The sequence below is a fragment of the Butyrivibrio sp. AD3002 genome (assembly GCF_000420905.1).
In the GTDB taxonomy this organism is placed as follows: Bacteria; Bacillota; Clostridia; order Lachnospirales; family Lachnospiraceae; genus Butyrivibrio.
On sequence record NZ_ATVV01000018.1, the window covers coordinates 1 to 57671 of the forward strand.

General features: G+C 42.7%; 46 protein-coding genes and 1 pseudogene (1 of these 47 running past the window's edge). 45 read left to right on the forward strand and 2 right to left on the reverse strand.

What is annotated here, in order from left to right; translation table 11 throughout:
- The 3 genes from G596_RS0112900 to G596_RS0112910 form a co-directional block, all read left to right on the forward strand.
- The coding region (locus G596_RS0112900; RefSeq protein WP_022762259.1) for an IS200/IS605 family transposase at positions 1-184 on the forward strand (184 nt) is incomplete at its 5' end.
- Between the two features lie 309 nt (positions 185-493).
- Positions 494-3049: a beta-mannosidase gene (locus tag G596_RS0112905; protein ID WP_022762260.1), complete on the forward strand. Its 2556-nt coding sequence runs from the start codon at positions 494-496 to the stop codon at positions 3047-3049.
- A 310-nt stretch (positions 3050-3359) separates the two neighbouring features.
- Positions 3360-3599 carry a hypothetical protein gene (locus G596_RS0112910; RefSeq protein WP_022762261.1) on the forward strand — a complete coding sequence of 80 codons (240 nt, stop codon included), beginning with the start codon at positions 3360-3362 and terminating at the stop codon, positions 3597-3599.
- Between the two features lie 210 nt (positions 3600-3809).
- On the opposite strand, the pseudogene G596_RS25980 reads toward G596_RS0112910, so the two are convergent.
- Positions 3810-3953, reverse strand: a pseudogene (locus tag G596_RS25980) (mobility-associated LCxxNW protein); the annotation flags it as partial.
- Between the two features lie 459 nt (positions 3954-4412).
- Between G596_RS25980 and G596_RS0112920 the strand changes: the two are divergent.
- From G596_RS0112920 to G596_RS0112950, 7 genes are all read left to right on the forward strand, one after another.
- On the forward strand, positions 4413-5555 hold the full coding sequence (locus G596_RS0112920; protein ID WP_022762263.1) for an aldo/keto reductase: 1143 nt from the start codon (positions 4413-4415) through the stop codon (positions 5553-5555).
- Positions 5556-5618: 63 nt separating this feature from the next.
- Entirely contained in the window at positions 5619-6971 is a 1353-nt protein-coding gene (locus G596_RS0112925; RefSeq protein WP_022762264.1) for an MATE family efflux transporter, read from the forward strand.
- A 147-nt stretch (positions 6972-7118) separates the two neighbouring features.
- Entirely contained in the window at positions 7119-8105 is a 987-nt protein-coding gene (locus G596_RS0112930) for a diaminopimelate dehydrogenase (RefSeq protein ID WP_022762265.1), read from the forward strand.
- A gap of 155 nt (positions 8106-8260) precedes the next feature.
- Positions 8261-9358 (forward strand): glycosyltransferase, encoded by a 1098-nt coding sequence (locus G596_RS0112935; RefSeq protein WP_155829272.1) that lies wholly within the window; start codon positions 8261-8263, stop codon positions 9356-9358.
- Positions 9355-10473: a glycosyltransferase gene (locus G596_RS0112940; RefSeq protein ID WP_022762267.1), complete on the forward strand. Its 1119-nt coding sequence runs from the start codon at positions 9355-9357 to the stop codon at positions 10471-10473. The genes G596_RS0112935 and G596_RS0112940 overlap by 4 nt, the downstream gene beginning before the upstream one ends.
- The gene (locus G596_RS0112945) at positions 10445-11434 is read left to right on the forward strand and encodes a helix-turn-helix transcriptional regulator (RefSeq protein WP_022762268.1); all 990 of its coding nucleotides are present in this window, start codon (positions 10445-10447) and stop codon (positions 11432-11434) included. Before G596_RS0112940 ends, G596_RS0112945 begins: the two co-directional genes overlap by 29 nt.
- A 59-nt stretch (positions 11435-11493) precedes the next feature.
- The gene (locus tag G596_RS0112950) at positions 11494-13152 is read left to right on the forward strand and encodes a SulP family inorganic anion transporter (RefSeq protein ID WP_022762269.1); all 1659 of its coding nucleotides are present in this window, start codon (positions 11494-11496) and stop codon (positions 13150-13152) included.
- 106 nt (positions 13153-13258) lie between these two features.
- Here G596_RS0112950 and G596_RS0112955 read toward each other — a convergent pair whose 3' ends face one another.
- On the reverse strand, positions 13259-14119 hold the full coding sequence (locus tag G596_RS0112955) for a YitT family protein (RefSeq protein WP_022762270.1): 861 nt from the start codon (positions 14117-14119) through the stop codon (positions 13259-13261).
- 161 nt (positions 14120-14280) lie between these two features.
- Between G596_RS0112955 and G596_RS0112960 the strand changes: the two genes are divergently transcribed.
- From G596_RS0112960 to G596_RS0113130, 35 genes are all read left to right on the forward strand, one after another.
- On the forward strand, positions 14281-14934 hold the full coding sequence (locus tag G596_RS0112960; RefSeq protein ID WP_022762271.1) for a sugar transferase: 654 nt from the start codon (positions 14281-14283) through the stop codon (positions 14932-14934).
- Between the two features lie 2 nt (positions 14935-14936).
- Positions 14937-15935, forward strand: coding sequence for an ATP-grasp domain-containing protein (locus G596_RS0112965; RefSeq protein ID WP_022762272.1), 999 nt, complete (start codon positions 14937-14939; stop codon positions 15933-15935).
- 9 nt (positions 15936-15944) lie between these two features.
- Positions 15945-17060, forward strand: coding sequence for a glycosyltransferase family 4 protein (locus G596_RS0112970; RefSeq protein ID WP_022762273.1), 1116 nt, complete (start codon positions 15945-15947; stop codon positions 17058-17060).
- 54 nt (positions 17061-17114) lie between these two features.
- Positions 17115-18431, forward strand: a complete 1317-nt coding sequence (locus G596_RS0112975; protein ID WP_022762274.1) for a nucleotide sugar dehydrogenase — start codon at positions 17115-17117, stop codon at positions 18429-18431.
- A 68-nt stretch (positions 18432-18499) separates the two neighbouring features.
- A complete protein-coding gene (locus G596_RS0112980; protein ID WP_022762275.1) occupies positions 18500-19303 on the forward strand; it encodes a DUF2334 domain-containing protein in 804 nt (267 codons plus the stop codon).
- A 2-nt stretch (positions 19304-19305) separates the two neighbouring features.
- Positions 19306-20577, forward strand: coding sequence for a glycosyltransferase family 1 protein (locus G596_RS0112985; protein WP_022762276.1), 1272 nt, complete (start codon positions 19306-19308; stop codon positions 20575-20577).
- A gap of 14 nt (positions 20578-20591) precedes the next feature.
- Entirely contained in the window at positions 20592-22529 is a 1938-nt protein-coding gene (gene asnB, locus G596_RS0112990) for an asparagine synthase (glutamine-hydrolyzing) (protein ID WP_022762277.1), read from the forward strand.
- The gene (locus tag G596_RS0112995; protein ID WP_022762278.1) at positions 22526-23779 is read left to right on the forward strand and encodes a glycosyltransferase; all 1254 of its coding nucleotides are present in this window, start codon (positions 22526-22528) and stop codon (positions 23777-23779) included. Before asnB ends, G596_RS0112995 begins: the two co-directional genes overlap by 4 nt.
- 42 nt (positions 23780-23821) lie before the next feature.
- Positions 23822-25330, forward strand: coding sequence for an MBOAT family O-acyltransferase (locus G596_RS0113000; RefSeq protein WP_022762279.1), 1509 nt, complete (start codon positions 23822-23824; stop codon positions 25328-25330).
- An 18-nt stretch (positions 25331-25348) separates the two neighbouring features.
- Positions 25349-26452 carry a hypothetical protein gene (locus G596_RS0113005; RefSeq protein WP_022762280.1) on the forward strand — a complete coding sequence of 368 codons (1104 nt, stop codon included), beginning with the start codon at positions 25349-25351 and terminating at the stop codon, positions 26450-26452.
- A 10-nt stretch (positions 26453-26462) separates the two neighbouring features.
- Entirely contained in the window at positions 26463-27506 is a 1044-nt protein-coding gene (locus G596_RS0113010) for a glycosyltransferase family 2 protein (protein ID WP_022762281.1), read from the forward strand.
- A gap of 34 nt (positions 27507-27540) precedes the next feature.
- On the forward strand, positions 27541-28410 hold the full coding sequence (locus G596_RS0113015) for an alpha-1,2-fucosyltransferase (RefSeq protein ID WP_022762282.1): 870 nt from the start codon (positions 27541-27543) through the stop codon (positions 28408-28410).
- A gap of 31 nt (positions 28411-28441) precedes the next feature.
- Positions 28442-30265, forward strand: a complete 1824-nt coding sequence (locus tag G596_RS0113020; RefSeq protein WP_022762283.1) for an ABC transporter ATP-binding protein — start codon at positions 28442-28444, stop codon at positions 30263-30265.
- Positions 30234-31430, forward strand: a complete 1197-nt coding sequence (locus tag G596_RS0113025) for a hypothetical protein (protein ID WP_022762284.1) — start codon at positions 30234-30236, stop codon at positions 31428-31430. The genes G596_RS0113020 and G596_RS0113025 overlap by 32 nt, the downstream gene beginning before the upstream one ends.
- Complete coding sequence (locus G596_RS0113030; RefSeq protein ID WP_022762285.1) at positions 31381-32790, forward strand: sugar transferase; 1410 nt, start codon at positions 31381-31383, stop codon at positions 32788-32790. The genes G596_RS0113025 and G596_RS0113030 overlap by 50 nt, the downstream gene beginning before the upstream one ends.
- A 12-nt stretch (positions 32791-32802) precedes the next feature.
- Positions 32803-33837 (forward strand): glycosyltransferase family 2 protein, encoded by a 1035-nt coding sequence (locus G596_RS23895; protein ID WP_022762286.1) that lies wholly within the window; start codon positions 32803-32805, stop codon positions 33835-33837.
- Positions 33834-34910, forward strand: a complete 1077-nt coding sequence (locus G596_RS23900; protein WP_022762287.1) for a glycosyltransferase family 2 protein — start codon at positions 33834-33836, stop codon at positions 34908-34910. Before G596_RS23895 ends, G596_RS23900 begins: the two co-directional genes overlap by 4 nt.
- Positions 34907-36298 (forward strand): DUF3329 domain-containing protein, encoded by a 1392-nt coding sequence (locus G596_RS0113045; RefSeq protein ID WP_022762288.1) that lies wholly within the window; start codon positions 34907-34909, stop codon positions 36296-36298. The genes G596_RS23900 and G596_RS0113045 overlap by 4 nt, the downstream gene beginning before the upstream one ends.
- A gap of 19 nt (positions 36299-36317) precedes the next feature.
- Positions 36318-37532, forward strand: a complete 1215-nt coding sequence (locus G596_RS0113050) for a polysaccharide pyruvyl transferase family protein (RefSeq protein ID WP_022762289.1) — start codon at positions 36318-36320, stop codon at positions 37530-37532.
- Entirely contained in the window at positions 37532-38446 is a 915-nt protein-coding gene (locus tag G596_RS0113055) for an alpha-1,2-fucosyltransferase (protein ID WP_022762290.1), read from the forward strand. Before G596_RS0113050 ends, G596_RS0113055 begins: the two co-directional genes overlap by 1 nt.
- Before the next feature lie 42 nt (positions 38447-38488).
- Positions 38489-39298, forward strand: coding sequence for a DUF4422 domain-containing protein (locus G596_RS0113060; RefSeq protein WP_022762291.1), 810 nt, complete (start codon positions 38489-38491; stop codon positions 39296-39298).
- Positions 39299-39399: 101 nt separating this feature from the next.
- Complete coding sequence (locus G596_RS0113065) at positions 39400-40245, forward strand: glycerophosphodiester phosphodiesterase family protein (RefSeq protein ID WP_196805225.1); 846 nt, start codon at positions 39400-39402, stop codon at positions 40243-40245.
- Positions 40235-41164, forward strand: a complete 930-nt coding sequence (locus G596_RS22130; protein WP_022762293.1) for a LicD family protein — start codon at positions 40235-40237, stop codon at positions 41162-41164. The genes G596_RS0113065 and G596_RS22130 overlap by 11 nt, the downstream gene beginning before the upstream one ends.
- Before the next feature lie 15 nt (positions 41165-41179).
- Positions 41180-41905, forward strand: a complete 726-nt coding sequence (locus G596_RS0113075) for an IspD/TarI family cytidylyltransferase (RefSeq protein WP_022762294.1) — start codon at positions 41180-41182, stop codon at positions 41903-41905.
- Between the two features lie 151 nt (positions 41906-42056).
- Positions 42057-43118, forward strand: coding sequence for an NAD-dependent epimerase/dehydratase family protein (locus tag G596_RS0113080; RefSeq protein WP_022762295.1), 1062 nt, complete (start codon positions 42057-42059; stop codon positions 43116-43118).
- Between the two features lie 32 nt (positions 43119-43150).
- Positions 43151-44341: a CDP-glycerol glycerophosphotransferase family protein gene (locus G596_RS22135; protein ID WP_022762296.1), complete on the forward strand. Its 1191-nt coding sequence runs from the start codon at positions 43151-43153 to the stop codon at positions 44339-44341.
- A complete protein-coding gene (locus G596_RS0113090) occupies positions 44338-45150 on the forward strand; it encodes a LicD family protein (protein ID WP_022762297.1) in 813 nt (270 codons plus the stop codon). The genes G596_RS22135 and G596_RS0113090 overlap by 4 nt, the downstream gene beginning before the upstream one ends.
- Before the next feature lie 27 nt (positions 45151-45177).
- The gene (locus G596_RS0113095) at positions 45178-47181 is read left to right on the forward strand and encodes an LTA synthase family protein (protein ID WP_022762298.1); all 2004 of its coding nucleotides are present in this window, start codon (positions 45178-45180) and stop codon (positions 47179-47181) included.
- A 62-nt stretch (positions 47182-47243) separates the two neighbouring features.
- Entirely contained in the window at positions 47244-47999 is a 756-nt protein-coding gene (locus tag G596_RS0113100) for an ABC transporter permease (RefSeq protein ID WP_044928655.1), read from the forward strand.
- Positions 48000-48016: 17 nt separating this feature from the next.
- Positions 48017-48955, forward strand: a complete 939-nt coding sequence (locus G596_RS22140; RefSeq protein ID WP_022762300.1) for an ABC transporter ATP-binding protein — start codon at positions 48017-48019, stop codon at positions 48953-48955.
- Positions 48956-48973: 18 nt separating this feature from the next.
- Positions 48974-50170 carry a CDP-glycerol glycerophosphotransferase family protein gene (locus G596_RS0113110; RefSeq protein ID WP_022762301.1) on the forward strand — a complete coding sequence of 399 codons (1197 nt, stop codon included), beginning with the start codon at positions 48974-48976 and terminating at the stop codon, positions 50168-50170.
- Positions 50171-50205: 35 nt separating this feature from the next.
- On the forward strand, positions 50206-52170 hold the full coding sequence (locus tag G596_RS0113115; protein ID WP_155829276.1) for a hypothetical protein: 1965 nt from the start codon (positions 50206-50208) through the stop codon (positions 52168-52170).
- A 16-nt stretch (positions 52171-52186) separates the two neighbouring features.
- On the forward strand, positions 52187-54736 hold the full coding sequence (locus G596_RS23905; RefSeq protein WP_022762303.1) for a CDP-glycerol glycerophosphotransferase family protein: 2550 nt from the start codon (positions 52187-52189) through the stop codon (positions 54734-54736).
- Positions 54737-54802: 66 nt separating this feature from the next.
- Positions 54803-56167 carry a polysaccharide pyruvyl transferase family protein gene (locus G596_RS22150; protein ID WP_022762304.1) on the forward strand — a complete coding sequence of 455 codons (1365 nt, stop codon included), beginning with the start codon at positions 54803-54805 and terminating at the stop codon, positions 56165-56167.
- Positions 56168-56486: 319 nt separating this feature from the next.
- On the forward strand, positions 56487-57671 hold the 5' portion of the coding sequence (locus G596_RS0113130) for a right-handed parallel beta-helix repeat-containing protein (protein WP_022762305.1). It continues 3 nt past the right edge of the window; the window shows 1185 of its 1188 coding nt (coding positions 1-1185); the start codon lies at positions 56487-56489; its stop codon lies off the right edge, out of view.

Consider the following 57671-nt stretch of genomic DNA (forward strand, 5'->3'; position numbering starts at 1 on the left):
GTATAAGTACGGCAATAGACATTTCTGGTGCAGAGGCTATTACGTAGATACTGTAGGTAAGAATGCAAAGAAAATCGAGGAGTACATAAAGAATCAGTTAAAAGAGGATTTAGAGTACGACCAAATGACACTAAAAGAGTATATTGACCCGTTCACGGGTGAGCCGGTAAAGCAAAACAAATAAAAATGAGCCCAGGGGGCTCTGTAGGAAAATGATGTTGCGGCTGGCGAACCATTCGGCGAGTCTTTAGACTCAGTGCCGGCAACAGGCCCTTATAGGGCCAGAACAAACCACCGGCTAAGCCGGTGGTTCTGATTGTGAGGGTTTTTGCGGACTAAAAAGGCTTAAAAATTTTCGTAAATGTGCTTTAAAAATGTCTGTGCAGGCTTTAGAATTATATTATTCTGACAATTAAATTGTTGGGATGGGGGCCGGAATTCGAGGAATTTTTGGCTTCGAAAATTTCAATTTGAGAAGGAGATAGGATTGGGAATGGTTACAACAAAGCTTGATAAAAACTGGAAGCTTCACAAGGTAGGGGATGCGAAGCTGATAAATGCGGTGGTTCCTGGAACGGTTTACACCGACCTCCTCAGAGAAGGGGAGATGGAGGATCCTTTTTTCAAGGACAATGAGGATAAGGCGCTGGCACTCATGGACAGCGACTATGAGTATGTCTGCAATTTTGGTAAGCCCGCTGAAGCCGAAGGGGCTGATGTAGTGGTGCTTCACTGCGACGGTCTTGATACTCTTGCGGATTTATATCTTAACGGAACGCTTCTTGGTAATGTCAACAACATGCACAGAACCTGGGAATTCGATATAAAGGAGCTCCTTAAGGATGAGAATGAGCTGAAGGTTTATTTTCATTCTCCGACAAAGTTCATAAAGGAAGCCTATGAGAGTAGGGAACTTCCTTCAAAGGGAAGTGAAGATGCGATGCAGGGCTTTACATATCTTCGTAAGGCGCACTGCATGTTTGGTTGGGACTGGGGCGCACACCTTCCGGATGCGGGTATTTTCAGACCGATAACAATTCAGTGCTTTAATAAGGCAAGGCTTGAATCTGTGCTTATTACTCAGAATCATGAGAATGTGAAGATCGATAAGGACGGAAATGAGAGCGGAAGCGTTGGACTTCGCATAAAGCCGGAGATCACTTCTGCGGATGAGATTTTCAGATTCAGAGAAAAGAGCGATGTGTCAGGCTATGCCATCAACATGGGCATTGAGAGTAAAAAGTGCGATTATTCGGGTTATTCATTTGAGGTTAAGGTAGTGTCTCCTTCAGGAGAGGTTACTGAGAAGAGGAGCAGCGGAGAGCTTCCGGAAGAGATAGTAATTGAGAAGCCGCAGCTTTGGTGGCCAAACGGCTATGGAAAACAGCCGCTTTATACTGTGACTGTTGTTTTAAAGGACGAAGCCGGAAACCAGCTTGATACCTGGGAGAGAAAGATCGGACTTCGCACCTGCACTGTAAGTACCAAGAAGGACGAGTGGGGAAGCGAGTTCTGCTTTGTTGTAAACGGCGTTAAGGTCTTTGCGATGGGAGCGGATTATATTCCTGAGGATCATCTGTTAGGAAGGGTTAATCCCGAGGTTACAAGAAAGCTCCTTGATAAGGCTGTTTTTGCCAACTACAACTCCATCAGAGTCTGGGGCGGCGGATACTATCCGGATGACTGGTTCTTCGATATCTGCGATGAGTACGGAATCCTGGTATGGCAGGACTTCATGTTCGCCTGCGGTGTTTACGATCTTACTCCCGATTTCGAGGAGAATATAAAGGCGGAGTTCAAGGATAATCTCCTTAGGCTTCGTCACCACGCATCTCTCGGTCTCATGTGCGGCAATAACGAGATGGAGATGTTCGTGGATTATGGAGTGTGGGTTTCCAAGAAATCCGAGAAGCGCGACTACACTATCATGTATGAGTACATTATCCCGAATATGATGAAGGAATACGCGCCGAATGTTTATTACTGGCCGGCATCTCCTTCGTCAGGCGGATGTTTTGATGAACCAAATGATGAAAACCGCGGAGATGTGCACTACTGGGAGGTTTGGCACGGAAATGAGCCCTTCTCTGAGTATAGGAAGTTCTTTTTCAGATTCCTTTCGGAGTTTGGATTCCAGTCCTTCCCTGCGGAGAAGACAGTGGAGACCTTTACTGATGATCCGGCGGATAAGAATGTCTTTTCATATATTATGGAGAGGCACCAGAGGAACGGCGCTGCAAACGGTAAGATCATGAACTATATGCAGCAGACTTATCTGTACCCGAACGATTTTTCAACGGTTATCTACGCATCCCAGATGCTTCAGGCGGATGCTATCAGATATGGAGTTGAGCACTTCAGACGTAATCGTGGACGCTGCATGGGCGCTGTGGTTTGGCAGTTCAACGACTGCTGGCCGGTGGCATCCTGGGCAAGCGTAGATTACACCGGAAGGCTCAAGGCTCTGCACTATGCGGAGAAGAGGTTCTTTGCACCTATCCTGGTGTCCTGTCAGGAAGAGGGCGAGATGACCTGCGGAGTTCCGCTCAACTGGCTTCCAAGAGAGGTTAAGCAGGAGGCAGTATTCAACGTTGCCAATGAGACAAGAAAAGCGATAAAGGCTACAGTTAAGTGGCAGCTAAGAAACGCTAAAGCTGAGGTTATAAGAGAGGGCAGCGAAGTTCTTGATGTTCCTGCACTTACAAGCGTTTGGACTTCTAAGGTCACCTTCGAGGATGCTGGCAGATTCAATAATTATGTGAGCTATCAGGCAGAGGTTGACGGCAAGGTGGTTTCATCAGGCACTGTCATCTTCACAATGCCTAAGTACTTTAAGTATGAGAACCCGAATCTTACCGCAAAGGTAGATGGCAATAAGATTACTGTTAAGGCTGATGCTTATGCAAGAGGCGTTGAGATTCTCAATGAGAATGAGGATCTGGTGCTTTCAGATAACTATTTCGACATGAACGCCGGAGAGATTACTGTGGAGGTTCTGTCCGGTGATGCTTCAAAGCTCAGACTTAGAAGTGTGTATGATATAAGATAATAGAAATGAGGCTGCCGTATAGCAGCCTCATTTCAGACTGTAGACAAAGTCCACGGCAGATGCCGTGGACTTTGTCTACAGTCTGAAATATTAAGACATTCTTAATATTTTAGATGATTTCAAAAATTAGAGTGCATTTGGTAAAAAAGCGGTTGAATTATCAGAATTTAATGATAGAATACTAGTATAATTTTTATAAATAGCTATGAAAAACATAAAATGTTTATAAGAATTGCACAAAATAGTATAGAAAGGGGTAAGCAAAGTTGCTTTACTTTTGAGGGTGTAGAAGTAATTAGCAGGGGAACTAATGACAGGGAAAAACACAAAAGCAAAGCGAATGATACAAAAATTGGGGTTGTTATATGGGGTAAATTACGATGATAAGACATTTAGGAACATCAGAAAAATACTGGAATGCTATAGAGAGTATGTATTTGGGCAGGATATTTTTGATTTTTCAATGATGGGAAAGAAGAAGCAATTATGCTGTTTGGTATATGTTTTTGGCAAGAATGCCTTAAAAACTGGGCAGAACGGGAAGAAGTAATGTATAGAATAAAAATGGAGATGGATGGATATGATCTTATTCCTGCATCAGATAATGCTTCATAACATAGATTAAATTTGGTATAGTCAAACTTTTTAGGGTTTGCCAAGCGTTTTGAGGGTCTGACTTGAGGGTCAGGCCCTTTTAGAATGGGAGTTTTTGAGGGTTTGGTTTTAGGGGCTGACATTTTGCCAGACCCCCTTTTTAGAATTAGTCGAACATCCACCGCTCTGAAGGATAGTGGAGATTATGCTCCTCCAAGATTGCTTGCAGGGCTTCAATGTATCGCTCATTCCGCTGTAGCTCAATCCAGTTACCATGGCAGGTTTCATCAGCTTCCTCAACTTCAAGCTGCTTCTGCTGATAACCTTTTCATTTGATACATTTATGGTTTTTGCTAAAAGCACAGTAGTTTGTCATAATTCATCCTCACTTTCATCCATATATAAAACAGTGTTGTATACAAGGAAGGGGCGATGCTGTATTCCATGGGGATCAACTCCAGGCATTGCTTAATAAGATGTGGTTGCAACTGGCTCGTAAGGGAAATGTATTTGGAATTTATTAATCTCTGGATGGAGAGCATTTTACTATGGCACGCCTTATCTATCTGCCTATGGGTGAAAACATAAAGTAGGATTTGAAGCACAGTCTCTGATGGAGGAGGGCGGCGAGAGATATTTCCGGGATATCATGTTTAAGGAAGGAGTACTGAAAGGATTTTCGAGGCGGGAATGAATAGCATATAGGCATTCAAATACAAGGTGTGAAACTATTTATCTTTATATTTAATTCATTATGGAGGAGTAAAAGGTGAGATACAAAACACTAGGGAAAACTGGACTTAAAGTAAGCGAGATCGGTTTTGGCGGAGAGTGGCTGGAACGCCATGATTTTGATGAATCCGTGGAACTGATAAAATATGCAGCTGCGAAAGGCATTAATATCATTGACTGCTGGATGCCTGATCCAAAATCAAGGGACATTATCGGAATGGCGATGGAAGGGAACCGTGAGAACTGGATCGTTCAGGGACATATCGGGTCAACGTATCAAAATGGACAATATGTCAGAACAAGGGATATGAAGCATGTTATCCCGGCGTTTGAAGATATATTGACACGTATGAAAACAGATTATATCGACCTCGGGATGATTCATTACATAGATGCTCAGGAAGACTGGGATAACTGTATGAGTACCGAGTTTATCAGATATGTTCACAGATTGCATGATGAGGGAGTTATAAAGCATATAGGTCTGTCTACTCATAACCCCAGAATTGCAAAACAGGCAGTTGAAACCGGATTCATCGAAATGCTGTTGTTTTCGGTAAATCCGGCATTTGATATGCGGCCTGCAACTGAGGATCTTGATTCGATGTTTAGCGGATATGACGGGGATTATTCCGGGATCGATCCTGAAAGAGCGGAAGTATACCGTCTGTGCGAGGAAAATGAAGTCGGGATCACGGTTATGAAAGGGTTTTTCGGAGGAGCATTGTTTGATGAAAAACGATCTCCGTTTGGAGTTGCTTTTACTCCTAAACAGTGTATTCACTATGCACTGACAAGACCCGGAGTATCATCTATCCTGTGCGGATACGATACAAAAGAACAGATTGATGAAGCTGTATCTTATGAAACGGCCACGACGGAGGAACTGGATTACGCTTCGGTCATTGCTTCTGCGCCGATGCATTCGTATATGGGGCAGTGCACATATTGCGGACACTGCAAACCCTGCCCGGTGAATATAGATATCGCAATGGTTAATAAGTTTTATGACCTTGCAACAGCTCAGGAGAATGTACCGGAAAGTGTTAAATCCCATTATGAGGCGCTTGGAACAACAGCTGATGCTTGTGTGGGATGTAAAAGTTGCGAAAGCAGATGCCCATTTGGTGTAAAAGTGGCTGACAGGATGAAAGTGACGCAAAAACTGTTCGGCTGCTGATGCCAAGGACAACATAGGCAGCAAGCTTAGAAAAGCAGTTAATTGTGAATGAGGTAATCTGAAATGAAGACTATAGATATGACAGAAGGAAAAATAGCAACTAAGCTAACAAAATTCGCTATTCCATTAATAGCCGGTAATATACTGCAGCAGATGTATGTGTTTTTCGATACGCTGTTTGTGGGTAGATATATAGGAACAAATGGATTGGCGGCATTGGGAACTGTTGAATGGATTGTTTTCATAATAATCAGTGGAGCCCAGGGCTTTACTCAGGGATTTTCAATAGATATAGCACAAAGTGCAGGAAAAAAAGATAGGAAGACATTAGAGGAGGCAATTGAAGGATCAATAAATGTATGCGTGTTACTGTCAATAACAATAACAGCAGTTGGTTTGATTTTGGGCAAAGGTCTTTTGAGGTTATTAAATACACCGGATGAAATTATTGGTTTATCCTGGAGTTATTTGAGAATTCTCATACTGGGAATTGCCATAACGACTTTTTATAATATGTTTTCTGGAATATTAAGATCATATGGTAACAGCGTTACCCCTTTAAATGCTTTGATTCTATCTTCTATTGTAAATATTATTTTGGATTTTCTGTTTATTTACTATTTTAAGTTAGGAGTAGTGGGAGCTGCAGTTGCGACATTGCTGGCACAGTTAAGTTCTTTGATTTATTGTACCAAGTATGTTGTGAAGATTTTTGGAGATGATAAGCTGCATTTTTCGTTTAACGTAAATCCAAGAAAAATGTATGAGTTGATCAAGCTCGGAGTCCCGTTATGCTTCCAAAACATAGTGATCGGCATTGGAGGAGTAGCAGTTCAAGCTGTCATAAATACATATGGAGCGGTATTTATAGCTGGTTACACTGCAGCGAATAAACTATATGGTCTGTTAGAAATAGGAGCATGGGGCCTGAATGGAGCAGTTGGAACGTTTGTAGGACAAAATAAAGGCGCGAACAATTATCGAAGAGTAAACAAAGGATTTAGGATATCAGTAGTTATGGCAATTGTGATGGGGGCATTTATGTCTGGAATCATGTTGGGACTGGGAGAGCCAATACTACGCCTGTTCTTAGAACAAGAAGGCACCGTAAATATGAGCACCATAACGATTGGTAAAGAATTTTTAAACTTCTTAGCTGCCTTTTTTCCTTTGCTTTATATTTTGTATGTGCTTTATGCAGTTGTGCAGGGAATGGGAAATACGTTTATGTCTATGATATCAAGCTTTGCTCAATTGTTTATGCGAATCGCATGTGCATATTTATTAACTAGCAAAATAGGATATTATGGATTTTTTGTTGGCGAAGTTATGGCATGGGTAGGATCCAATTTGATGTTGTACCTAGCATATAGAATAAAAATGAAGAAGTGGAGGTTGGAATGTTATGCCGAATAAAATAGATATTTATAAAATGCTTTGTGAAGGAATCAAATAATAACAGCTAGAACAAACATTTCAAATGGTTAAAAATGAGGGTGGTTTTTTGCATGTATTTCAGAGTATAATGCCTTTTAAGAGTTTTTGCATACGGAAGGAGGAAGTATGAGCACTAGAATTGGTATTATCGGATATGGAAATCTTGGTAAGGGGGTAGAACTCGCAGTTAAGGCAGCGCCTGATATGGAACTTGTTGCTGTTTTCACTAGAAGAGATCCCGCTTCATTATCAATAAAGACAGCAGGCGTACCTGTTGTATCTGTTAAGGACGTTGCAGATTGGAAGGATAAGGTTGATGTTATGATCCTTTGTGGTGGTAGCGCAACAGATCTTCCTGAGCAGACACCTGAGTTTGGTAAGCTTTTCAATGTAGTAGACAGTTTTGACACACACGCAAGAATTCCTGAGCACTTCGCTAATGTGGATAAGGTAGCGAAGGAAGCAGGCAAGGTTGCAGTTATCTCCTGCGGATGGGATCCCGGAATGTTCTCACTGGCAAGAGTATACTCAAATGCAATACTTCCCGATGGAAATGATTATACATTCTGGGGAAAGGGTGTATCACAGGGACATTCTGATGCTATCAGAAGAATCGCAGGCGTTAAGAATGCCAAGCAGTACACAATCCCTGTAGAGAGTGCACTTGAGGCTGTTAGAAGCGGAAAGAACCCTGAGCTTACAACAAGAGACAAGCACACAAGAGAGTGCTTCGTTGTTCTTGAGGATGGAGCTGATGCAGCAAAGGTAGAGAAGGAAATCAAGGAGATGCCTAACTACTTTGCTGACTATGACACAACAGTATACTTCATCAGCGAGGAGGAGCTTCTTAAGAACCACAGCGGCATGGCACACGGCGGCTTCGTATTCAGAAGTGGTAAGACTGGTGCTGATAAGGAACACAACCACATCATCGAGTACAGCTTAAAGCTTGATTCAAACCCTGAGTTCACAACAAGCGTACTTGTTGCAGTTGCAAGAGCTGCATTCAGAATGCAGAAGGAAGGTCAGACAGGCTGCAAGACAATGCTTGATATTCCTCCGGCTTATCTCTCAGATAAGAGCGGCGAGGAGCTTAGAGCACACTTACTTTAATATGAATGTCTGGCGGGTGGGGACGTTACACCTCATCCGTCAGCTTCGCTGACACCTTCCCCTCAAGGGGAAGGCTTTTTTTATTTTCTTCATGAGTCTGGTTGATTCCAAATACACTTTTTCTTTACGAGTCCATTTTATGGTACAATAAAAATATGAAAAAGATTAAAGTTCTTCACATCGTGGGGGCGATGTATCCCGGTGGAATGGAAAATTTCATAATGAATATCTATGAAAACATAGACAGGGAGAAGTTCTGTTTTGATTTTGCGGTTCATAGCATGAAGGAAAACGACTATGAGCCGAGGATCAGGGAGCTTGGCGGGAAGGTGTTTTTACTGCCGAGAATGACGGGACATCCCATGGATAATCTGGCCAAGCTCAGGAAGATTGTCAATGAGGAAGAGTATGACATTGTGATAAGGCACACTGCCAATGCTCTTGTTGCGCCGCAGCTTTGGGCAGCCAGGAAGGAAAAGGCGATAACGGTCTGTCATTCTCACAATGAAACAGATCCGAAGAAGTTTGTGCATTTTCTTTTCAGACCTATGCTGGTGAGCAATGCGGATATAAGGCTTGCCTGTTCCGAAAATGCCGGAAAATGGATGTATGGGAATAAGGACTTTCGGATAATAAATAACGCGATCGATTTAAACAAGTTCGAGTTTAAGGAAGAAAAGAAGCAGAAGGTAGTAGATGAGTTTCATCTTGAAGGAAAGCATATCTACGGGCATATTGCAAATTATATTGCTTCGAAGAATCACTCGTTTTTGATGGATATATTCTCGGAAATCGCAAAGCTGGATGATAAGGCTGTGCTCATATGCCTCGGAGAGGGTGAGCTCAAGGCTGAGACAGTGCAGAAGGCGGCAGAGCTTGGGATTTCTGATAAAGTGATTTTTACCGGCATCAGACATGATGCGCAGAATTTTATGTCTGCATTCGAGACGATGATATTCCCTTCGTTTTTCGAGGGACTTCCGCTTACTCTCGTTGAGGCACAGGTGGCAGGCCTTCCGATTCTGATGTCGGATACGATTACCGATAAGGTGATTGTGACAAAGGGGCTTGTGGAAGCAAAGGCGCTCTCTGATGGCGCGGCAGACTGGGCGAAGAGAGCAGTCGAAATCAGGGAGAAGAATGAAGGTGTGAGCCGGAGCTGTCAGAGGGAGAGTATTCGGGAGCACGGGTATGATCTGGAGCAGTTGGTAAGATGGTATGAGGAGTTCTTGGAGAGCGTGGTGAAGCCATGAAGATAATATTTCATTTGAACAGCATGGGAAGGGGCGGCGCAGAACACGTAGTCAGCATCCTTTCCAGGAAGTTCTCGGAGGCGGGACACGAGGTAATCGTGGCGACGCAGTGGTTTTCCGAGAATGAGTATGAGCTTGGTGAAAAAGTAAAGAGAATATCGGTGGGACTTACCGAGGCAGATGATAGCAAGAGCCGCATAAGCAAGGCGTTTCTTAGGCTTTCAAGACTCAGGGAGTGTTTTAAGAGGGAGAAGCCGGACCTTGTTATATCCTTTTGCGCTAAGGCTAACTTCAGGGCGGCCTTCAGTCTGTTCGGAATGAAGACACCGCTTATAGTTTCTGTAAGAAATAATCCTGTGGAGGATTATAAGGGGCATTTTATAGCCACGAAGTATATGGAAAAAAAGGCAGCAGGCTGCGTTTTTCAGACGCCTGATGCCATGAGCTTTTTCTCAAAGGGGCTTCAGAAGAGATCGAGGATTATATTTAATCCGCTGGATGAAGAGTATCTTAATATAACAAGCGATATGGTACCGGCTGCGGGTGAGAGATCCAAGAGAATCGTGAACGTCGGACGGATATCCGCTCAAAAGAATCAGCTGTTATTATTGAAGGCTTTTAGCAAGATAGCTGATAAGTATCCTGATTACACTCTGGAAATATACGGAGATTTTCAGGAGTCGGAGCTTCTTGATGAAATAACAGCTTTTATCAATGAAAAAGGCTTAAAAGAAAGGGTTTCGGTAATAGAGCCGACAAGTAAACTAAAGGAAAAGATTATGGATGCAGCGCTTTTTGTGCTTTCATCGGACTTCGAGGGAATGCCAAATTCGCTTATAGAGGCTATGGCGATGGGGATTCCATCAATATCAACCGATTGCCCCTGCGGAGGATCGAGACTTTTGATAGACAGCAGGAGATCCGGAATTCTTGTGCCCGTCAGGGATGAGGAAGCACTGGCAGCAGCGATGGACAGGGTACTTTCCGATAATGAGCTTTCAGACAAGCTTTCGCGCAATGCCATGAAGATAACAGACAGGGTTCAGCCTGACAAAATATGCAGAGAATGGGAGGAGTTTATCGATTATGCCAAAGGGAACAAATCAGAAACTTAAACTTTATTATCTCGCAAAAATTCTGTTGGAGCAGACGGATGATGAACATGGTCTCACCATGCCGGATATCCTTGAGGAACTGGACAGGTATGAGGTGAGCGCTGACAGAAAGAGCATTTACACCGATATAGAGGCTCTTAATGATATCGGCCTTGATGTTGTTGGCGAAAAGAGCGGCAAATACTTTGTCTATCACATCGGAAGCAGAAGATTTGAGCTTGCAGAGCTTAAACTCCTTGTGGATGCGATTGGCTCTTTCAAATTCATTACGGAGAAAAAATCAAATGCTCTTATTAAGAAGCTGACGACTCTTGCCAGCACCTATGAGGCAACCCAGCTGGAGAGACAGCTTGCCGTGCAGGGCAGAGTGAAGACCATGAACGAGAGCATATATTATACGGTTGATGAGATTCACAGTGCGATTTCCGAGAATAAGAAGATCAGCTTTAAATACATGACCTGGGATACGGAAAAGAAGCTTGTTCCGAGGAAAGCTGAGCCCTATGTGATCAGCCCTTGGCGTCTAACCTGGAATGATGAGAATTATTATCTTATCGCTTTTGACTCCGAGTCCGGAAAGATCAAGCACTACCGAGTAGATAAGATGGATAAGATTGAAATCCTTGATGAGAGAAGAGAGGGAAAAGAGCATTTTAAGGCCTTTGACCTTGCAGCCTATACGAACAGAGCGTTCGGAATGTTCGGCGGTGAGGGAACAATGGTTACTCTTACTGTCAAGGATGAGATGGTCGGCGTTATTATCGACAGGTTCGGGAAGAATATCACGATCAAGCCTTCCAAGAAAAAGGGATGGTCAGATGCGAGGGTTGAGGTTGCTGTCAGTGACCAGTTTTTCGGATGGATATTCGGTCTTGGGACTTCCGTAAAAATATCCGCACCGGCTTCTGTGGTAAAAGCGTACAAGACAGAGATCAATAATCTGTTAGAATTCTACAAATAGTCAATTCTTTACTATATTATTATGTGTTATAATTTTGTCGCTTTTTTAGGAGGTTTATTATGAAGAAGGACAAAATTAAACCAATGCTTTTTTCCGTGATTAAGAAATACACGAAAAAGCAATTCACCACTGATGTAATATCAGGTATCATCGTAGCTATTATTGCACTTCCGTTGTCAATAGCCCTGGCGCTTGCTTCAGGAGTAGGCCCTGAGGAAGGTCTTTACACCGCGATCGTTGCGGGATTCATTATTTCCTTCCTCGGAGGCAGCAGGGTTCAGATAGCAGGTCCCACCGCAGCTTTCGCGACAATCGTTGCGGGAATAGTTGCCAAGGACGGAATGGAAGGCCTTATGATGGCAACCATCATAGCCGGAATTCTCCTTATTCTGATGGGACTGTTAAAACTCGGAAGTCTCATCAAATTCATTCCCTATACAATTACAACCGGTTTTACCGCGGGAATAGCAGTGACAATCCTTATCGGACAGATCAAGGATTTCCTGGGGCTTACATATCCCAAGGGAACCGTGACAATCGAAACTATCGAGAAGCTGGAAGCTATCGTTAAGAATATCGCAACCATCAATTATCAGGCTGTTATAGTCGGAGTGGTTTGCCTTGCAATCCTTATAATATGGCCCAGATTTTTTGAAAAGATTCCCGCATCACTTATAGCCGTAATCGCCGGAATTGTTATGGTAAAATTCCTTGGACTTAAGGTTAATACCATCGGAGATCTTTACACAATTCACGCAGGTCTTCCTAAGTTCCACACACCGACCATCAGCTGGGGGCTTATCAGAGGATCTTTCTCAAATGGCTTTACAATTGCAATTCTTGCAGCAATTGAATCACTGCTTTCCGCTGTGGTTGCAGACGGTATGATAGGCTCACATCACAGATCAAACATGGAGCTTATAGCACAGGGCTGCGGTAACATCGGATCCGTTCTCTTCGGAGGAATTCCCGCAACAGGTGCTATCGCAAGAACAGCTGCAAATATCAAGAACGGTGGTAGAACTCCTATCGCAGGTATTGTTCACTCAATAGTTCTTTTGCTTGTTCTTGTGGTGCTTATGCCCCTCGCGGCGCTTATTCCGATGCCCACAATTGCAGCTATTTTGTTCCAGGTAGCCTACAATATGTGTCAGTGGAGACCTTTCACACATCTGTGTAAGACAGCTCCCAAGAGCGACATTATTGTTCTTGTTACAACCTTTGTCCTCACTGTAGTATTTGATCTTGTTGTAGCTATCGAAGTTGGTATGGTTCTTGCATGTCTGCTCTTCATGAAGAGAATGAGCGAGGAGTCAACGGTTCGCGGCTGGACATATATTGATCCGGACGACGCTGACGTTAACGCAGAGGATCCTGACAGTATTGACCTCAGAGTTGTTCCTAAGCACGTTCGTGTTTACGAGATTTCAGGTCCTATGTTCTTCGGAGATGCAGATGCTCTTGCGGAAATCACCACTAAGGATTTCACAAAGAGTCTTGTTATCAGAATGAGAAGTGTACCTGCCCTTGATGCGACAGCGATGCGTTCACTCGAGATGCTTTATGAAAACTGCAAGAAGAAGGGTGTTCGTCTCATTTTCTCACATGTTAACGAGCAGCCCATGAGAACAATGGAGAAGGATGGCTTCGTAGAAAGAGTTGGCCGCGAGAACTTCGCCGCCCACATAGACGAGGCCCTTGAAAAAGCCTCTCATTGATGAGTAATACGGCCCGGAGAGTAGAGCATCTGCGATTCCTATCTCGTTGCAAAAAACGCATAATCGATAGAAATCGCAGACACTCTATCCCCGGGCCTTACGTTATTTAATCCCTGGGTTTGAAGTAGAAGTTGCCCTGAACTCTGTCGGTGCGGATTGAGTTGATAAAGGCGCCGGGGTCCAGATCTTTGATGGCGGGGATGAGCTTTCTTGTGTCAGAGGCACTTACAACGGAGTAGACAATCATTTTGTTGTTGTGCTCGAAGGAACCCTCGCCGTGCATAAGCGTGGCACCGTGGTTGGCAATCTTATAGATCAGCTCGCATACCTCGGCGGGCTTGTCCGTGATAATGAAAAGAGTTTGCTGCTGGTAGGTTCTGTACATAACGTGAAGAACCTGAGTGGCAACATACTGGAAAATGATGGAATACAGAGCCTTGTCCCAACCAAAGAGAAAGCCTGCGACTGTAAGGATCACACAGTTTCCCGCAAGGATTATGGGGAAGGCATCAATACCTTTTCTCTGAGATAAAAAGATTGAGATAAAGTCGGTACCGCCGCTGGTGGCATCAACCATGAGGCAGATGGAAAGTGACACACCTGCGAAGATGCCGCCGAAAATGGCGATAAGGAGCGGATCATTGGTGATGTAAAGCTCCGGAATCATATCTACGAAGAAACCGTTTGTGAGCACCATGATCATTGAATATAATGTAAATTTTTTGCCGATATAACGAAAACCAATATAGATGGGAATGATGTTGAGCACTACGTTGATGGGCGTATACGGAATTTTCGTATTAAAATACTTAAGCGCGATACGCTGAATTATAATGGTGAGTCCCTGGGCTCCGCCCGGGTAGAGACCACCTGCGTTTACGAAGGTCTGTATGTTAAGTGCCATCAAAAAAGCAGCCAAAAGAACTACTACAAGTCTGATGCTGCCTCTCCTGAAGTCCAATTTCATAATTGAAATCTCCCTACAAAACGTGTATTTGAAATACATTACCTATAGGTTATAATACATTATTGGAGTAGTGATTTGCAAATCGGAAAATGCGAAAAAATCATGCGTTTTGCAATTATTTAAAACAAGGTTAACTATATTTTTTCAAGAATAGGAATAAGATGACAAATTCAGTTAAGAAAGGAAGACAGGGTATCTACAGTCTTTTCATAAAAAGGCTCATAGATATCATTCTCTCACTTCTGGTGTTGGTCTGCTTTTCATGGCTATACCTGATACTCGCGATTTTAGTACGCGTTAAGCTGGGAAGCCCGGTTATTTTCAAACAGCCGCGCCCGGGTAAGGATGAGAAGGTCTTCAATCTGTACAAATTCAGAACAATGACAGACAAGAGGGACGAGAACGGCAACCTTCTTCCCGATGAGGACAGGCTTCCGGAGTTTGGTAAAAAGCTCCGTGCCACAAGCCTTGATGAACTCCCGGAGTTCATCAATATTTTAAAAGGGGATATGAGTTTTGTCGGTCCAAGACCTCTTCTCGTTAAATATCTTCCTTTATATAATGAAGAACAAAAGAGAAGGCATGACGTTCGCCCCGGTCTTACGGGATGGGCGCAGGTCAACGGAAGAAACCTTCTTAGCTGGGAGGACCGCTTTGAGAAGGATGTCTACTACGTCGACCATCTTTCATTTTTGATGGATCTTAAGATTGTCTTTATGACAGTGGCTGTTGTATTCAAACACGATGATATCAACAGCGCCACTGATGCAACTATGGAGGCCTTCACCGGCACTCCGCCCAAGAAAGAAGAGTAAAAATGAATATTTTATTTACAAGCGTCGGAAGGCGCTGCGAACTTTTAAAAGATTTCAGACAGACACTCGGAGATAAGCTAAGGATCGTTGTTACGGATAACAGTCCCTATGCACCGGCTCCGGCCTTTGCCGATACGGCTTACAGAGTGCCGCTTATTACGGATGAAAACTATATTCCGATCATTCTCGAGATATGTAAAAAGGAAAAAATAGATGCAATAACAACTCTCATCGATCCCGAGATTTCTATTCTCGCCGATAACAGAGAGAAATTTGAGGAGCTTGGAGTTACTGTCCTTGCTCCTTACAAGGAGACCGCGGATCTTTGCTTCAATAAATTCGAGATGTTTAAGTATCTGAAGGAAAACGGTGTTTCGACAGTACTTACCTTCGGAACCTTTGCTGAGTTCAAGGAGAGCTACGACAAGGGCGAGATCAGCCTTCCCGTTTTTGTTAAGCCCAGATGCGGAAGCGGAAGCGTTGGCGCGAGGAAGGTAGAGAGCATAGAGCTTCTTGAGGGGCTTACAGCCAGAAGTCCCGAGCTCATTATTCAGGAGTTTATGGACGGAAAGGACATGGATGCGGATATTTATGTTGACACCTTAACCCATGAGCCGGTTGCGATTTTTTCCAAAAAGAAGATATCAACTACCATTGGAGGAGCCAACAAAACCATCTCCTTTAAGGATGAGGCCCTCTTTGAGTTTGTTAAAAAGGCCATGAAGGTGTTCAAGTTTAACGGACCTCTGGATATGGATCTTTTTTACAAGGATGGTCAGTATTATCTCTCGGAGATTAATCCCAGATTCGGCGGGGCTTATCTCCATGCTTACGGCGCGGGTGTTGACTTCCCTTCACTTATTTATACAAATGTTGTGGAGAAGAAGGCGAACGAATCGATTATCGGCCAGTACGAAGAGGACGTCTGCATGCTTATGTATGACAGCGTTGTAATAGAAAAGCTCTCTAATCTCGAGGGCAACATGCAGGAGATAAACTAAGAACCATTTTTGAAGGATCGTGAAAATATGACGATACTGATTCTTACAAATTATGCAAATGGGTTATACCTTTTCAGGAAAGAGCTTCTTAAGTCATTTCTGGATGCGGGGCATATTGTTCTTATATCCGTTCCTTATGATGAGAACTGTAAGAAACTGGAGAAATACTGTACCAGGCTTATTGATACTCACCTGGAGAGACATGGCAGTAATCCGATTCATGATATAGACCTTTTTAACAGATATAATTCCCTTATGAGGGAGCTTAAGCCTGATGTGGTGCTTACCTACACGATAAAGCCGAACTTATACGGCGGGCTTGCCGCAAGACTTCAGAAGATCCCATATATCACCAATATTACGGGACTTGGGATGGCTATTGAAAACGGCGGTTTTATGAGTAAAGTCCTGATAACTCTTTACAGGAGTGCCTCAAAAGGTGCAAAGAAGGTCTTTTTCCAGAATGAACGAAACAGAAAGTTTATGCAGGACAGAGGTGTTGCGCTTCATAACAGCGGTCTTCTCCCGGGATCCGGCGTTAATCTTGATGAGCATCCCTTCAGAGCATATCCACTTGAGGATGGAGGAATACACATCCTTGCGGTCATCAGGGTGATGAAGGACAAGGGAATAGAGGAGTTCTTAGAGGCTGCGGATATCATTTCGAAGAAGCATGAGAACGTGTTCTTCGACCTTGTCGGCGAGTACGAGGAGGATGAGAGGCAGATCTACGAGCCTATGATAGCTGAACTTGTGAAAAAGGGCAGCCTAACCTATCACGGACATCTCGACACGGTAGAACCCATTATGGATAAGAGCCACATAATCGTGCATCCTTCTTATCATGAGGGCATGTCGAATGTGCTTCTGGAGGCAGCAGCCTGCGGAAGGCCGATCCTTTGCAGCAATATACATGGGTGCATAGAAGCTCTCGATGGTGAAAACAGCGGTTTTGCTTTTGAACCAAAGAGTACAGAGGCGCTTGTTGCAGCGATTGAGCGGATTCTTGCACTTTCCGAAAAGGACAGGGTAAAAATGGGCCGGGCCGGAAGATTGTACATTGAACAGAATTTTGACAGAAGAATTGTCACAGACGCTTATAGGGCGGAACTTGAGAGCCTGTGAGTTTGACAGACATAGTATAATAGTAGAGTAAATATATTTTTAGGAGAAAGAAAAATGAGTTTGTACGAAAAACTCCTTGCAGGCGAGGAGAAGCTTTCACTTGTAGGACTTGGTTATGTAGGAATGCCCATTGCGGTAGCATTCGCTAAGAAGATAAAGGTTGTAGGCTACGATTTCAATGCTGAAAAGGTAGCACTTTACAAAAAGGGAATCGATCCCACCAGAGAGGTCGGGGACGATGCGATTAAGAAGACAGAGGTTGACTTTACTGCCGATCCCGAGAAGCTTCGCGAGTGCAGATTTCACATCGTAGCGGTTCCGACACCGGTTAATGATGATCACACACCTGATCTTACACCCGTTGAGAGTGCCAGCAGAACACTTGGAAAGTACCTGACAAAGGGCTCCATTGTTGTATACGAGTCAACGGTTTATCCCGGAGTTACAGAGGATGTCTGCGTTCCGATTCTTGAGAAGGAGTCAGGACTTAAGTGTGGCGTTGATTTTAAGGTTGGCTACTCACCCGAGCGTATCAATCCCGGTGACAAGGTTCACAGACTTGAGACTATAGTGAAAATCGTATCCGGTATGGATAAGGAGACCCTCGAGGAGGTTGCAAACGTTTATAAGCTTGTGGCTCTTGCAGGTGTTCACGAGGCAGAGACTATTAAGGTTGCAGAGGCTGCAAAGGTTATCGAGAACAGCCAGAGAGATATCAATATTGCTTTCATGAACGAGCTTTCAATGATCTTCCATCGCATGGGAATCGACACCAAGAGCGTTCTTGAGGCAGCAGGTACGAAGTGGAACTTCCTTAACTTCAAGCCCGGTCTCGTAGGCGGTCACTGCATAGGTGTAGATCCTTACTACCTCACCTATAAGGCTGAGGAGCTCGGCTATCACAGCCAGATCATTCTTTCAGGTCGCCGTATCAACGATGATATGGGAAAATATATTGCGGAGTCCTGTGTTAAGAATCTTATTGCCCAGGATCTCAATGTAAGACATGCAAGAGTAGGTATTCTTGGCTTTACCTTCAAGGAGAACTGTCCTGATACACGTAATACCAAGGTTATCGATATTTACAATGAACTTCAGGAATACGGAATCTCACCTATCGTGGTAGATCCGCAGGCCGACAGCGATGAGGCTAAGCGTCTCTATGGAATCTCCTTCAATACAATGGACGATTTCAAGGATATGGATGCGGTTATCGTTGCGGTTGCTCATGAGGACTTCCTCGGAATTACCACTGAGGATATCAAGAAGTGGTACAATCCCGAGCACAAGAGAAGAGTATTCCTTGATATAAAGGGTATCTATGACAAGAACAGCTTCGATCCTTCAGAGTTCTCATATTGGAGACTTTGATGACGAGGCAGTTATAAGCAAAAACAAATGGGGGATATGCCGCCACCGCAGCGTGGCGGCGTTATTGTATGAAGATTGTAATCAGACTTGATGATTTTTCTCCGGGTATGGATATGGGGAAATTTAGGCGTTTTAAGAGGCTTCTTGATGAGTATCATATCAAGCCTCTTATTGGCGTTGTTCCGGAAAACCGGGATCCAAAGCTGGATGCCTTTCGCGATGAGCCTGAGGAGGATAATAAGAAGGCAAAGGGCAGAGAGGAACTTCCTGATGATAAGATTCGCGAGGAGGACTATCCTTTCTGGCATCTTGTAAGGAATCTTCAGTCCGAGGGCTGGATAATTGCCATGCACGGGCTACATCATGTGTATACCACCAAGAAGGGTGGAATGCTGCCCCTTAACAAGCAGTCCGAGTTTGCGGGTATTGATCTGGAGAAACAGATTGATATGATAGCTGAGGGAAAGCGTATCCTTGGTGGACATGGTATAGCTACCGACTTTTTCATGGCACCGAGCCACAGCTACGATAAGAATACTATGACTGCTCTTGCTGAAAACGGATTCAGAAGAATAACAGATGGTTTTGGAAAGAGAGCATACAGAAGATTCGATATGACTTTCTATCCGATTTCATTTAAGAAGGATGCGGTGCTTAAGGATGAATCCGAGGGATACACAACCTTTGTTATTCATACCAATACCTTAAATGGTGACGATTTTGCCTACTATGAGAAGGTATTTGCCAGCGGAAAAGTAGTGAGCTGGGATGAATGGCTTTTGGAGGAGCCTGCGGAGGCTTCTGACTTACAGGGGATTAAAGAATATCTAATGGCACGCTTTAAATATATCGCCGTGCATAAAAGGTGGTAAAGATGGCGCAACCGATAAGAATATTACATGTTTTTGGAACACTGGGACTTGGCGGAGCGGAGAGCCGCATCATGGATCTGTACAGGCATATCGACAGAGAGCGTGTACAGTTTGATTTTTTGGTGCATGCGGATGCTGATCCCACCGGTAAGAAGTGCCCCACATCAGACGAACTTATGCTGGTGAGAAAGCCGGATTATTTTGATGATACTGTAAAAAAACTGGGCGGAAATATCTATGCAGTTCCCAGATTTCATGGGACAAATGCAAGGGATTACAAGAATGCCATAAGGATGTTCTTTATGCAGCACAGGGGAGAATGGAAGATGGTGCAGGGCCATATGACAAGTACGGCTGCCATTTATCTCCCGATCGCCAAGAGCTGTGGGATAGGAACTACCATAGCACATGCGAGAAGTGCCGGTGTTGATCCCGGATTAAAGGGCGTTGTGACAAAAATAATCAGGGCACCTCTTGCAAAAGAGGATACCTGTGATCTGAGATTTGCCTGCACGGAGAACGCTGCAAGGTCGGTATTTGGCGATACCATGACTGATGAGGGCCTTGTAAGGATTATTCCAAATGCTATTGATCTCAAGAGATTTGTTTATAATCAGGAAGTAAGAGATAAGATAAGAAAAGAGCTGGGACTCTCCAATGCCATCATAATCGGGCACGTGGGGAGATTCCATTATGCCAAAAATCATGAGTATTTGCTTAAGGTATTTGCCGAATTTCTGCGAATCCTTAACCATGATGATGCCAATTCCTTCAGTATGCTCCATGGAATGAGGATAAGGCTTCTCATGCTGGGAGAGGGCTCCCTGATGGATACCATGAAACAGCTGGCGGTAGATCTTCATATAGAAAAACACGTGATATTTTGTGGTAATAAGTCCAATGCCAATGAGTACTATCAGGCGATGGATTATTTTCTCTTCCCTTCGAGGTACGAGGGACTTCCGGGAACTGTTGTTGAGGCACAGGCAGCAGGACTTCAGTGTCTTGTCTCTGATTCAATAACACCTGAAGTTGATATAACTCCTCTTGCAAGCAGGATGAGTATTGAGGAACCTCCGGCTATGTGGGCGAGGAAGATTCTAAATGACCTTATGCTCAGGGATTACTCCGAAGGAGAGGATGAAGACGCGCTTCCTATCGGGGACAGAGAGGCCTCATCAGAGCCTTTGACAGCTATGATCAGAGAGGCCGGTTTCGATGTACGGACTCAGGCAGAGCATTTGCAGAGCTTTTATTTAACTGGAAGATTTTGATAAGGTACCGGTTCATGTGCGGAATATGCGGATTTTTTTCCAAAAATAGAATAACAGAAGATGAGCTGCGTATCATGAACGATACCATGATTCACAGAGGCCCCAATGATAACGGCGTGGAGCTCTACCCGGGGAAAGATGGCTACACCATAGGCTTTGCCCAGAGAAGACTCTCGATAAACGATTTGTCGCCCTTGGGACATCAGCCGATGAATTCTGCGGATGATAGAATATCAGTTGTTTTTAATGGGGAGATTTACAATTTCCTGGAGCTGAAGGAAGAACTTAAGGGCTATCCTTTTAAATCAACCTGTGATACAGAGGTTATTCTCGCAGGATACCTTAAGTGGGGCAAGGATTTGCCGCAGCATATACATGGTATGTTTGCGATTGCTCTCTATGACAGGGAGACGGATGAGCTGCTTCTTATCAGGGACAGAATCGGTAAAAAGCCTTTGTATTACTGGTATGAAGCCGGAAATATTGTATTTGGCTCGGAGCTTAAGCCCATTATGAAGTGCCCGGGCTTTAAGGGGGATATCAGAAAGTCGATAATTCCGCGATATCTGTATCAGCAATATATAAATGCTCCTGAGAGCATTTTTGAGAATGTATGGCAGGTTGAACCCGGACAGATGCTGGTTTTCAAAAACGGTGAGGTTACAAAGACCGGATACTGGAGCATTAAGGAAGCCTATAAAAAGGGATCGGCTTCCATGATAGAAGATTACAGCGAGGCGAAGGCAGGACTTAAAAAACGCCTTCAAAAGTCTGTGGCTGACCGAATGATAGCGGATGTTCCTCTTGGAACATTTTTGTCAGGTGGCTATGATTCTTCGCTTATAACAGCGCTTGCTCAGGAACACAGTGATTCACCGGTGAAGACTTTCAGTATCGGCTTTAATGTTCCGGAGTATAACGAAGCCGAGTTTGCAAAGAAGGTGGCGGAGCATCTTGGAACAGATCACACAGAGCTGTATATAGATGAGGCAGAGATGCTCGAGCTTGTGGACAGTATTCCGGATTACTATGATGAGCCCTTTGCGGATGAGTCACAGATACCGACCATGCTTGTGTGTAAGCTTGCAAGGCAGAAGGTGACAGTTGCTCTGTCGGGAGATGGCGGAGACGAGTTTTTCTGCGGATATAATGTATATGAGCATGTGGCGAAGGCCAGGGAGCTTGACCTCCTGGGCGGAGTTGTGAGCGGCGTAGGACAGATTCCGGTAGGAAAAGATAAGCTTCTTACTAAGCTTCCGATAAAAGTGCAGGCGGTTGCAAATAACCGTGACCCCGAGACCAAGACTCAGATATCTTCTCCTGCATATATTCCCGCGGCTCATGCCCTTGTTACGGGAATTGAGGAACCGGATCAAAAGCTTACCTATGAGCAGTATGTAAACCGCAGATTCGGAGAGAGCGGACTTTTTCCGTGTCAGTATCCCGTGGAGTCCTCCTATGAGGTGGATGACTGGCAGGTAAGGCGCATGCTTCTTGATATGGACACCTATCTTCCCAGTGATATTCTTGTGAAGATGGACAGAGCTTCGATGAAATATTCGCTTGAGTGCAGATGCCCTATTATGGATACAGCTGTTATGGAATACAGTTTTTCCATACCACATGGTTTTAAATATATGAACGGAGATAAGAAGCATATCCTTAAAGATATTGCTTATGACTATATACCGAAGGAACTACTGGACAGGCCCAAGAAGGGCTTTGGAGTTCCGATGGATGCCTGGCTTAGAGGCCCCTTGAGAGATAGTCTCATTGATTTAAGTAACGAGAGTTATCTTAAAAAACAGGGGATATTTAATCCCGAATACACGTCTTCTTTTATCAGAAATTATCTTGAAAAAGGTGACGGCGGTGCTTCGACGGGCGCCAACTTCTCCAGACTTTCCTGGAGTTTTCTGAGTTTCCAAAAGTGGTATGAGAGGTACTTATGACAGGTGGCGGTAAGCTGAGAAAAAAGCATATTGCTATGTATATAGGATCGCTGAACAAGGGCGGTGCCGAGCGCGTTATGTGTAACCTTGCCGAGTATTTTTACAGCATAGGTTATAAGGTTACGCTTGCGACCACCTATCTGTCCGATGACGAGTACGAGCTCCCCGATGCCGGATGGAAAGTTCTTGAGGACGAGGATGACAAGAATGCTGTTAAGGTTTTAAGTCCCGATGAAACGGAGAGGTATGTTGACCTTACGGGCGGTGTTCCGATGGGAATCGGACGTGTATTTACCGCTCTGATGCCCTACGAGCAGGGAAACAGACTGCAGAATTTTCATAGGAGAATTCATAAGCTGACAAATACCTGGGAGAGAATAAAGCCTGATCTGATACTGTCATTTCTTGGAAAAAACAATGTTATGGCAATACAGTCGGCACTGGGACTTGATATACCCGTGGTGGTTTCGGTGAGGGCAACACCTTCGGAGGAATATGCGGGAACCGGCCTTAATCTTGCTATGAAGACTTTGTTTCCGGGGGCTGCGGGAGTTGTGGTTCAGACCAATGGGGCGATGGATTATTTCGGTTCACTGATAAAGACGAAATGTAAAGTCCTTCCAAATGCAGTCAATGAAGAATTCATAGGACATGACATCGTTCCCTTTGATGAGCGTAAAAAGGTAATAGTATCAGTAGGAAGACTTGATGAAAACAAGAACCAGAAGATACTTATAAATGCTTTTTCCTATGCTGTAAAGAAATATCCGGACTACAGGCTGGTTCTCTATGGCGACGGACCTACAAGAGACCTCTTGGAGAGACTCTGCAGGAGCCTTGGAATTCTTGATGAGACCGGTAAAGGCGCTGCCGGTAAGGTAACCTTCATGGGTAGTGTTGACAGGATTGCCGACAGAATCGCGGAGGCAGAGATATTTGTGCTGACATCCAGAACTGAGGGTATGCCCAATGCACTAATAGAGGCGATGGCCCTCGGACTTTGCTGTATTTCTACGGACTGTCCCTGCGGAGGCCCGGCAGATCTCATAGTTAATGGTAGGAACGGGATACTGATTCCCATGGAGAGCGATGTAAACATGGCGATGAGTATTTTCCATGCGTTGGAGCGTATAATGGAGGATCCTACGATTGCCAGAAAGATGGCGGCATCTGCCCTTGAAGTCAGGGATAAGTATAACCCGCAGGTAATAAATGAGATGTGGCGCAAATATTTTGAAGAATTGATGTAAGAGATTTTTTATAAAAAATATTGATATTAAAGGAGATAGCGGATGCAGTTTAACTCATATATTTTCATACTGTGCTTTTTGCCGCTGTCTCTTATTTTATATTTTCTTTTCCATGATATGGGGAAGAAAAAGATGGCGATGACATCACTTCTGTTGATGTCGCTTTGGTTTTACGGATATTTTAATCCCTACTATCTTGCAATTATCTGCAGCAGTATTGTCGTAAACTATCTGCTATCCAGAGCCATGAGTATATACAGAAGGCCATGTTTGATAGCAGGCGTTCTTTTTAATGTAGGATTGATTTTTTATTTTAAGTACTACGATTTCTTTATCGAAAATGTCAACAGCGTTTTCGGAACCGGTTTTAATCTCAGGCATATAGTATTGCCGCTTGGAATCAGCTTTTTTACATTCCAGCAGATATCCTTTATCGTGGATTCCTACAAGGGTGAGACCGGCGACTATTCGTTTCTCGAATATGCGCTGTTTGTGTCGTATTTCCCTCAGTTGGTGGCAGGTCCTATAGTACTCCATTCCGAGCTCATTCCGCAGTTCAGAGATGAAAAAAAGCACAGGATTAACTTTGAAAACTTATGCCGCGGAATTATGCTGTTTTCAAGGGGACTTGCCAAAAAGATGCTGATTGCGGACACCTTCGGAAAAGCTGTGGACTTTGGCTTTTCGCAGGCAGCTCTTATTCCGGTGGGAGAGGGTGCTCTGACAATTCCCGAGATAATTATTGTTATGTTATCCTACACCTTCCAGATTTACTTTGATTTCAGCGGTTACAGCGATATGGCAACGGGACTTGGTGCGATGTTCAACCTGGATATTCCGATGAACTTCAATTCACCCTACAAGGCAATATCCATCGCAGGTTTCTGGAAGCGCTGGCACATGACACTAACAAGATTCCTTACGAATTATATTTATATTCCGCTCGGCGGTAACCGGAAGGGGAAGCTTCGAACTTATATAAATACACTTGTTGTTTTTCTGGTGAGCGGAATCTGGCACGGTGCGAACTGGACATTTATTCTGTGGGGTGTATTCCACGGATTGTTTCAGTGCATCAACAAGCTTACGCACGGAATATACAAGTCGGTTTGCGATAATGCCGCAAAACTCCCGGCGGGTAAGGTTTTTGCCGGAATAATAAAGACCGTTAGCTGGATAATAACATTTGGTATATTAAATGTGCTGTGGCTTCTTTTCAGAGCTGACAGCGTAGAGCAGTGGCTTCAGATTTTAAGAAGACTCTTTGTGCTCAATCTCGATGTGAGATCTGAGCTTATTGAGGGCTTTAGAATCCCGAGATTCAGATATGTATTGTCTGCGCTTCATCTGCCTGATGCTGATAACGTGGTACTTCTTACGGGATGCGCCCTTTCGATGATTGCGGCTCTTCTGATATGCCTTTGCTGCAAAAACAATTATGAGAGAAAGTACAAGACAGATGCGGTTTCTCTCGTATTTACATGGGTGATTCTCATGGTTTGCATAGTTTCCATGAGTTCAATCTCTACATTTTTATATTTCAACTTTTAATCGGAGCAGAACTTTGTTATGAAAAGCAAAAAATGGTTTTTCTCCATCTTAATATTGTCTGTGGTTTCACTGATCCTGATAGCGGGATTGGTGTTTTTTGTGGACCCGTTTTTCCATTACAGAGCACCGAATCCCAAATTCTTTTATAAGCTTTATGATGAGAGATCGCAAAACGATGGTATAACAAAGCACTTCGACTACGACGCCATAATAACCGGGACCTCAATGGCAGAGAATTTCAAGGCATCGCAGTTGGAAGAGGGACTTGGCTTTAAGACCATTAAGGTGCCCTATTCGGGAGCTACCTATAAGGAGATAAATGACAACCTGGAGGTGGCTTATAGGAGCGGACATAACCCGCGTTATGTTTTAAGGCCTCTTGACTACACGCTTCTTGTAAGAGACAAGGATGAGCTAAGAGATGATATGGGTGAATATCCCTACTGGCTTACAAACGATATTATCTGGGATGATGTGAAATATCTTTTGAATAAGGATGTAATCGTAAGATATACATTACCTGCCATACTTGGATATTTTCAGGGAAAAAACCCCGGATATACGAATTTTGACGAATACAGCTTTACCGACGGGGAAAACATTTACGGAAAAGACCAAGTTCTTCTTGGGAGAAAGAAATTTAAGGAGCCCGAAAAGTATTATCTTCCATCCGATGAAGATATGAAGATGCTCGAGGAAAATATAGAGCAGAACGTCGTTGCGCTTGCCAGAAAGCACCCCGAGACTACATTTTTATATTTCTTCCCGCCTTATTCGATGGCATACTGGGGAGCAGTTAAGGAGGATGGAGAGCTTGATAATCTGTTAATATATAAAGAGAGAGCAATAGAGCTTATGCTCGAATGTGACAACATACATATTTACAGTTTTACTACTCATACGGACATCACCGCTGACCTTGACAGATACAGGGATCAGGCGCATTACGATTATGATGTGAATTGTATGGTGATGGATACTATAATAAAATATGAGAACGGCTATGAAAACACTGACATGTTCTCGGTATCCGACAGAATTACGAAGGATAATGTCATAGAATACGTGGCAGCCGAGAGCGTACTGTTGAGTGAGTTTGATTACAACTCACTGATCAAATGACGGAGCAGTTATGAAGGATATCAGCCATTTTTATTACAAGGGAATAGAACCGGAGAGGCAGCCTCTCGTTACGGTTGCCATATCCTGCTATGATGTCGAGAAGTATATTTCAAGATGCATAGAGTCCGTACTTGCGCAGACGTATTCCAACCTGGATATTCTGATTCTGGATGACGGATCCAGGGACAGAACCGGCAATATCTGCGACTATTATAAGACGCAGGATTCCAGGATAAGGGTGGTGCATCAGAGCAATCAGGGCCCGGGAACCGCAAGGAATTATCTGCTTGATATGGCTTTCGGAGACTTCATTGCGTTTCTTGACGGCGATGACTATGTTGAGAAATACATTTATGAATACATGGTCAGTGCAATCCTTGAGACACAGTGTCCGCTGGCTATCTGTAAGTATTATGAGAACAAGGAAGAGGATCCTGTAAAACGATATCAGCTTACTGAGGACATGCGTGCAAACAGACTCAGGATAATTACGAGGGACGAACTTATCACCGGACTTATTGAGGAATCAGATGAACTTCCTGTCAGAAGTATGGTATGGAACAAGCTTTACCACAGAAGCATTCTGGAAGAGAGACGGTTCCCGGGAGTGATGTTTTACGAAGATAAACTGTTTACACTTCAGGTTCTCGGAGATGTGGAAGAGGCTGTGTTCATTGACACGCCGCTTTATCATTATATAATAGACAGAAAAGAAGGTCTAAGAACACAGGCGGGATTTTTCTGCATTTTTTCAGAGTGGCTTCCGTCACTACGGGATGCGAGGAACTATCTGTGCAGCATAGGCAGGGAAGATCTGGCCTGGTCACAGGATTATCTGAAATATAAGCAGCTTCTCGATTACTATTCTGAGGCCAAGCGTGACAAACTTGGTGATAAAAGTAAGTATCTTCCGGATATAACAGCGGAAATCGAGAAATGCAAAGATTCCTTTGACAAAATATACGGGTGCAGGATTGCTGACCCGAAGGAAAAAAAGCGCATGCAAAAGTTTTTGGAGCATCGCTGGACTTACGATCATTTCTATCTTAGATGATAATAATACATAATAAAAAGACGCAGGGGGAAGTATGATAATAATCAGAATGATGGGCGGTCTGGGTAACCAGATGTTTCAGTACGCCCTTTATCTTCAGCTGAAGGCATTGGGGAAAGAAGTCAAAATCGATGATGTATACGGGTTCAGGGATGACCCCCAGAGAGACCCGGTACTTGAAAAAATGTACGGAATAACTTATACGAAGGCTTCTGATGCAGAAGTTGTGGATATTACGGATTCGCATCTTGATATTTTCAGCAGAATAAGAAGAAAGCTCTTTGGCAGAAAATCACATGAATATATTGAAGAGACAGGACTCTTTGATCCCAAGGTATTTGAGTTTGAGACTGCATATCTCAACGGATATTTTCAGAGTGATAAATATTTCCCGGATAAAGAAGTACTCGCTCAGCTTCGCAGGGAATTTGTGATTAAGCCCGATGATGTGTTTACTTCGGCGGACAGCTGGGAACTTTACAGACAGATACGTGAGACGGAGTCTGTCAGCATCCATGTGAGAAGAGGAGACTATCTTCTTCCCGGAACAGTGGAGACCTTTGGCGGAATCTGTGACAATGACTATTACAAGAGAGCCATTGATCGCATGGTCAGTGAGCATCCGGATGCTATTTTCTTTGTTTTCACCAGTGATAAAGAGTGGTGCGAACAGAATGTGTCAGGTAAAAAGTTCCGTATAGTCGACACAAAAGAGGAAAACGACGATGCTGCAGATCTTCTGCTTATGAGCCTTTGCAAGCATCACATCCTTGCCAATTCAAGTTACAGCTGGTGGAGTGCGTGGATGAACGATTCGCCGGAGAAGACGGTTATTGTGCCCTCAAAGTGGCTCAATACCAAGCCCATGGATGATATTTATACTTCCAGGATGACAAAAATCTGAGGGTGAAGGAATAGACGATAAAGGATAGTTTATGAGTTTGAGTAATCCGAAGGAGAATAAGGCCGAGAGTCTTAATCTCCTTTCCAAAATAAATTACATTTTTGATAAAAAGCAGAAGAGAATGCTGGTAGTTCTGGGAATCATGATAATTATCGGCGGACTTTTCGAGACTCTGGGAGTAGGAATGCTTGCTCCTGTTGCGGAGGTTATTCTTGATCCCGAGGAAGTATATAAAAAGATTGAGGGTATTCCGATCGTTAACAAAATGCCGCAGCTTCTTGGCCTTGATACCAACGCCAAGCTTATATGTGCGATACTGGCACTTCTGATCGCAATATACATAGTTAAAAACATATATCTTCTGATATTGGTATACGTTCAGAACAGCTTCATCTCCAAGACACGTAATGACATGATCTCCCGCGTAATGAGGGAATTTTTGAACAGACCTTACGAGGATTATCTTGGTGCTGATATTCCGACTGTATTTCGAATAACTGACGGAGACATCCCCAAGACCTTTTCACTGATGCTGGCGCTGCTCAATCTTTGTACCGAGCTGGTTGTTTCAACATGCCTTGGTGTTTTCCTTATTTATAAAAACTGGAAAATGGCACTTCTTATTATCGTAGTGCTTGGTGGTATGACTATGATCATTACCAGAGTCTTAAAGCCCAGGATGAATGACATAGGAAGAAAAAATCAGACTATTGCATCAAGAATTGCCAAGTGGCGAATCCAGGCAATCTATGGCTTAAAGGAAGTTAAGGTGCTGAACCGAGAGGACTTCTTTATCAGAAATTATTATGAGTCCGGTAAGATTGGTGCAGATACGGACATAAGATATACATTCCTGAATAATACGCCGAGATCCCTTATTGAGACAGTGTTTATGGTTTCAATTTTCGGATTTATGATCTGGTTTATATCAAACGGTGGAGATACAAAGGTTTTGGCGGCTCATCTTACCGTATTTGCTGTTGCTGCGGTCAGGCTCATTCCCAGCGCTACACGCATAAATACTTATGTAACAGAGATTGCTTATGAAATGCCTGCCCTGGACTTTGTGTTTAATAATCTTACCGAGTCCATGAAGGCAGATAAGAAGATGGCTGCTGAGAGAAGCGCCATAGCAGGACCTGCGCTTTCTCTTAATGACAAGATTGAGCTTAAGGGAATTACCTTTGCTTATCCCGATTCCGACAAGAATATTTTCACCGGAGCGGATATGGTGATACCTAAAGGAAAGTCTGTTGGTATCATGGGTTCCTCCGGAGCAGGAAAGTCCACCGTTGTGGATATACTTCTCGGACTTTTGCACGCACAGAAGGGTGAGATCCTCTGTGACGGACAGAATATTTTCAGTAATTACGAGTCTTGGCTTGCTCAGATAGGATATATTCCACAGAGTATTTACCTTATTGATGAATCTATAAGAGACAACATCGCCTTCGGTATTGATGCTGAGGAAATAGATGAGGAGAGAATCTGGAAGGTCTGCGAGGAAGCACAGCTTGCTGAGTTTATTAAATCTCTGCCCGAGGGACTTGATACCAAGATAGGTGACAGAGGTGTGAGACTTTCAGGTGGACAGAGACAGCGTATAGGTATCGCAAGAGCGCTGTATCACAATCCGGAGATCCTTGTGTTTGACGAGGCTACAAGTGCTCTCGATAATGAGACAGAGGCAGCAGTTATGGAGGCTATCAACAGCTTCCACGGCAAGAAGACAATGATAATAATCGCCCATAGACTTAACACCATTGAAAAGTGCGACATGATCTATGAGGTTAGCGATGAAAAGATCGTGGAGACCAGTCTTGATGGAAAGATCGTTTATCATAAAGCTACGTAATATATGTTTATATGCGGCACTGACCATAGAGCTTCTTCTTATGATCTATGAGAGAAGCACGCTGCCGCTTTCCAGTCCGAAGATGATCTTTCGCGTTAGCTTTGTTCTGACGGTTGCAGCGGTGCTTCTTACGAAATATTCGTTTAAACAATGGGTTATTATCGCTATAACGGTTGCAATAAGCGTGGTGAGCTATAAAATTACAGGGAATAATGATCTTCTTCGATTTTCATTATTTGTTATAGCCTGCAAGGATGCTGACCTCAAAATTATGCTTCGCTATATCTTTGGGGTGACTGTGGTGGGAAGCCTTATCATTGCAGCCGCATCGGTTCTGGGCATTGCCGGAGACGTGAAAATAGCCCAGGATTTCGGGCGTGATGCCGGCTCCGAGGTTAGATATGCTTTTGGCTTCGGTCATCCAAACACGCTGCAGAGTGTGATTTTTTCGATAACTGTTCTTTTGATTTATCTGATAAGGGAATTTGCTAAGTTCAAAAGAAATGTTATAATGGCAATTGCGCTTGTCCTTAATGTGCTTTTGTATTTTATTACCGGATCAAGAACGGGCACGGCGCTTACAGTTTTTACCATAGTTCTGGCATTTATTGTTTATCAGTTTGGGCCACTGAAGGACACAAAGATACTCTATGTGTCAGGGGCAGTGGTTATCGGTGCCTGCGTGGCTTTTTCGGTTTGGGCTGCAGCGATCAGCAAATATGCCAGAAAGAAGAAGTATCCGTTTTATTACAAGCTTGACCGGATTCTTACAGGACGTATACAGTCATTGTATTATGACACAAAGCCTCACAAGGGGGCGCTTCAGACCTGGAGTCTTTTCGGTGACAAATTTAGCGGTAATGCTTTTTTTGATATGGGGTGGGTAAGGTTATTTTACTGGTATGGAATCATACCGGCGATACTGATCTTACTTGTTATTTTATATTTAATATATCGCTTATATCTAAACAGGGATTACGGGGTGATGATAATGATAATCTCTGTCAGCTTATTTACTCTGGTTGAAGCTAGTTTTGTTTCTTCGTTTATAGGAAGGAATTATCTGCTTCCCATAGCCGGTGTATATCTTCTAGGCGATATATGGGAGGAAAATCGTGCAGGGAAAAACAAAGTATCTGATCAATTACATACTATGGATAGTTGATATTGTATCCATAGTTGTTTCTTTTGTGCTTGCTACTTATATCCGTTTCCTGAACTTCAGGGACATGGAGGATAAGGCGCTTCACTTCTATGTATGTATCGTTATGGTATTGGTATGTACAATCTATACCTTTGCCATAGATTCCAGCAGGGGCTTTCTAAAGCGTACAGTATGGAAAGAGGGTACAGTGGTATTTAAATTCGAGTTTGTTCTTATTCTCGGAACAATTGCCATCGCCTATGCTCTCCAGTTGGCACAGCCGTTTTCCCGACTTGTTATGCTGTATTTCATCATTATCAATTCGGTACTTATGCTTGCGCTTCATCAGATTGTGAAGCTTATACTGAAGCAGTACTGGCAGAGCGGTGATGCGGCAATAAAGCTTCTTGTTGTTTCCGAAAAAGAGATCATGATGCCTACCATCAGACATCTTCAGCACAGACTTGAGTTCAATTATTCAATAGAAGGTGCAGTCTGCCTTGATGAGGATATGGAAGGCGACGAGATAAGGGGTGTCAATATTATCGCTAACAGAGAGAACCTTATCGATGTGGTAACCTCTCTTGCTGTTGATGAGATATTTATCTACACTCCGAATATCAGCCAGAAGGCACTCAATGAGACTATAGCTGCCTTTGGTGATATGGGTGTGACCGTTCACTACTGTGTAGAACTTCCCAATATTGCAGGAAGTACTTCGGTTGGCAATATCGGAACCTATTCAGTTATTTCATATATTCACGGAACAGAGAGATACAGAGCGCTCATGATCAAGCGCCTTATGGATATTGTGGGAGCCTTTGTGGGACTTCTGATAACCGCAGTTGTTACACCTTTTGTTGCGCTTGCAATTTTCATTGATGATCCCGGTCCGATCTTCTTCTCACAGATCAGAATCGGAAGAAACGGACGTAGATTCAAGATTTATAAATTCCGAAGCATGAGAACAGATGCCGAGGAGGTTAAGAAGAAGCTGGAAGCACAGAATGAAATGAACGGTCTTATGTTCAAGATGAAGGACGACCCCAGAATTACCAAGGTGGGTGCTTTTATCAGAAAGACAAGTATCGATGAGCTTCCGCAGTTCTGGAACATATTCAAGGGCGATATGAGCCTTGTGGGAACAAGGCCTCCGACCGAAGATGAGTTCAATCAGTACAACCAGTATTATCGTAGAAGAATCAGTATGACGCCCGGACTTACAGGCCTTTGGCAGGTCAGTGGACGAAGCGATATAGAAGATTTTGATGATGTAGTTAAGCTTGATCTTCAGTATATAGACAACTGGTCACTGGGACTTGACCTGAGGATTCTTATTAAGACTGTCGGTGTTGTACTTTTTGGAAGAGGCGCACATTAACGAGGGTGTTGTATGCCGGAAAAATTAGTCAGTGTCATTATTCCTGTCTATAACATAAAGGAATACTTTAAGGACTGTATTGAAAGTGTTATAAACCAGACCTACCGCGACATAGAGATAATTCTCGTAGATGACGGAGCAAGTGATGGAAGTGAAGTCATGTGCGATGATTATGCTGCAAAGGATGAGAGAATCCGCGTTATTCATAAGAAAAACGGCGGACTGGTGTCTGCGTGGAGTGCAGGTGTCAAGGAGGCTACCGGTCATTATGTTATGTTTATCGACGGCGATGACTGGGTAGATACGGACATGGTTGAATCGCTTCTTGAATTTGCTAAGCCAAATGAGGGCGTTACTGAGATCATCAGTAGTAATTATATTATTGAGAAAAAGAACGAGAAGCGTAAAGCGTCCAATGGAATGCCTGTTGGTACATATTCCGGGGCAGAACTTCGAGAAGTAAGGACAAAGCTTCTTGGAGAAGAGAACAGACCGGTTATTATGTCCAGATGCATGAAGCTTATAACAAGGGATCTTATTTTAAATAACATGAAATATTTAAATTATGATATCCGTATGGCGGAAGACGTAAATATAATGCTTCCGTGCCTTCTCGATGTAGATAGACTTGTAATTCATGATGGATTCTTCTATCACTATAGAACAATCGGTACTTCTATGGCGCATGGGTATGACGAGCGGCTGCTTGATAATATCAGGCAGGATTACGATACCTTTTCCGGAATTATGAAGGACAAGGGCGTATCCAACGGGAAAGAACAGATGGACAGAGAATATGTGAGACTCCTGTTCTTTGTTATGAAAAATTTGCTCAGGGCAGATATTCCCGGAGTAACCGGGCGCGTAAGAGAAATTTTTGATACAGAGCCCATCAGGGGCATTATAAAAAATACACCCGTTACTGTATCGGAGAAATCCAATAAGCTTCTTTATTTTGGAATGAAACACCCGATTGCACCGGTGGTTCTTCTGATAAGGGTGATAATCAGGAGCTTTGACAGAGTAACGGCGGGGGCATTCTTATGAGTACTAACGGGGGCGGACCACTTATCAGCGTCATTATACCTGCTTATAATGCACAGGAGCTTATAGAGAACTGTGTGAAGTCAGTGTGCAATCAGGTGGTATCAGATACTGTCAGAGCCTTTTTTGGTATAGCAAATGATGCAGACAGCAGCCTCTTTGAGGTTGTTATAGTTGATGACGGATCAACTGACAAAACAGGTGAGATCTGTGACAGACTCTCATCAGAGTATAATTTTATAAAAACCATTCATGTAAAAAACGGCGGTGTATCAAAAGCTAGGAATATCGGACTTGAGAATTCCTGCGGAAGGTATATCGCTTTTGTTGATGCTGATGACAGCGTGGAGGATACATATTTTGATAATCTGCTGGTGGCTGTAACAGGAGGCGATGATACTGCATCCGAAGATAGAATATCTCTTGTTATTATGGATGGTAAAATGGTAACAGATGATATTATTACCGGACGAAGGTATCTTGAGGACGGCCTCTTATGTGAAGATACCCATGTATGGGGCAAGCTTTTCAGTAGAGAGGCGCTGACAGTGGGAGGACGTGAGATTCGATTCCCAGAGGGACTTACCATAGGAGAGGATATGCTCTTTCTTATGGAATTCCTGATAGGTATCGGAGACAGGCCCGGTATCAGAGCTATTGAAGGCGGCGGATATCACTATAATTACAACGACGACGGGGCTATGCTGAAGCGTTTTACGCCTTCCTATCTGGATCAGATTACCTGCTGGGAGCGGGCTGACAAGCTTATGGAGAGCATGAATCCCGGTGTGTCCTTAGAGTCTGTCAGAAGGCTCTCCGTGATCAAGATAATGGCTGCACTTTTGGTTGTAGGAAAATTTGCTAAAATCCTCAATATGAGCGAAAATAGTGGTAGGGCTATGATTCTTGCCATGAGGGAGGAAGTGATAGGTAGGGCTAAAGGGATGATCACTGCAGCGAAAGCGGTTCCGGGAGCCTTCAGAGCACTTTCATCAGGCTATAAGGTCAAGACAGTTCTGTTTTCGGTAAGCCCTGACCTTTATATGAAACTTTACGGACAATGGAAGAAAAGATGATTAAAGAGGAAAACACCAGAAAAAGACTGTTTATATTCTCAGTAATATTGTGCTTTGTGACAATCTTTATCTATGAGTCGCTGACTCCGATGCTTATGGATGACCTTCCATATAGCAGGGAGGTTAGCAGGGCAGGGAGTTTCTTCGACCTTTTTGCGCAGGAATATAACCAGTATATGACCTGGATTGGCCGAAGCGTCGCACATTTTATGCTGAGAGCCATTATGTTTATCGATATGCATACTCTTGGAGGCAGAACATTCTTCAATATCATAGCTGCAGGTGTGTTCACGCTACTCACTGTGCTGATTTATCTGAATATCGACAGCAAAATACGATATAACGTTAAGAATTATTTGTTGGGAGTACTTCTTGTCTGGATTTTTGGCGTGTCTTTCGGTCAGACAGTACTTTGGGAAGACGGTGCCTGCAACTATCTTTTTACAACAGCAATAGTTATGGCTATGGTAACGGCATTTCGAAAGACCTACAGAAGAAGTATGTCGGGGGAGAATGCTACCGGTTTAAAATTAACCTTAGGTTTCTTTGTTTTGGGATTATTTGCCGGATGGTGTAATGAGAATACGAGCGGAGGACTCCTCCTTTTAATGATAATTCTCATATGCTATTACAAGAAGGTCTTCGTATGGACAATATCTGCAGTTATCGGTACGATCACAGGATTTGCCCTTATGCTGTTTGCTCCCGGCAACAGGATCAGAATGCAGTATATGGAGGAAAAGCATGAAGGACTTTCGGCGATACCTATAAGGTTCCTTAACATTACAACTACTCTTAAGGAAGAATTCATGCTGCTTTTAATTGCACTGGTTATTCTTTTTATATTCCTGTGGGTTCAGGGTAAAAAGTTTGAGGATATGAAGGAGATGTTTCTGTTTACATTCATATTCTTCGCAACGTCCTATTGCCTGGTGCTCACTGCAACGCCGCAGGAGAGAGTTTTCTTTGCTCCGGGAATATTCCTTACGGTTGCGCTGGTTCAGGGTTATGCGAATATTGATCCCGGCATGCCTGACCCGGAGTCGGCAAGATATGTGATTTTTAAGACCCTTAAACTTGGAATTGTGGGAGCGATGCTGGTCTATATGGTATTTACCTATATAGAATGCGGCGCAAAGCTTGTATGGATATACAGAGTGGAGCGTGAAAGGTACGAATACCTTGAGGAAATGGCAGCAAAGGGCGAAGAGAATGTAACGGTTACAATGCTTTATCCTCAGTTTGAGAACAAATATACAGCTGCTTACGAAAGTGATGTCGCCGGTGACATTGATGATGACAGATACTGGATTAATGAACTTATAGCAAATTATTATGGCTTTAAAACAGTAACCGGTGTGGATCCTGACATTTGGGAAGAAAATTGATTATACGGATGAGGGACTGATGGACAGACAACTGATTTTTTATATGCACGCCGGAAGCGGCAACCACGGCTGCGAAGCCATAGCGGATGCCACACTTTTTGCTTTGAATAAGGTAAATGAGGGTAAAAAGGGGATAGCTCCTATTATTGTTACCAATAACAGGGAGCAGGACATGCGCTACGGGCTCGGAGCAAGGGTATCCGGTGGTGAGTGCAGCATAATTGAGGAAAAACATATAGCTGAGGATTTTATACCTCATGTTATGTATTATGTCTATAGAAAAATAACGGGTGATGCAGTATCTTTTTGGCGTTATCAGTTTAAAAATGTGCTTAAGACAGCAGGAGATTATATAAGACCAATAGCTGTGTCCATTGGTGGAGATAATTACTGCTACCCCGAGATGGTTAATGATCTTAAGCTTGCACACGAAGCCTTCCTGGAAAAGGGAATGCAGTCAGTGCTCATGGGATGTTCGATAGAACCCGATACAGTTTTGGGGCTAAAGGACGACCTGATGAAATTTGATCTCATAACGGTAAGGGAATCAATTTCTTATGAGGGGATGATAGAGGGCGGAATACCGGAAGAAAAGGTTAAGCTATGTCCGGACCCTGCATTTATGCTTCCGGTGGAAAAGGGAACTCTTCCCGAAGGCTTTGAGGAAGGCAATACGATAGGCCTTAATGTCAGCCCGATGGTTCAGGGTAAAGAATCCCGCCCCGGAATAACCATGGAAAACTACAGGAATTTAATAAAACATGTGTTATCTGAAATGGACGGAGCAAAAGTAGCTCTTATTCCTCATGTGGTTTGGAGCAGCAATGATGACAGAAAACCGCTTAAAGAGCTCTATGAGGAGTTCAAAGATACCGGAAGGGTTATCCTTGCAGAGGATGCGTCTGCTCAGAAACTTAAGGGAATAATCAGCGCCTGCAGATTTTTCATAGGTGCAAGGACACATTCCACCATTGCGGCTTATTCTACCTGCGTACCTACACTGGTACTCGGATATTCGGTAAAATCAAGGGGAATAGCAAGAGACCTCTTCGGGACGGAAGAAAACTATGTGGTACCCGTACAGAAGCTACAAACAGAGACGGATCTTGTAGAGGCCTTTAAATTCATAGTCGAGAACGAAGATAATATCAGAAAAAAACTAAGTGAAATAATGCCGGAGTATAGTAGCAGAGCTGCTGATAACGTGCGTTATATAAAGGAGCTTGTCAGATAATGCTGATTATACAGATAGCAGGCGGTCTCGGAAATCAGATGCAGCAATACGCCATGTATAGAAAGCTGCTCAAAGCCGGTGCTGATAGGAATATAAAACTCGATACAAAATGGTTTGATGAGGATAAGCAGAGCGGGGTTCTGGCAAAGAGAAAGCTTGAGCTTGAGTACTTTACCGGATTGCCACTTCCTGTATGCAGCGAAAGTGAGCGGGCAAGATTTACGGACAGAAGTGTGGCAAGGAAGGTGGTGGAGAAGCTTGTTCCCGGAATGGGAAGTCGATTTACCGAGAGCTGCATGTATCATCCGGAAATATTCGAATTAAAGGATAAGTATATCGAGGGTTATTTTGCCTGCCAGAAATACTATGACGATATTATGGGTGAGTTGCAGGAGCTTTTCGTATTCCCCACACATCCTGATGAAGAGATCAATATTAAAAATATGAATCTTATGAATGAGATGGAAATGGTTCCCAGCGTAAGTGTTCACATAAGAAGAGGTGATTACCTTGATCCGGAGAATGCGGCGCTTTTTGGAAATATAGCTACAGATGCGTACTATGACAGTGCGATGGAATATTTTAAAGCAATTGATCCTGACACGCATTTCTATATTTTTACGAACGATCCGGAATATGCCAGAGAAAAGTATGCCGATCCTGGTAGATATACGATAGTAGACCATAACACAGGGAAGTATTCTCTTCTGGATATTCAGCTTATGAGTCACTGCAGGGGAAATATCTGTGCTAATTCCACATTTTCTTTCTGGGGAGCAAGACTCAACCGAAGAAAAGACAAAATACCTGTAAGAACTCTTGTAATGCGTAATAACCAACCAGTGACTCCGGAACTGATGCATGAATATTGGCCGGGGTGGGTGCTCGTGGACAAAGACGGCAAAGTGCGGTAAAATAAGCATTTAGATATTGATTGAAGGAAAAGGTACAGGCGAATGCCCGATATCAAGATTATAATCGCGACGACAAAAAAATACAGAATGCCTGACGATCCTGTTTACTTGCCTATACAGGTAGGCGCTGCCATGAAGAAGGCTGCAAATACTCCGTATATGAAGGACAACACGGGCGACAATATTTCCGAGAAAAACAGCAGTTATTGTGAGCTGACCGGACTTTATTGGGCGTGGAAGAATCTTAAGGCAGATTATATAGGGCTTGTCCATTACAGAAGATATTTTGCGTCACCGGAATCAAGAGGCGAGGATGATCCGTTCAACAGAATCATAGGTGGCGAGGAAGTTAAGAGGCTTCTGGAAAAGAGCTGTATTATTGTCCCGAAGAAAAGAAGATATTATATAGAGACACTTCAGTCGCATTATGCGCACACACACTATGTGGAGCAGCTGGATGAGACGGGAAAGGTGATAAAGGATCTCTTTCCGGAGTATATGGAGTCATTTGAGAGAGTGATGACACAGACCTCCGGGCATATGTTTAACATGATGATCATGCGCAAGGATGTGCTGGACAGATACTGTGAGTGGTTGTTCGCCATTCTTCCCGAGGTTGAGAAAAGATATCCGGAGGAAAACCTCGGAGCCTATCAGGGAAGATATATCGGCAGAATCGCAGAACTGATATTTAACGTGTGGCTCGATTACCAGATTACGTCGGGAGTTATACCGCGATATCAGATACAGGAGCTTCCCTGCGTACATATTGAGACAGTCAACTGGCTTAAAAAGGGCGGAGCTTTCCTTGCAGCAAAGTTGTTTCATAAAAAATACGGTCACAGTTTCTAGTTCTAGAGAGAAGTATAGTGAAAAAGACAGTCAAAGCTGCAATATTTATCATAATCATAGCGTTAATGTTAATTTTTGGCATATCGTTTTTTACCGGCGGTATGCCAACTATTTTTTCTGTCCTGACAAAGCCTTTTTCAGGCCCAGGAAAAGAAGTCTCTTCGGAAGAGAATAGGGCAGAGATTGCTCGCGTTCGTGATGAACTGCTTGCTGAGGGACATATAGTTCATGCTGCCGGGTTCATTCAAAAAGTTGATGGAGAGCAGGTTAATTACACCAGCAGTCTGGAAGCGCTGAAAAACTGTTATGAAAAGGGCAATAACTTTTGTGAACTGGATTTTCTCATGACAACAGATGGGCAGCTGGTATGCGCTCACAGCTGGAAACAACTGTATGACAATGGTGAGGTTCTCTCCGGCGCGGTAAGTCTTGAACAGGCATTAAATTGCAAGGTAGAGGGCGAGTTTACGCCTCTTGATCTTGACCGGCTTTCGGCATTTATGAGAGATCATACGAATATTTACATAGTTACTGATATCAAGCAAGATTATAATGTAGATGGGGCGCGGCTGATTGCAGAGAAATATCCCGAACTGATGGACAGAATGATAATTCAGGTTTATCACGAGCAGGAGGCCGTCACCATGGAGGAGATCGGCTTTAGATATATTATCTATACGCTCTACAGGACAAGCGAGGAGGAGCGGACGCCGGAGGCTATAAGGGATGCCGCTTCAAAACATGATTTTGTGGCGTGGACGGTTAAGAAAAGCTTCCTTAATGATGAGCTTATTTCTGCAATAGATGGAAGCGGAGGAATCATTTTTACTCATACAATAAATGATCCTGAGGACATGAAAAATTATATAGCCATGGGTGTTGACGGATTCTATTCGGATGTTGTCTCGTGGGATGATATAAAAAAGGAACTGGGAAATGGGAGATAACAAAGCCATAGGTGCGCAGGACAGGCGGCATTTTTTTAAAACCGGATTTCGCGGCGCGCCGGGCACTTTTGAACTTAGTGAAGAACAATTGAAAAAGCTGCAGAACACTTTGCTTGATATGCTAAAGGATTTTATAGAAGTCTTCGAGGAAGAAAAGATTTTCTATACCTTAAGCGGAGGCTCTGTTCTGGGAGCAATAAGGCATAAGGGCTTCATTCCGTGGGATGATGATATAGATATTAACATGCCCAGGAAGGATTTTGAGCACCTAAAGGAAGTCTTTGACAGGAGACTGGGCGACAAATATGTGCTCTGCGGACCTGAATTTGGCAGAGGCTACGGCATGAGCCATGTTCAGATAAAGAAAAAAGGCACGGTATATAAGGCTTTCAATGAGCTTACGATGGAAGATACCGGTATTTTCATAGATATATTTGTACTTGAGAATACCTATGACAGTGCGCTAAAGAGGAAGATACACGGAACCTTTTGCCTCATGATGGGATACGTCCTGACCTGTAGGAAAACTGCAGAGGATTGGGAGGCTCTTGAGCCGTATCTTTCCGTAAATGAAGTGTTAAGGGCAGCTTTTAAAAAGAAGATGAGAATAGGCAGTCTCTTTAAGTGGAAGAGTCTTGATAAAGTTGCGGGGCGTGTTTTTTATTGGTATTCTTATTGTGGCGAGAATGATTCCAGGCTCGTGTGCATTCCCAGCGGCAGGAAGCATTATTTCGGAGAGATGTACAACCGGGAAGACATGTGCGAATCCAGAGATGCTGTTTTCGAGGGCATTTCAGTAAGAATTCCCAAGGGAACAGAGCGTTACATGGAGATCCTGTACGGACCAAACTATATGGAGATTCCGCCGATTGAAGACCGGGAAATACATTCCGCGGTAGAACTTGATTTTGGAGAATAAAGGGAGAGATAGAAAATGGCAAACATAGCAATTATTATCGCAGGCGGTTCAGGACATCGCATGCAGCAGGACATTCCGAAGCAGTTTATCAATGTATATGATAAGCCGGTTCTTATGTATACTCTCGAGGGCTTTCAGAAGCACCCTCAGATTGATGCAATAGAACTCGTTTGTATCGATGGATGGCAGGATATGGTATGGGCTTATGCCAAGCAGTTTAATATAACCAAGCTTAAGTGGATCGTACCCGGCGGTGAGAGCGGACAGGAATCCATCAGAAACGGTGTGTTCAACCTTGAAGGAAAAGTAAACGATGACGACAACATCATTATTCATGACGGAATCAGACCTCTTGTTGATGAGATGGTTCTTTCGGATGTCATAGTTGTGTGCTCAAAGCATGGCAATGCGGTTACTTCTCTTCCTTATAACGAGCAGATCTTTGTTGTGAACGATGAGGAAGAGGGTACGACAAAGAAATACATTCCCAGAGAGACACTTAGACGTGTTTCCACACCTCAGGCTTACAAGTTTGGCAAGCTCGACTGGGCATACCATGAGGCATTTGAAAAAGGAATCGGAATTAAGGGAAGCGCCTATACCAACACAATGATGGTTGACCTTGGTGAGAAGCTATATTTTGCAGCAGGTTCTGACAAGAACATCAAGCTCACAACCAAAGATGACCTTGAGATGTTCAAGGCATATCTTAAGTCCGACAGAGATAACTGGCTTAAATAATATTATAAATCCTGTCTTCCCCTTGGGGGATGGAAGAAAGATAAAATATCCTGCCATCCCCTTTGGGGATGGAAGAAAGATAAAATATCCAGCCTTCCCCCAGGGGGGAAGGTGGCACGAAGTGCCGGATGAGGGGATATTGAGGTTACAAATGAACTTATTAATTAACGAACTTTACAAAGAAGACATCAAACACGCAGCAACACTCGACCTACCTTGGGAAAAGCTTTCCGGTAAAACTGTTCTCCTTTCAGGAGCGACAGGCCTTGTGGGAAGTTTTCTGATTGATGTACTTAATTACAGAAATGCAGAATTTGGCAGCAACACAAAAATAATAGCCCTGGGCAGAAGCAGGCAGAGGATCTACGATCGCTTCGGCCTTCAGGGAGACACAGATCTTTTCAAGGCTATAGAGCAAGACGTAAATGACGATCTTTGCCCGGAGCTTTTATCACAGAATGCGGATTATGTGCTGCATCTTGCAAGCAACACACATCCGCTTCAGTATTCAACTGATCCTATCGGAACAATAATCACAAACATCATCGGGCTTCGCAATATGCTTGATTTCGCGGCAGATAAAAAGGCTGAGCGCTTCATTTTTGCGTCTTCGGTTGAGGTTTATGGTGAAAATCGCGGAGATACCGAGAGATTTGCAGAGGATTACCTCGGATACATCGACTGCAACACTATGAGAGCAGGATATCCGGAGAGCAAGAGAGCAGGAGAGGCTCTTTGCCAGGCATACATGAAGCAGAGAGAGCTGGATGTAGTTATTCCCAGACTTTCAAGAACCTATGGACCATCAATGCTTAAGACAGACACCAAAGCCATATCACAGTTCATTAAGAAAGGTGTTGATAAGGAAAACATCGTTCTCAAGTCTGAGGGAAATCAGCTGTACTCCTACAGCTATGTTGCCGATGCCGTAACAGGTGTTTTGTATTGCTTATTCTATGGCAAAAGCGGCGAAGCTTATAACATCGCAGATCCTGATTCCGACATTACACTTAAGGACATGGCAAAGGCTATTGCTGAGTATGTAGGAACAGAAGTTATTTTTGAGATTCCGGATGCCACTGAGGCAGCAGGCTACTCTAAGGCTACCAAGGCAATGCTTGATTCGGCCAAATTAAAAACGCTTGGTTGGAAAGCTGATTATGATATGAAGAGAGGCCTTACGAGGACTATTGATATACTGAGAACGATATGATTTATGTAAAGATTTATTGATGAGGAAATTAAGTGGCAGGAAAAACCTATCGCAAAATTCGAAAATACTATACCAGAAAAGTACTGTATCCATTACTTTTTAATATCCATTCACTTGCGCCTCTCAAGGAAAATAAAGTGGTTTTTCTTGAACTCAGATATCCTGAGTTGTCTGATTCATTCAGGCTGATTTACAAAGAGCTTAAGGAAAAATACAATCTTGACATACATTGTCACTACCTGCATATAGGGACACTCAGCAGGGATGAAGTACATGTTAAAATGATGGATTTCATGAGAGATGCTGCCACAGCCAAATATCTTATCTATAGTGAAGGAAGAGATATTCAGGCTTGTATCAGGAAGAGAAAAGGACAGCGTATATTAAATACATGGCATGGAGCAGGCGCCTTTAAAAGATTCGGTCTCAGCAGAGAGGATAAGTCATCAGGCAGCCTGGAAAAGAGCATTGAGCGTTATCCTGAACATGCTGATTATGATATTGTAACCGTAAGCTCTCCGGAGGTCGTATGGGCTTTTGTGGAAGCTATGGGAAAAGAGAAGAATCCGGGTTGCATAAGGCCATTGGGACTATCCCGCACGGATGTGTTTTATAAAGAAGAATACAAGAAGAAGGCTTTCGAGAATCTGTATAATACGGTTCCGGAGGCAAAGGGTAAAAAGATCATATCCTATGCTCCGACCTTCAGGGGACGTATTACTAAAGCAAGTGCACCTGATAAGATTGATATTGAGAAGTTTTACGAGACACTCGGTGATGAATACATACTTCTTATAAAGCATCACCCGGTTGTGAAAAACAGACCAGAGATACCGCAGGACTGCTCTGAGTTTGCATATGATGTGACAGATACGCTTCCTGTAGAAGATCTGATTTTTGTATCGGATATAATGATCTCTGATTATTCTTCGGTAATATTTGAGTATTCATTACTTGAGAAGCCCATGGTGTTTTTTGCCTATGATCTTGATGAATATTACGATAAAAGAGGCTTTTTCTATGATTATGAAGAGATGACGCCCGGACCGATATGCAAAACGAATGAAGAGATGATAGAATATATCGCCGATATAGATCAGCGTTTTGACAAAAGCATTGTTCATAACTTCAGAGAGAAATTCATGAGTGCATGTGATGGACATGCTACAGAAAGAATAATAGCTGAATTTTTTGAGCCGTCTATTGAAAAATACAGAAAATGAAAAAATTAACATTAGAAGAAATAAAAGCAGTCGAATTTAATATATTGGTGGAATTTCAGAAATTGTGCAATGAACATGATCTGAAATTCTATTTATGCGGGGGGTCTCTACTTGGGGCAATCCGTCATAAGGGCTTTATTCCCTGGGATGATGACATCGATATTTGCATGGCAAGACCTGAATATATGAGACTTGCAGGGCTTGTAAGGGATGAAAAGCTGAATATGCCCGAATGGATGAGAATAGTTTGTTTTGAGAACGGAACATCAAGATTTCCATTCATTAAGGTCCTTGATAAAAGATATGTGGTACACAATGACTTTTTCAAGGACAGTGAAAACGACAATCTCTGGATAGATCTTCTTCCTGTCGACGGAATTCCCGAAAAAGAGGAAGAATCAAAACAATTATTTGACACAGTCACAAAATATCGCAAATATGTTCAGATGAAGTATGTAAGACCCTTTGAGGGTAAGAGCCTTGGAAAAAAGCTTGTAAAACCGGTGCTGTCCGTAATAGCTCATATAATAAATACCGACAGATATAACTATAAAATAGTTGATATGGCAAGGAAGAATGTATATGAAAAGTCTGACTGGGTCGGAATTGTGACAGAGGGTCTTTACGGGACTAAAGAGGCTATTCCAAGAGATGCCTATGAGAAATCCATTGAGGTTGAATTTGAGGGACATAAGTTCTTGGCAACCTCATATTGGCATGAATACCTGACGAATCTGTTTGGTGATTATATGTGTCTTCCACCGGAGGATAAAAGGAAGACTCATGACATGAAGGCATATCAGAGATAAAGCCTTAGTCAAAGCTATGAGAGAACTATGATTAGTATTAAAAATGATAAAGACAGAATTTTCAAATATATTTATGTGCTGATAGTTGTGCTTATTACGGCAATACTGGCACTTAGAGTTACTGATTGGACAGGAAAAAGATATCAGTTGCTATCTCTGCTGTTCTTCGCGTTTTCAGTGACGATTCCCTTTTGGGGCGACCGGGTAAAGGAGGTCGTTAACAAATATTTATTTGTACCCATAATGCTTGTATTTCCGGCAATATGCTTTTTTATTACTGAAAAAGCGATGGATACAGATTTTACTTTTAGTGTGAAATTCAAGTATTTACTTGGTAATTATGCGCTTTACCTGCTGATATTTCTTCTTATATACGCGCTGACATTATCCCTTGGGGTGTCTGTTTGCATTACAGGTCTCTTGTCCGTAATGTTCGGAGTCGGGAATTACCTGGTAATTTTATACAGGCAGATTCCTATTCTTGCCGGAGATATAGCGATTGTAGGAACAGCCATGAATGTCATCGACAGTTATGTGTTCGTTATAGGGATAAGGCAGTTCATGGCGCTTATTTTTTTGCTTTCGTGTATCAGCTTTTGCATATTCTGCTTTCGGAAAAATGATGAGGTTAAGTTCAAAGTACGGGCAGTGATAGCAGCACTGTATCTGGTAGTTTTTTCGGGAAGCTTTTATGTTTTGTTTTTTACGGATTTTCTTCAGAATAACAGGGTGTCAATTAACACCTTTATGCCGATAAAATCCTACAATAAATATGGTGGTATCCTCACACTGGCCAGAAGTGTTCGCATTATGGTTATAGATAAGCCCGACGGATATTCGATAGACGAGCTTAAGGACAGATGCAGCGCATATGAGTCGGATTCTATAAGTGATGATGGTTATGTAAGGCCAAATGTAATTGTTGTTATGGATGAAGCCTTTGCCGATCTGCAGGAATTGGGAGAGCTTAATACGGATATTCCGGTGATGCCTTTTTATGACAGCCTCGAAGAGAACACCATTAAGGGACAGCTGTATGTATCCGTGTTCGGAGGGCAGACAGCCAATTCAGAGTTTGAGTTTCTGACAGGCGATTCGAAGGCATTTTTACCTGCCGGAACGACACCTTTTCAGCTATATATTAAGAGCTTTATGCCTTCCGTTACATCCAATCTGAAGGCGGACAGCTATGGCAGGGTTCTTGCGATGCATCCCTTTAATCCCAGTGGATATAATCGTCAAAACGTTTATAATTATTTGCAATTTGATAGATACATATCTATAAACGATTTTGCGGAAGATGTACCGACCATCGGCGGGCGCGTACGCGATGAGGCTGATTTTGACAGAATCATAGAGGAATACGAGAATGCCCGCAAAGAGAGTGACGAACCCTTTTATATTTTCAATGTGACCATGCAGAATCACAGTCCTTACGATCATGTGTTTGAGAATCTCGATTATGTCGTTGGGATAGAAGATGAAAAATATGACACACAGGAGATAAACTCTTATATAAATCTTGTTCATGAGAGTGACAGAGCATTGGAAAAACTGGTCGGGTATTTTTCGAATGTTGATGAACCGACAGTTATTGTATTCTTCGGAGATCATGAACCGGGATTAAGCAATGGGTTTTATGATACCATTCTCGGGAAGAGCAAAAAGACGCTTACTGATGAGGAATCCTTCAGCCTGTATCATACGTCCTATTTTATATGGGCCAACTATGATATAGATGAAGAAAGCTACAGTAATGCTGATATTAGCGTTAACTATCTTCAGTCGTTGACAATGGAAGTGGCGGGAATGAAGCAAAGCGGATATAATAAGTTCTTAGTTGACCTTATGAAGGATGTTCCGATAATAAATATTAACGGATATCTGGATGCTGATGGGAAGTATTATTCGGTAGACGATGATACATCGAAATACTATGAGCAAATAAAAACGTATCAGTGGCTTAGCTACAATCATCTGTTTGATAAAAAGAACAGGCTGGATGATTTTTTTGAATATAAGGTAGACTAAAGCCGGGTTATAAAAGGTAGGATTTAATGATTGAAGGAACTATAAAAAGAACAACAAAAAATATGCGTAAGTACAAGTTTCTGTTTGAGGAGCTTGTAAAGAGAGATTTCAACCAGAAGTATAAGAGAACGGTACTGGGAATGGCATGGAGTATACTTTCACCTCTGTTGCACCTCCTGGTTATGAAGATGGTGTTTACCAGATTCTTTGGAAGGAATGCTCCGCATTATACAACATATCTGTTTGCAGGAAACATAGTAATGTCATTCTTTAAGGAAGCAACCAAGAATGGCATGGCAAGCTTGATGAAAAATTCCAAGATAATACAGAAGATAAATGTACCCAAATATCTCTTCCTGTTATCAAGGAATGTATCTGCGCTTGTGAATTTCATGCTGACGATGCTGGTATTTTTCCTGTTCTGTATAATTGACAAGATACAGTTTGGCCCGCGTATGTTATTACTTATTTATCCTGTGATCTGTTTGACGATCATGAATGTCGGAATCGGAATGATACTGTCGGCGCTTTTCGTATTCTTCCGTGACATTCAGTATTTGTATGAAGTATTCCTTACACTGCTTACATACTTATCTGCAATATTCTATCAGGTTAGTCGCTTCCCGGAGAAGTTCCAGCCGCTGTTTTTACTTAACCCGGTGTATGTAATGATCAAGTACTTCAGGACAATATGTATAGATTGCATTATACCGTCGCCGCAGTATCACTTATTATGTGCATTTTATGCGCTTTTCTACCTGGCGATAGGTGCGTGGATCTATAAACGTTATAATCATGAGTTCGTGTACTACATGTAAGCTAAGAAGGTAATAATATGGCAATTGTTCAATGTGATAACGTTAGTATCAGATATATAAAAGGTGACCTCAAAGCGATAGGGCTTAAAGAGTATGTTGTAAGAAAGCTTAGAGGCAACTATCATATAAAGGAATTCTGGGCCGACAGAAATGTGACTTTTTCTCTTGAAAAGGGAGATATGCTTGGTATCGTCGGAACCAATGGCGCGGGTAAAAGTACGCTTCTCAAGGCTATTTCAGGAATACTTCTCCCTGTTGAGGGCAAGGTTAAGGTAAAGGGTAATATTGCGGCTCTTCTCGAGCTTGCAAGCGGCTTTGACATGGATATGACCGTCAGGGAAAACACTTACCTTCGCGGAGCCATGCTTGGATATACCAGAGACTTTCTTGATGAGAAATACGATGAGATCATCAAGTTCGCTGAACTGGAGAAATTCCAGGATTACGAGTTTAAGCAGCTTTCAAGTGGAATGAAATCGAGACTTGCATTTTCTATCGCATGTCTTGTAGATCCTGACATAATCATACTGGATGAGGTACTGTCTGTCGGAGACGGTGCATTCAGAAAAAAGAGTGGCGACAAGATGAAAGAAATCCTTGGCCGCGGAATAACAGGTATGCTGGTTTCACATTCCGCTACTCAGGTCAGAGAGCTGTGCAATAAGATGCTGTGGCTTGATCACGGCAAACAGATCGCTTTTACCGATGAAGTTGAACTGTACATGGATGCTTATGAAGAGTTCCTTGTAACCAGGAAACTGCCTGAGAACAGAAGCGATATAGAGAAGCTTGCTGCTGATTTCAAGGTCAGAAAGAAAAAAGAGTCTGAAAACGAGGATTCTGTTTTAAGGAAGATGCTTATGGATGCACCTGATGAAGATGCTGTTAACACAGCAATAGGGTATCTTAGAGAAAAGCATCCTGAGGTCCTTAAGAAGAGTTATCTAAACGGCTGATGGAAAAGAGAAGAGCATATGAAAAGGCTTAAAAAGAAACATGTGGTCAGGTGGATTACAAGGAAAGTTGTATTTCCGCTGGTGTATCACATAAATGCAATAAGGCCAATACAAAAAGATAAAGTACTTTTTATGGAGGGCAGATTTTCAGAAGTAACGGATAATTTTACAGAGATAATCCGGGTTCTTGAACAGGACTACAATCTGGATATCCACTACCATTTCCTTTTGCAGGGATTTGTCTCCAATAAAGAGACCATAAGACGCCAGATAGCGTTTGTGAAGGATGCTGCAACAGCTGCATTTCTTATTTATAACGATGCAAGTGATACGCAGGGAGCTTTTAAGGTCAGAAAAGGTACAAGAGTACTTAATACCTGGCATGGTGCAGGCGCCTTTAAAAAGTTCGGCCTTAGCACAGCTGATAAGATTTTTGGCGGCAGCAGGAAAGAGCAATTAAGATATAATGCCCATCCTCACTATGATTTGTTCACCGTATCAAGTCCCGAGGTTGAATGGGCCTATGTTGAGGCCCTTGGCAAGGAAAAGGATTCTGAAAGCATAAAAGGCGTTGGACTTAGCAGGACAGACGTCTTTTATCGTAAGGAGTACATTGACAGTGCAAAGGATAAACTTATAAGTGAGTTTCCTGAAGCTGCAGGCAAAAAAGTAATACTCTATGCTCCGACCTTCAGAGGAAGAATGAAAAGGGCAGAGACACCGGATGAGCTTGATCTGGAGCTTTTCTATAAAGAGCTTTCGGATGAGTATGTGGTGCTTATAAAACACCATCCTCTTGTGAAAAAGGCAAAGCGTCCGGTAGTGGATGACAGATTTAAGGCATTTGCCAGGGATGTCACTGATACCATGGCTATTTCGGATCTTCTTTGCGTCTCAGATATCTGTATTACTGATTATTCATCACTGATATATGAGTATTCCATTTTTGAGAGACCGATGGTGTTCTTTGCATATGACCTCGAAAATTACTGTGATTGGAGAGGATTCTATTATAATTATGATGAGATGACTCCCGGACCTGTTTGCAGGACCAATGAGGAGATGATTGACTATATTAAAAATGTAGAGGACAGATTCGATAAAAAGGCGGTTCATGACTTTAGAGAGAAATTCATGAGCGGCTGTGACGGTCATGCTACAGAGAGAATTATAGATATGTTTTTTGGTGATCGCATTGAAGCATATAGAAAGTAAGACGGGCAGTACGGTAATTATGGAGGAGAACTGATTTGTCTACGGTTATGATGGTGGCGGGGATATGTATGCTGCTTTGCTGCGGTATGGGATACTATGCTCTCCTGCACACAGAGGGAGAACTAAGTGTTGCGTACTCGGCAATTACGCTTATAGTTGTTTTACAGGTCTTTGGACTGACCGCCGGAATTAGTGCCGGAGCTAAGCTATACTTTGCTCTGTCACTGATAGGATTATTGTTATTTATATTGAAGGGCAGAGACAGAAAAGGTTTCTTTTCCGTAGGAGTTGTTGCTTTTATAGGCTTGTCACTGGCTGGTATTGTCGCTTTTCATGGAGATTTCATACAGACATATGATGATTTTCATCAGTGGGCTGCAGAAGTTAAGTACATGTATGAGAACAATTTTATACCGGTGGATGGAGACTTCATCGGCTCAGCACTTGTTCCGCCGGAAACAAGCTTGTTTTCGGCATTTTTCCAGATCCTGGGAGGATACAATGAAGGATATATGTATTCTTCGGGATTCATGCTGTCAGCTATAGCGGCAGTGCTTCCCCTCCTTAGATTGAAATGGAAGGACTGGTATAAGGGATTATTATATGTTTTGCTGGTTTATGCAGGACTTTTTAGCCTTTATGTTCAGCCCTATAAAAGTCTGTATGTGGATGTTCCCTGCGCAATGTGGGCTGCAGGAACCTGCATGGTTTGGTATATAATAGGCGGTGATAAAACTGATACAGACAAAACCGCTGCATCCGGTAATAAGCTTTTGGGGCTTATCAAAAGATTCAGGAACGGATTATTGATGATACCGCTCCTTGTGTTTGTGGCCAGAATCAAGTGGGGAGTCGGACTTTTAATGTGGCTGTTCACTCTGGCCTTCATTGTTATTGACAGTATTGAGAGGAAAAACGGCAGTTCCATTGGAACGATACTAAAACGCAGATGGAAGCAGGGTGTTGCTATTATTGCAATTGGTATTGTGTTTGTAGCTGCTGTTTGGTTTCTCTTAGGAGAATCCTTTATTCCTGCCAACTTGCACGGAGTTCTGGAGGCACTTACGTTTTCATCAAAAAAGGCAAGACTTACCGCATTATGTTTGCCTTATACAATATTTGAAAAGTCGCTCACCAGTAATCCCAATATGCCCTTCAGGGCAGCACAGGCTACCATAATGATAACAATTATTATGGCAGTGATGGTTTCATGGTGCAAAGAGGAAGCAGAAAAAAGAAGACTGCTTGCTCAGACCATTGCTTTCCCGATTTATATGCTGTTATATATTGCCGGATTATATGTGAGCTATGTTTCCGTCTTTTCATACGAAGAGAGCATAAGAAACGCTACGGGATATAGATATCTGTCGATTGTGGTTGTTTTTGAGTACGTTATCATGTCTGCATTCCTGCTTAGAAGGATTGTCAGTGAGAAACGTTTTGCAGATCAGTCGGAGGGCAGAGCAAAGCGTCTTTCTAATACTTCTTTGCTGGGACTTGCGATTTTAGTCCTTATGATATCTAATTTTAATGAAGACATCATATTCAAGGGATCTTCACTGCACTATTGGGAGAATCCTACCTATGAAAAAATCAATAGGACAAAAGAGCAGGTTGAAGAAATAAAAACTATAATAGGTGAAGATGACAGAGTCTATATGCTCAGTAATGCATATTCTCTTGAGAATATGAATGAATATCCGCTATGTGTTGCACTTTATTATATGGACAAGCAGGTGAGCAATTATCTGAATTCGCCCTGGGAGTTCAATAAAAAGGGAAGCTATACTTTCAATTGCAAAACAGATACTACCATACAAGAATTCCCGGATATGATAAAGACGGGTGGATATACTTATATTTGGATTCATTCCCATGATGAGTTTTTGGATGAATCCTTCAGGGAGATGTTTTATAGTGACATAAAGGCCAACGGTCTTTATAAAGTCAATATTTCCGATGCCGGTGATATCACGCTTGAATTAGTCAGGGAATTATAATTGGAAGAGGATATATATGAGTTTCTTTAATAATAAAAAGGTTAGCGGTAAGAATGTTGTCAGAAGCACCATGCTGGAGAACAGAAGTAAAGCAGGTGCCGTAAAGCTTTGGCTTACCAGAAAATGGCTGTTTCCGTTTTTATATCATCTCTATGCATTAAAGCCGATACAGGAAAACAAAGTAATATTCATGGAAATCAGATTTGGTAATCTCACCGATACATATCAGGAGATTTTCAATGAGCTTGTTTGCAATTACAACATGGATATACACTGCCATTTCTTTAGAGAAGGATTTGTTCTTAAGCCGGCTGAGCTTAAGAGACAGATTGATTTCGTTAAGGATGCCGCAACCGCAAAATATCTGATCTACAATGATAGCAGCAATACACAGGGAAGTTTCAAAGTAAGAAAGGGCACGAAAGTCCTTAATACCTGGCATGGAGCAGGCGCCTTCAAAAAGTTTGGCAACAGTACCATAAAGAAGATATTCGGAGGTACTGAGAAAGACAGAGCTACATACAAGCTTCATCCGAAGTATCACACTGTTACAGTCAGCAGCCCGGAGGTTGAATGGGCCTATATCGAAGCAATGGGTATGGAATATAACTCTCAGTGCGTAAAGGGTATAGGAATAAGCAGAACGGACGTATTTTATAAGGAATCCTTTATAAACGCCGCTAGGGATCATTTCTATGATATTCTGCCTCAGGCAAAGGGCAAGAAGGTGATTTTGTATGCACCTACCTTCAGAGGTATGCCCAGAAGTGCTATAACTCCGGATATGCTTGAAATCGGTAAATTCTATGAGAAGTTCAAGGACGAGTATGTTCTTGTTTATAAGCATCATCCTCTTGTAAAAATCCGTCCCACAATTCCTACGGACTACAGGAAATTTGCGGTGGATCTTACGGATGATATGAGCATTTCAGAGCTTTTATGCGTAACGGATATCTGTATTACGGACTATTCTTCTCTGATATTTGAGTTCTCAATATTTGAGAAGCCCATGATCTTCTTTGCATATGATCTGGCCAACTATTTTGACTGGAGAGGTTTCTACTACAATTATGATGAGCTGACACCCGGACCGATCTGCTACACCAATTCAGAGATGGTTGATTATATTGAGCATATAGATGAGCGCTTTGACAGGGAAAAAGTTCATGCATTCAGGGAAAAATTCATGAGTGCCTGTGACGGACATGCTACTGAGAGAATCATGAAGGAATTCTTTGGGGATGATATAGAGCAGTTCAGAAGACCTGCCCCTGTTGAAGGAGACTTCTGTGATCTGCCGGATGCAAAAATTCTGTTCAGGGATGAGAAAAAGCGCATTGATCGAATGAAAAAGCTCATGAATAAAGCAGCTTCGGCATACAGGAAGGCTGCAAAGCAACCTGTTATTGAAAATCGCGTAGCATTTCTGCCTGATGAGGCCTCCGACTGGGATGTTTTCTATTCTCTTGAAAAGGTATTAAAGGAGAATGAGGGTCAATACGAAATCATAAAGGATGTTACATATAACGCTAAAAACATTGAGAGCTTTGTAAGCAAGCTCGCCGGAGCAAAAGTAATATTCTGCTCCGGAGAGCCTTATATCCTCAGAATGATCGAGCTTCGTGAAGAGACAAAGCTTATTCAGATCAGCCCTGAACTTATTCCTTTATATCCCAAGTGGATAAGCTCTAAGGAAATAATCAGTGGATACAACGTTGAGGAGAATAGGTATTTCCCTATACGTTCAAAGTATAATGCGGTTATGGGAAGCGCAGAGAAAGACAATGAGCTTTTCGCTAAGAATTATAAGCTTGCCGAGGACGGAAAGGTTGTTAATATAGGTAATATAACAACAGATATGCTCTTCGATGAGGAGTTCAAGGCAAATGCCAGAAAGCGTCTTGAGACAATCTGCCCCTATTCTACCGGCAAGAAAATAGTTCTGTTCCTTTGCAAGGACAGAGAATCCGCTGTCGGATATCTTAACAGAGTCATGACAATGATGCATGAGGCCTATGCCAGAGAGTATGTATGCGTCGGAATGGTCTGCGACGGTAAACCAGGAAGAAGACTTGAGATATCCGAGTATTTGGAGGGATTCGCTTTTGATCCCAGATTCGTTCTTGCACAGCGCGTAGCTCAGCAGGAGGCCGATAGCCTTGACGGTGATGCTATGCCCGATTCCGCAGGCGGAGTCAGGATGGATAAGATTGACTGGAAAAATGTGGCACCTATTACCCATACAGAGGCTATCGCCATTGCTGACATAGTGGTTGGTGATTATTGCAGTCAGATGTTTGAAGCTGCAATTATTAAGAAGCCTTTGTTTATATGGACTCCCGACAGAATTACTTTTGGCAGGGAGCAGGAGTTCTATTTCGATTATGACAATCTTTTACCTGAAATAACCTGCAGCAGTAACGCGGAACTTTTGCAGAAGGTCAATGATATTGATAACTACGATTATTCTGCCCTTGAGCGTTTCTGTGAGAGATACATATCAAATTGTGATGGTAATACATCCGTAAGAGTTAAAGAGATTCTGGAAAATTTGATGAAGAAATAATCACTATTAAACAGACCGGTCTGAGTCAGATTAAAACACCGGTTTATTGATGAGGTGCAATACTTTATGAAAAAAATCTTAGTCAGGGGAGGTATGTCTCCCTTCGATAAATATGATGTCAGTGACATCATTCTGAATAACCGCTTTGGAACCAACGCGGGCAATATGGTGTATCTCTATGGTGTTTACAGATCCATCATGACAGGCGAAGATGTTCAGATCGATGTGGACAGATATATAATAGAACGCGGTCACAGCACGGAAGAGGATATTAAGCGTATCAATGAAGAATATTCCATGTACATCATTCCTCTTGCAGATGCCTTCAGAGATTCGTTTATCAATTGCCTTAATGCGCTTACAAGAGCTATTCGCAAGATGACGATCCCGGTAGTAATCGTGGGCGTTGGTATGAAGATCGGAATAAGTGACAGCATTAACGATGAACATCCCTGTGATCAGGCTGTTAAGGATTTTGTTTCTGCTGTTCTTGATCATTCATCCATAGTTGGTGTCAGAGGAGAGATTACAGGCTCTTACTTAAAGAGACTCGGCTTTAAGGAGGGCACCCAGTTTACACCAATCGGATGTCCCTCACTTTATCTGCATGGTGCTAATTTAAAGCTCAAGAGACTTACCAAGGAGATTAATAAGGATTCCGGCATCATTGTTAATGCCAGCATGCTCAGCACGGAGAACATTAACAGATTCCTCAGGAGAATTCTGACTGAGTATCCCAATGCCACGTTCATTCCGCAGCTTGTCAGAGAGCTTCGTGAGATGTATCTTGGAGCAATTTACCGCAAGGAGGATACGGCATATCCGATTCGTACAACGGATGAAGTTTTCACGAGTGATAAGGCAAGATTCTTTGTAAATGTACCCAGCTGGTTCGATTATGTTAAGGACAGGGATCTTAGTGTCGGAGCCAGAATGCATGGCAACATAGCGTCAATTAACTGCGGAATTCCTTCGGTGCTTCTTGTTAAAGACGGCAGAATGAAGGAGCTTATCGATTATCATAAGCTTCCTCACGCCACACCGGATGTTATTGATGATAATACGACACTTGAGGAGATAGTCGGAAGAACCAATCTCTACAGCATTGAGGATGTTCATGAAGCTAACTTCAGACATTATGTGGACTTCCTTGAGCAGAATAACATTGATTCTGTATTTAAGGGATATAACTCTCCGGAGAAGACCATTTTTGATGAAAAGATCAGTCAGATTACCTGGGATGAGCCCATTACTCCGATTCTCACCTGTGATGAGGCTGAGCGAATCCGCAGAATCGAGGAATACCTTGATTATGAAGAAGGCTACATTGAGGAGCTCAAGGAGAGGATAAGGATTCAGAACAGAGTTCTGAATCGCTACAAGAAATATCTTCCCGGTTTTGTAACCAAGAAATTTGAAAAATTGAATTGAATGAAAATACTCTTATTGATGAAAAAGGGTGAAATAAAAAAGCTTTCCTGAAAGTGATTTTGGGAAAGCTTTTTCATATCTGTATTAAAAAATGATTTAAGTTTAAACAGAATATTAAAAGAGCATTAAATAGGGAGTAGGGTGATTGACGGATGTCATTTTGTCTGTGAGAATGTAAATAGTATTTAGTTTAAAAATGTTAAAGAAGCACGTAAATATGATTATAAAACGGATTGATTAAAAAACTATCCTGTATACGAGATCGGAAGTACAAAAAGTACCTGATTTTAGAGAGGTTGAACAAAGGAGGTTAAATCTTATGAAGGGAACTCTAATTAAGAACAGTTTAAAGGTGACACTTGCAGCAGCCAGCATGAGTTTTATGCTTATGCTGACAGGCGGATTGACGGCTAAAGCAGAGGAGGTTGTTGCAGTTCCGTTTGAAAAGATGACAGATGAGGACTTACATAAAGCACCTGGTTGGGAAACCAGAAATATGACAAATAATAAAACCAATTGGGTGTATAGCAATTATATTCGTGATTTACTTTCGAAGTATGATACTATTACCTTTAAATCAGGAGAAACATTTAACCTTGAGTATGCAATTAATATCCCTTCAGGCAGAAACATTACCATCAATGCTGAGGGTGCTACTATTAATATCACAAATACCCAAAAGGGAGCTGTAGCTAATGCGGACTTCACAAAAGGTGGTTATGGTGCTATTGCTGGACTGACTATTAATGGTGGAATTTGGAAATCTACTGATTCTAGCGGCGGAAAAACAAGTGCATTTAAGATTGCTCAGGGAAAGAACATTACGTTAAAGAATATGACTATTGAGTGTGCAAATGCCGGAAGCCATTCCGTAGAAATTATTGCCTGCAAGGATGTTCTTATAGAAAACTGTAAGATTACTCCTCTCGGAAGCAACAACGGCAAGGAAGAACAGCTTCAGATTGACCTTGCTTCTCCCGCTACCGCAGGCAATGTTCTTTCAGGAAAAGCACTTGATGGCTCAACCTGCCAGAATGTACAGATAATCAACTGTGAAGTAACCGGAAACAGAGGCATCGGTATCAATGCAGACGTTAAGAATGCTAAGGGTGCAGGCAAGAAGGACAGAGGTAAATATCAGAACAAGTACCACAAGAATATTACAATATCAGGCTGCACAATTACAGGTAACAAGGCAGAAGGTCTTATGGCTTACAATATCATCGGACTGAAGGTTACAGGTAATACTATCATAAGTAAGGCTTCCGCTAAGAAGGCTAACTATTCATCAGGTATCCATGCTCTCAACCAGGGAGGCGGTAACAAGATGACTGTTACTATCCAGAACAACACTGTTGAAGGCGGAAAGCAGGCGATTTTCGTAGGCTCAAACGGAGCTAAGATAAAGAAGGCTACAGTAACAAACAACACTGTATCCAACCACAGTAAGAATGCAGTTGTTGCAGTAGTAGGCTGCAAGTCTCAGAAAGTTAAGGGAAATAAA

Coding starts and splice junctions, on each gene's coding strand:
- G596_RS0112905 (WP_022762260.1), top strand. CDS start 494: ATGGTTACAACAAAGCTTGATAAAAACTGGAAGCTTCACAAGGTAGGG.
- G596_RS0112910 (WP_022762261.1), top strand. CDS start 3,360: ATGACAGGGAAAAACACAAAAGCAAAGCGAATGATACAAAAATTGGGG.
- G596_RS0112925 (WP_022762264.1), top strand. CDS start 5,619: ATGAAGACTATAGATATGACAGAAGGAAAAATAGCAACTAAGCTAACA.
- G596_RS0112930 (WP_022762265.1), top strand. CDS start 7,119: ATGAGCACTAGAATTGGTATTATCGGATATGGAAATCTTGGTAAGGGG.
- G596_RS0112935 (WP_155829272.1), top strand. CDS start 8,261: ATGAAAAAGATTAAAGTTCTTCACATCGTGGGGGCGATGTATCCCGGT.
- G596_RS0112940 (WP_022762267.1), top strand. CDS start 9,355: ATGAAGATAATATTTCATTTGAACAGCATGGGAAGGGGCGGCGCAGAA.
- G596_RS0112945 (WP_022762268.1), top strand. CDS start 10,445: ATGCCAAAGGGAACAAATCAGAAACTTAAACTTTATTATCTCGCAAAA.
- G596_RS0112950 (WP_022762269.1), top strand. CDS start 11,494: ATGAAGAAGGACAAAATTAAACCAATGCTTTTTTCCGTGATTAAGAAA.
- G596_RS0112955 (WP_022762270.1), bottom strand. CDS start 14,119: ATGAAATTGGACTTCAGGAGAGGCAGCATCAGACTTGTAGTAGTTCTT.
- G596_RS0112960 (WP_022762271.1), top strand. CDS start 14,281: ATGACAAATTCAGTTAAGAAAGGAAGACAGGGTATCTACAGTCTTTTC.
- G596_RS0112965 (WP_022762272.1), top strand. CDS start 14,937: ATGAATATTTTATTTACAAGCGTCGGAAGGCGCTGCGAACTTTTAAAA.
- G596_RS0112975 (WP_022762274.1), top strand. CDS start 17,115: ATGAGTTTGTACGAAAAACTCCTTGCAGGCGAGGAGAAGCTTTCACTT.
- G596_RS0112980 (WP_022762275.1), top strand. CDS start 18,500: ATGAAGATTGTAATCAGACTTGATGATTTTTCTCCGGGTATGGATATG.
- G596_RS0112985 (WP_022762276.1), top strand. CDS start 19,306: ATGGCGCAACCGATAAGAATATTACATGTTTTTGGAACACTGGGACTT.
- asnB (WP_022762277.1), top strand. CDS start 20,592: ATGTGCGGAATATGCGGATTTTTTTCCAAAAATAGAATAACAGAAGAT.
- G596_RS0112995 (WP_022762278.1), top strand. CDS start 22,526: ATGACAGGTGGCGGTAAGCTGAGAAAAAAGCATATTGCTATGTATATA.
- G596_RS0113000 (WP_022762279.1), top strand. CDS start 23,822: ATGCAGTTTAACTCATATATTTTCATACTGTGCTTTTTGCCGCTGTCT.
- G596_RS0113005 (WP_022762280.1), top strand. CDS start 25,349: ATGAAAAGCAAAAAATGGTTTTTCTCCATCTTAATATTGTCTGTGGTT.
- G596_RS0113010 (WP_022762281.1), top strand. CDS start 26,463: ATGAAGGATATCAGCCATTTTTATTACAAGGGAATAGAACCGGAGAGG.
- G596_RS0113015 (WP_022762282.1), top strand. CDS start 27,541: ATGATAATAATCAGAATGATGGGCGGTCTGGGTAACCAGATGTTTCAG.
- G596_RS0113020 (WP_022762283.1), top strand. CDS start 28,442: ATGAGTTTGAGTAATCCGAAGGAGAATAAGGCCGAGAGTCTTAATCTC.
- G596_RS0113025 (WP_022762284.1), top strand. CDS start 30,234: ATGGAAAGATCGTTTATCATAAAGCTACGTAATATATGTTTATATGCG.
- G596_RS23895 (WP_022762286.1), top strand. CDS start 32,803: ATGCCGGAAAAATTAGTCAGTGTCATTATTCCTGTCTATAACATAAAG.
- G596_RS23900 (WP_022762287.1), top strand. CDS start 33,834: ATGAGTACTAACGGGGGCGGACCACTTATCAGCGTCATTATACCTGCT.
- G596_RS0113045 (WP_022762288.1), top strand. CDS start 34,907: ATGATTAAAGAGGAAAACACCAGAAAAAGACTGTTTATATTCTCAGTA.
- G596_RS0113050 (WP_022762289.1), top strand. CDS start 36,318: ATGGACAGACAACTGATTTTTTATATGCACGCCGGAAGCGGCAACCAC.
- G596_RS0113055 (WP_022762290.1), top strand. CDS start 37,532: ATGCTGATTATACAGATAGCAGGCGGTCTCGGAAATCAGATGCAGCAA.
- G596_RS0113060 (WP_022762291.1), top strand. CDS start 38,489: ATGCCCGATATCAAGATTATAATCGCGACGACAAAAAAATACAGAATG.
- G596_RS0113065 (WP_196805225.1), top strand. CDS start 39,400: ATGCCAACTATTTTTTCTGTCCTGACAAAGCCTTTTTCAGGCCCAGGA.
- G596_RS22130 (WP_022762293.1), top strand. CDS start 40,235: ATGGGAGATAACAAAGCCATAGGTGCGCAGGACAGGCGGCATTTTTTT.
- G596_RS0113075 (WP_022762294.1), top strand. CDS start 41,180: ATGGCAAACATAGCAATTATTATCGCAGGCGGTTCAGGACATCGCATG.
- G596_RS0113080 (WP_022762295.1), top strand. CDS start 42,057: ATGAACTTATTAATTAACGAACTTTACAAAGAAGACATCAAACACGCA.
- G596_RS0113090 (WP_022762297.1), top strand. CDS start 44,338: ATGAAAAAATTAACATTAGAAGAAATAAAAGCAGTCGAATTTAATATA.
- G596_RS0113095 (WP_022762298.1), top strand. CDS start 45,178: ATGATTAGTATTAAAAATGATAAAGACAGAATTTTCAAATATATTTAT.
- G596_RS0113100 (WP_044928655.1), top strand. CDS start 47,244: ATGCGTAAGTACAAGTTTCTGTTTGAGGAGCTTGTAAAGAGAGATTTC.
- G596_RS22140 (WP_022762300.1), top strand. CDS start 48,017: ATGGCAATTGTTCAATGTGATAACGTTAGTATCAGATATATAAAAGGT.
- G596_RS0113110 (WP_022762301.1), top strand. CDS start 48,974: ATGAAAAGGCTTAAAAAGAAACATGTGGTCAGGTGGATTACAAGGAAA.
- G596_RS23905 (WP_022762303.1), top strand. CDS start 52,187: ATGAGTTTCTTTAATAATAAAAAGGTTAGCGGTAAGAATGTTGTCAGA.
- G596_RS22150 (WP_022762304.1), top strand. CDS start 54,803: ATGAAAAAAATCTTAGTCAGGGGAGGTATGTCTCCCTTCGATAAATAT.